The sequence below is a fragment of the Helicobacter bilis ATCC 51630 genome, assembly GCF_000686565.1.
GTDB classification, from domain to species: Bacteria; Campylobacterota; Campylobacteria; order Campylobacterales; family Helicobacteraceae; genus Helicobacter_A; species Helicobacter_A bilis.
The window spans coordinates 1-43,584 of sequence record NZ_JMKW01000020.1 but is presented as its reverse complement, the minus strand read 5'-3'; the positions used below and the strand labels follow the sequence as shown (position 1 = coordinate 43,584).

At 35.3% G+C, this 43,584-nt stretch carries 31 protein-coding genes; 14 read left to right on the top strand and 17 right to left on the bottom strand.

What is annotated here, in order from left to right; translation table 11 throughout:
- Positions 1-719: 719 nt before the first annotated feature.
- Complete coding sequence (locus tag T368_RS0105225; protein ID WP_004086608.1) at positions 720-1,727, bottom strand: lipid A deacylase LpxR family protein; 1,008 nt, start codon at positions 1,725-1,727, stop codon at positions 720-722.
- A gap of 462 nt (positions 1,728-2,189) precedes the next feature.
- Between T368_RS0105225 and T368_RS0105220 the strand changes: the two genes are divergently transcribed.
- Positions 2,190-4,115, top strand: coding sequence for a midas domain-containing protein (locus T368_RS0105220; RefSeq protein WP_230455627.1), 1,926 nt, complete (start codon positions 2,190-2,192; stop codon positions 4,113-4,115).
- Between the two features lie 369 nt (positions 4,116-4,484).
- On the opposite strand, the gene T368_RS0105215 is transcribed toward T368_RS0105220, so the two are convergent.
- From T368_RS0105215 to T368_RS0105200, 4 genes are all read right to left on the bottom strand, one after another.
- Positions 4,485-5,288 carry a TonB family protein gene (locus T368_RS0105215; RefSeq protein ID WP_004086612.1) on the bottom strand — a complete coding sequence of 268 codons (804 nt, stop codon included), beginning with the start codon at positions 5,286-5,288 and terminating at the stop codon, positions 4,485-4,487.
- A complete protein-coding gene (locus tag T368_RS0105210) occupies positions 5,289-6,161 on the bottom strand; it encodes a FliO/MopB family protein (RefSeq protein WP_004086613.1) in 873 nt (290 codons plus the stop codon).
- A 24-nt stretch (positions 6,162-6,185) separates the two neighbouring features.
- Positions 6,186-6,572, bottom strand: a complete 387-nt coding sequence (gene fliN / locus T368_RS0105205) for a flagellar motor switch protein FliN (protein WP_004086616.1) — start codon at positions 6,570-6,572, stop codon at positions 6,186-6,188.
- 139 nt (positions 6,573-6,711) lie between these two features.
- A complete protein-coding gene (locus tag T368_RS0105200; protein WP_004086618.1) occupies positions 6,712-8,064 on the bottom strand; it encodes a tetrahydrodipicolinate N-succinyltransferase N-terminal domain-containing protein in 1,353 nt (450 codons plus the stop codon).
- A 650-nt stretch (positions 8,065-8,714) separates the two neighbouring features.
- On the opposite strand from T368_RS0105200, the gene T368_RS17100 reads away from it, so the two are divergent.
- The 8 genes from T368_RS17100 to T368_RS14870 all read left to right on the top strand — a co-directional run bounded on the left by T368_RS17100 (position 8,715) and on the right by T368_RS14870 (position 25,356).
- Positions 8,715-10,808 carry a methyl-accepting chemotaxis protein gene (locus tag T368_RS17100; protein WP_027338340.1) on the top strand — a complete coding sequence of 698 codons (2,094 nt, stop codon included), beginning with the start codon at positions 8,715-8,717 and terminating at the stop codon, positions 10,806-10,808.
- A 276-nt stretch (positions 10,809-11,084) separates the two neighbouring features.
- Positions 11,085-11,756, top strand: a complete 672-nt coding sequence (locus T368_RS0105185) for a hypothetical protein (protein ID WP_004086622.1) — start codon at positions 11,085-11,087, stop codon at positions 11,754-11,756.
- Between the two features lie 12 nt (positions 11,757-11,768).
- Positions 11,769-15,266: a hypothetical protein gene (locus T368_RS0105180; RefSeq protein ID WP_004086624.1), complete on the top strand. Its 3,498-nt coding sequence runs from the start codon at positions 11,769-11,771 to the stop codon at positions 15,264-15,266.
- A 13-nt stretch (positions 15,267-15,279) separates the two neighbouring features.
- Positions 15,280-15,993 carry an OmpA family protein gene (locus tag T368_RS0105175; RefSeq protein ID WP_004086626.1) on the top strand — a complete coding sequence of 238 codons (714 nt, stop codon included), beginning with the start codon at positions 15,280-15,282 and terminating at the stop codon, positions 15,991-15,993.
- A gap of 370 nt (positions 15,994-16,363) precedes the next feature.
- On the top strand, positions 16,364-22,573 hold the full coding sequence (guaA, locus tag T368_RS16610; RefSeq protein ID WP_004086628.1) for a glutamine-hydrolyzing GMP synthase: 6,210 nt from the start codon (positions 16,364-16,366) through the stop codon (positions 22,571-22,573).
- A 3-nt stretch (positions 22,574-22,576) separates the two neighbouring features.
- Entirely contained in the window at positions 22,577-24,157 is a 1,581-nt protein-coding gene (locus T368_RS0105165) for a DNA methyltransferase (protein ID WP_004086630.1), read from the top strand.
- A 96-nt stretch (positions 24,158-24,253) separates the two neighbouring features.
- Positions 24,254-24,901, top strand: coding sequence for a TdeIII family type II restriction endonuclease (locus tag T368_RS13320; protein ID WP_004086631.1), 648 nt, complete (start codon positions 24,254-24,256; stop codon positions 24,899-24,901).
- Positions 24,902-24,927: 26 nt separating this feature from the next.
- Positions 24,928-25,356, top strand: coding sequence for a DNA methyltransferase (locus T368_RS14870; protein WP_080628847.1), 429 nt, complete (start codon positions 24,928-24,930; stop codon positions 25,354-25,356).
- Between the two features lie 197 nt (positions 25,357-25,553).
- On the opposite strand, the gene T368_RS0105150 is transcribed toward T368_RS14870, so the two are convergent.
- The 8 genes from T368_RS0105150 to glyQ form a co-directional block, all read right to left on the bottom strand.
- A complete protein-coding gene (locus T368_RS0105150; RefSeq protein WP_004086636.1) occupies positions 25,554-26,594 on the bottom strand; it encodes a methionyl-tRNA formyltransferase in 1,041 nt (346 codons plus the stop codon).
- Positions 26,595-26,603: 9 nt separating this feature from the next.
- Entirely contained in the window at positions 26,604-27,455 is an 852-nt protein-coding gene (locus T368_RS0105145) for a hypothetical protein (RefSeq protein WP_004086638.1), read from the bottom strand.
- Positions 27,456-27,531: 76 nt separating this feature from the next.
- Positions 27,532-28,833, bottom strand: a complete 1,302-nt coding sequence (locus tag T368_RS0105140; protein ID WP_004086640.1) for a hemolysin family protein — start codon at positions 28,831-28,833, stop codon at positions 27,532-27,534.
- A 172-nt stretch (positions 28,834-29,005) separates the two neighbouring features.
- The gene (locus T368_RS0105135; RefSeq protein WP_004086642.1) at positions 29,006-29,944 is read right to left on the bottom strand and encodes a hypothetical protein; all 939 of its coding nucleotides are present in this window, start codon (positions 29,942-29,944) and stop codon (positions 29,006-29,008) included.
- Positions 29,945-29,971: 27 nt separating this feature from the next.
- Entirely contained in the window at positions 29,972-31,309 is a 1,338-nt protein-coding gene (locus T368_RS13315) for a metallophosphoesterase family protein (RefSeq protein ID WP_051591321.1), read from the bottom strand.
- A gap of 207 nt (positions 31,310-31,516) precedes the next feature.
- Complete coding sequence (gene queC / locus T368_RS0105125) at positions 31,517-32,158, bottom strand: 7-cyano-7-deazaguanine synthase QueC (protein ID WP_004086648.1); 642 nt, start codon at positions 32,156-32,158, stop codon at positions 31,517-31,519.
- 210 nt (positions 32,159-32,368) lie between these two features.
- Complete coding sequence (gene dut, locus T368_RS0105120) at positions 32,369-32,797, bottom strand: dUTP diphosphatase (protein WP_027338338.1); 429 nt, start codon at positions 32,795-32,797, stop codon at positions 32,369-32,371.
- A gap of 39 nt (positions 32,798-32,836) precedes the next feature.
- Complete coding sequence (gene glyQ / locus T368_RS0105115; protein ID WP_004086651.1) at positions 32,837-33,736, bottom strand: glycine--tRNA ligase subunit alpha; 900 nt, start codon at positions 33,734-33,736, stop codon at positions 32,837-32,839.
- 141 nt (positions 33,737-33,877) lie between these two features.
- Here glyQ and T368_RS14505 point away from each other — a divergent pair, with 141 nt between their 5' ends.
- From T368_RS14505 to T368_RS14860, 3 genes are all read left to right on the top strand, one after another.
- Entirely contained in the window at positions 33,878-34,600 is a 723-nt protein-coding gene (locus T368_RS14505; RefSeq protein WP_004086652.1) for a tetratricopeptide repeat protein, read from the top strand.
- Between the two features lie 235 nt (positions 34,601-34,835).
- The gene (gene purB, locus T368_RS0105105) at positions 34,836-36,164 is read left to right on the top strand and encodes an adenylosuccinate lyase (protein ID WP_004086654.1); all 1,329 of its coding nucleotides are present in this window, start codon (positions 34,836-34,838) and stop codon (positions 36,162-36,164) included.
- Positions 36,165-36,793: 629 nt separating this feature from the next.
- On the top strand, positions 36,794-36,961 hold the full coding sequence (locus T368_RS14860; protein WP_004086655.1) for a hypothetical protein: 168 nt from the start codon (positions 36,794-36,796) through the stop codon (positions 36,959-36,961).
- 407 nt (positions 36,962-37,368) lie between these two features.
- Here T368_RS14860 and uppS read toward each other — a convergent pair whose 3' ends face one another.
- The 3 genes from uppS to T368_RS0105080 all read right to left on the bottom strand — a co-directional run bounded on the left by uppS (position 37,369) and on the right by T368_RS0105080 (position 40,580).
- Positions 37,369-38,037 carry a polyprenyl diphosphate synthase gene (gene uppS / locus T368_RS0105090; RefSeq protein WP_004086656.1) on the bottom strand — a complete coding sequence of 223 codons (669 nt, stop codon included), beginning with the start codon at positions 38,035-38,037 and terminating at the stop codon, positions 37,369-37,371.
- 28 nt (positions 38,038-38,065) lie between these two features.
- Positions 38,066-38,788 carry an LPS export ABC transporter ATP-binding protein gene (gene lptB / locus T368_RS0105085; protein WP_004086657.1) on the bottom strand — a complete coding sequence of 241 codons (723 nt, stop codon included), beginning with the start codon at positions 38,786-38,788 and terminating at the stop codon, positions 38,066-38,068.
- A 124-nt stretch (positions 38,789-38,912) separates the two neighbouring features.
- The gene (locus T368_RS0105080; RefSeq protein ID WP_004086658.1) at positions 38,913-40,580 is read right to left on the bottom strand and encodes a lactate permease LctP family transporter; all 1,668 of its coding nucleotides are present in this window, start codon (positions 40,578-40,580) and stop codon (positions 38,913-38,915) included.
- Between the two features lie 279 nt (positions 40,581-40,859).
- On the opposite strand from T368_RS0105080, the gene T368_RS0105075 reads away from it, so the two are divergent.
- A complete protein-coding gene (locus T368_RS0105075; RefSeq protein ID WP_027338337.1) occupies positions 40,860-42,062 on the top strand; it encodes a class I SAM-dependent methyltransferase in 1,203 nt (400 codons plus the stop codon).
- Between the two features lie 484 nt (positions 42,063-42,546).
- On the opposite strand, the gene T368_RS0105070 is transcribed toward T368_RS0105075, so the two are convergent.
- Positions 42,547-43,020: an META domain-containing protein gene (locus T368_RS0105070; RefSeq protein WP_004086662.1), complete on the bottom strand. Its 474-nt coding sequence runs from the start codon at positions 43,018-43,020 to the stop codon at positions 42,547-42,549.
- 291 nt (positions 43,021-43,311) lie between these two features.
- On the opposite strand from T368_RS0105070, the gene T368_RS13305 reads away from it, so the two are divergent.
- Positions 43,312-43,584, top strand: a 273-nt coding sequence (locus T368_RS13305) for a hypothetical protein (protein WP_034595136.1), incomplete at its 3' end; no start/stop codon positions are given.

Here is a 43,584-nt window from a genome sequence, read left to right as displayed (position 1 = left end):
TTGCTTTTCCTTGTCATGTTGAGCCGCAAGGCGAAACATCTCTTTATATTTCAAAGCAGGGATTTTTCTAGCTTATTTCATTCAAAACACAATCAAGAACGCACACAAAAAAAGCCGCCGCAAAATTTGCAATATTTTTTTTAAAAAACACAGATTCAAAAAAAAGAGTTGAGAGACTTAAAAAAGTTAAATAGGCTAAGCATAAAAGCTTATTAAAGAAAGAAGTTTTATTAGATGTTTTAAAAGCCTTAAAAGAAACTTTCAAAACAAAGCAAACACCATAAACATGGGCTTAAAAACATATTTAAGTGATAAGGCTAAATATACTCACTTGGGATTCTAGCCCCCATAAAAACAATAAAAATTCCTACTTTAAAAGCATGTAGCTAACATAGCTTTTTATCCTTTTATTTGCCTATTTTCAGTGTGGTGGAAATAGATTCTAAGAAATCTTGCCATCTTGCATACTCTGGGTTGTGTCTGTTATTGAAGGTTTTTATTGTGTCTATATGTTTTATTTTTTGCGTATGTCTAATACGCTTATTTTATATTAAAAGATTATGAGGTGTTGTATTATAGACAATATTAAAATTTGAAACACACTATATTAACAGTCCTAAAAATTATTGATATAGTATTTTGCATATGTAGGCTGGTGTTATGTGGAGGTGTAAGTTAACATCATATGTTTTATAATAGGCAACTAATGGTATGCACTTCTAAAAACTTATCTCCAAACGCAATGTCGCATAGTTAGAATCAAGTAATTGTTCTCTAAATTCTTTTTGTTTATATGAATACATATAAGCTAGAGATATGCCCTTCCATGCGATTAAAACCCCGATCTCTGCTTCATAAACACACCTTGCCATATCAAGCTGTGTTTGAAATCCACCAAAAGAGTTTCCTTGTATAAACATATTGCGTCCTACAAAACGCTCTGCAATACCAAAAGTTACATAGAATCTAAAATCATCGTTCAAACTCATCGAACCTATATGATTTGAAGTAGCTTTTTGTATTCCAAAATCACCATGCAAACCATAGCCAACACGCATTTTTGCACCAACCTCTAAATGCGTATTTGCATTACCAAGGGCTATAACTCCATAAGGCAGTATATCAAAAATATTTGAGATGATATCAAAACGATACATTGCTTTACAATACGCATTCAATACAAATTCATTTTTAATCTGATGATCCCAACCTGCTAAAGGATAATAGTTGATTAACTCGTGTATTAAATCCTGTGCTTCTTTACCTAGTGCAGCCTTGCCCACCATGCCGATATTTAACTCAAGCTGTTCTAAAAAATTATCTGTGCGATTTTGTATCATGGTATTGAGATAGAGATAGCCGCCATAAGGGGCGTCATTTGCAGGTGGATTTAATGCAAAACGGGCTGAGGGCGTATAGACTTCTTGCCCTATGCCAATGCTAAAAGAGCTTACTAAATCTTTCTTAAAAAGCCTAGAGAATAATGTGGTATATGCAAGCGGACTATTCTGCCATTCTTTTGAGGTGTAACTAAGATTATGCCCAGCTGTATAGTATCTATCATAATTTGTAGGCTCAAAATATGCGTCATTATCGCTTGATAGTGCAATATGATGTTTGTTGTAAGCAACAATCTCTCTAGCATATAAAGTAGCATTCAGTATGCATAGAGCAATTATAAGCATAAATGCAGATTTATAGTTTCTATTTTGAATGTGAAAATACATGATTTCCTTTCATTAAGGTTTAGTTATTAATTAAAATTGGCTTTAAAATAACCCTGCCATCAATCAATACTATGGATAAAACTCACAAGATTCTAAAACTTTTACTATTTTTAGAATGCAAAACAATACAGACTTTTTGCTTATATTTCCATAAGTTTGTGTTAAGTTGTTTAGAAATGACAAAGACTTAGACTTTATATCTCTGGGTGAGGTGTGGATTTGCACGCTGTAAATAAGAAGTTTCTAGCCTTGAGCTTAGGATAAGTCCATAACATTGGACAATAATTAATTAAGACAGAATCAAATATATAAGTGCAAATAGAAGCAGTCAGATAAAAATTGTTAGTCAAAACAAAGACAAATATAGATATTTTATACTTTTATCTTAAAGCATGTTTTCAGCACTTTTAATGTATAATAAGCCTATTTCTATTTTGTGAGGGCATGATGAAAGCAAAGAATATGCGAATTCTCATTATACTTGTGTTGCTAGTTTTGGTAGGCGGTGTTGCTGTATATTACACAAATACCGCTGGTGATACGCAGAACAATAGAGCAGCGCTAGAGACCAAAGGGCAAGGTAATAAGCAAGATTTTGATACCAATCCGGATAAATCAAAAGATTCTCAAACAAAACATGAGGAAAATTTGGAATCTCATTTAGACACCAATGAGAGTGTGTTACCCACGGATACGCCCAATGAGAGACAAGAAACTCAATCTATAAAAACAGATACAGCAATTCCACTAGAAGATGATACTCTAAACTCAAATAGGCCACAGGATTCTAAAGCACAAAATCCCAATACCACCAAGGTATCGCAAGATAGCAATCAGCAACCTAAAGCAAATCTAAACCCCACAGCCAATACAACAGAATCTAAAAACAATAATTCTAAAACTAGCCCAAGTAAAACTCATAAAGATTCTGTAACAAAAACCGCTACAAAAGATAACAGAAAATCTAGCAAAGACATACAAAATACAGACACTACAACAAGCAGTAAAAAATCTGATAAAAACCCCACTAATGATAATCAAGCAGATTCCACCACTCTCGCAGAATCTAACACTACGCAAGATATACCTAATAAAGATAATGCCCCCAACGATGAGACTAATAAAGACAAATATGAAGCCATAACAACAGATTCTAATCACACAAACACACAAGATAATCAAGAAAGCAGCAAAAATGCAGAATCTAAAACTACAAATAATACAGAAAACACACGCCAAGATTCTAATCAATCTAATGATACATTAGCCCAAAATGAGACAGATTCTATAAATACGCAAAATAGAAGCATTGCAAACACTGAAAATATAGACCAAAACTCTATCAATCAAGATTCTACAAATCAGCAATCAGGCAATAAAGATTTAACTCATGAAACTAGCAATAAAGAAACGATGAATAACCAAGATGATAAGCAAAACAAACAAGAAAAAACAACACAAGATAACCCCCAAGACAAGGCAAACCAAACACAGCCAAGAGAAAGCACACAAACAGGTGCTTGTATAGCTGCTCTTAGCTGCAATAGCAGTGAGATAACACGCAGATTTGCCGCAACAAGCCTTGATTTACATGCAAGTGTGCGTGCTAGAGAAGAGGCACGACTGAAAGGGCAGAGTGCTGGAGATGAATTCATGCGTTTGTGGAAGCAGACAAGAGGGGCGATTTTACCAAAACTTACCTCGCGTGTAAGTAATATTTATGAGCAAGATTCTCAAGTTGATAGAGAGACTAGAATCTGCGTAGCAAACTACTACACAGAAGTGCTAGAAGACTTTGGCAATGGCTGGAAAGACAAAAAGGGCGATAAATCGCCTATGTATCAGGTTACCTATCAAATCTCATGTAAAGATTCAAATACAGACAAACTCACAATCCTAAATGAAACTCAAGTGCAAGGACGCAAACAAACAACAACCCTTGTGCGTAACAATGAAGCACGGCAAAAGCCACAAGGACGCACACCGCCAACGTGTGATTCAGATCTTGTGTATAGGCAGTTTGCACAGGCAGGATTCTACCAACACGCTATGGTAAGAGCCCAAGAGGAAGGTCGCAGAAACGGCACAGAGGCACAGCAAAAATTTATGCAACTATGGGACAAAACTAAAGCTCAAATCACCACAAAGCTAACCGCCCATATCAGTAATATTGAAGATAAGGGCATACAGAAAAAAACTCAAAAAAGAACATGTGTAGCAAACTACTACACAGAAGTGTTAGAAGACTTTGGCAATGGTTGGAAAGATAAAAAAGGCGATAAATCACCATACTATATTGTATATTACGCTGTTGCGTATGCAAATAATGAAGATGATAGCATTACGATTGACATTACCGCACAAAATAGGATAAAAAAGCCAAGGTAATATTGCTGTACCGCATTTTACTTGTTATGCTGTTGCTTAAGGTGGATCAAGCTTATGGGGTAATTCACCATCTATGAGGGATATAGGGGATCAGTGTGTAATGATTGGGAACTGGATTTTCTATTTTTATTGCCACAACCTATTTTTCCAAGTAGAAACTACATTCATACACTCAAGTTAAAGCTGTAATATTAAATGAGATTATTACTTTTTTAAGGTATCGCAAACCGCAAATATTGACTCATATTTGTAAATTGGTAGAGTCTAGATTTATTTGCGTTGAGTTATATTTGTTTTCGTATATGCTGGAGTTTTAGTCTGGCTAATCTTGGGCTGTGTTAAATTTAGGGTTATCAAATAAATTTGTGATTACTGCATCCTTAGGTTGTAGTTTCCTCTTACGCGTATTGTGATTGGCTTTGGGGGTCGCTTTAAACTTTTTGCGGACTGCTCTATCAATAATCGCATGGAATCATCTAGGGCTTCTGCGTTTGTTGATTGCAATATTTTTACATTCTCAATATGCCCATCTGGATACAATACAAATTCAATCAAGCCCACGCCTTGCTGTTTTAGATATATAGCAAGTTGTGGATAGCCCATTCTATCAGCGGTTTTTTGAAACACTTCGCCATTTAAAAAGTAACTCTCTGCTAGATAATCCTTTTCTTCCTTACTCATATTTTGCAGCTCTGTGCCATAAAGCTGCAAGAGATCATTGCGTATTTTTTGTGGCAGTTTATCAAAGTTTGCATTATCCGCTTGTCTTTTTAGCTCTTGTGTTAGGCTTGGCTTTGGACTAGCAAAGGGGTTGAATTCCCCTGTATTTTGCGGGATACTTAGACTTTGTAAGTCTATATCTGTGCTTGGTGGCGTTTGTGGCTGCGTGATTGTGGCTGTGCTTTTTTTTGTAATTTTCTGTTGCGGTGTAGGCTTATTTTGCGTGGCTTCTGTCTGTGGTTGTGATGTATTTGTGCTAGATTCTATAATGTTTGGCTGCATATTTTCCTGTTGCAACACACCAAGTGAGATAGGACGCAAAACCACCCTTTTTTCTGGCATAGGCAAACTTTTGTAGATAAAAAATAGGGCAATATGTGCAAGTATTGATAGACTAAAGGCGAGTAAGAATCTATCCTTATAGATTCTATAATGTGTGGCAACGCTACGCATTTACTGCCTTTTTGGTTGCTTAGAAAGAAGCTTTTCACTTAGAATCTGTGTGAAACTCTGTTGTGTTTGGCTAGATTCTATATCATTTGTTTTTTCTGTTTGTGTGTCGCAATGTATTGAATCAAGCAGGGTTATACCATGCGGATTTATGCCGATGAGATAGCGTTTCCCCCCGTATTTAATGAGTGCAATTTTATTTTTAGAATCAAGTATTTTTGCCTGTTCTAATACAATGCTAGAAGTTTCTATCCCTCTATTCTGCCGTAACTTAATCACATATAAGAGTATCAAAATAGCAATCATAATACCTAATACAAGGAAATATCGCCATGAGCTAATCTCATAACTATTCTCTTCTAATAAATTTTTTATATCAGAATCTTTAGCTAAGGGCTTATCTGTGTCGGTTTGGGTAGTATCAAAACACACAAGATATACCTTTGTATCATGTGAAATTAGCATGGCACTCTGTAATGCAGTATCTTTGCTGAATTCAATATAGGCGTGTTTTAATATAGAATCTTGCTTTATTGAAAGACTACCTAAAGGTGTAGCTATATGCTGTGTTTTATCAATGATAAAGTCTTTTAGCATGATATATTTATATTGTGAATTTGGCTGTTGTACCTTGATAGAGTCTTGCTTGATAGAATCTTGTATTGATAAAGGTGTGTTAAAACTTGTAGAATCTAGAATCTGTGGTGCAATGATAAGCTCTAAAAGTAAGGCAATATGTTCTTTATTGTCTATTTTAAGAACGCTAGATTCTGTCGTATCATGCAATATGGCTTGTGTTATCTTATACCTTGTAGCTGCATACACGCAAGAGAATAGGGCGTAATATAATAGAAATGCAAATATGCTATAACGCATACATATCCTTAAATCTTTATGCAATTAACTCTCATGGTCAGAGACTTCACGCGCAATGTAATACACAATCGCATTGGAATCTAAAATCTCATTAATCCTTATAGCAAGATTTCTTTCATATACCATAACTTCACCCTTGCCTACAACCCTATCATTTACAAATATCTCTACACTTGCCCCTGCTGGTTTTTGTAAATCTATGATAGAGCCTTTCTCATACTTTAGAATCTCATTAAGTGGTATTTGTGTCGTGCCTAAATCTGCGCTAAAAAGCACTTTCATATCAAGCAACCCCTCATAATTTGCCATCATATCTTCAAGATATGAAGCTAACTCAATCTCACGCGGGGTATGCACCTGCTTCTTGTCTAAAATCTCATATTTGTCTTCTGCTGCGTTCTTTTCTGCCATAACCACACTCCAAAAAATAATGCTAAATTATATACTATTTTTATAATTTTATAAAGAATATTTTGCAAGGCTTATTTATGCCTAAAAACTTCACATAAATAAACATAGTTTTTAAATCCTATTAGTAGCAAACTCCAAACTAATGCAAATCTTTATTCAAACTAATAGCCCTAGCACTTCTAAAGGCAATAAGACAAGGATTCTGTGTCATGAATCTAAAATGCACGCCATTTAGACCGCTTAGCATGTGTCCTTTATATAGTCCATTACTTTGTATTTCAAAATTAGCATTTACTTCTTTAATTTTTAGTGCCTCTTCGCTATCTATTTTTACCACACTTCCAGCAAGTATTGTAGTCCCAGCATCAACGATACAGCTATCCCCAAGGCTAATGCCTGTCACAGAGTTTGCCCCTAGTAAGCAGTTTTTACCAATGCTAATAGGCGTTGTATTCCCACCGCTAAGCACACCCAAAATACTTGCTCCACCGCCAATATCTGTGCCTTCACCAACGATTACAGATGAGCTAATGCGTCCTTCATTCATACAAGCCCCAAGTGTGCCAGAGTTGAAATTCACATAGCTAGCACCCGGCATTTGCGTATAACCAGCACCCAAAAACGCACCAAAACGAGTTTTTGCACTATCTAGGATTCTAATATTATCTGCTTGTGGTAATACCTGCATTAAATAGCGGGGGAATTTGTCTATAAAGTCAATACATGGGAATTCACCCTCCATTTTTAGCGATACTTCATTATCACGCAAATACTGCAATTCATAAGGCTTATTACCACTCCATGCAAGATTTGGTAAAAGTCCAAAGATTCCATCAAGATTAAGACTTCTAAGCGGTGCAAATCCTGCTGATAATGCGTGTAATTTAGCATAGGCTACTTGCAGAGAGTTTGTTTGTAAATCATCAAAATATGCAACAAGTTGGAATTTATAAAACTCATTTTCACCCTTATAGATATCACTTACATGACGCAATAACTCAAAAATGATTTGTATATTTTTATGCTTCTCCCCGATATGTCTGTGTATTTTGCTATCTGTAAAAAGCACATCAGCGGTTTTTATTGAGTATGGATCGGTTGAAAATTTATCGCAAAAATTCTTAAACTTTTGCAAAGTGTTTTCACCTGCATGTTTTTCATCATAGATTGAAAGCTCTTTTTCAATAAAGGGGTAAAATAGACATAACGCGCGAAATACAAATGCTGCATCAATATCAACAACCACTTCATTATTCTCAAAATTTTGCAATTTTGCCGCCGTTGCAAACACCGCAAAGCTACCAAAATTTTGCATAAAATTTAGAAAAGGAAAATTGATACTTATAACATTTTTAGAATCAAGGCGAGAAAGCTCTGCTCTAGCTATCCCAAAACTTTTTGGCTGCTTTTTGTCCTGATAGAACGCCTCTACAAATTGCTTAAAGTCAGCTTCTGTGCGAATGATTGATATTGAAGAATGGCTTGGTGACATAAAATCTCCTTTGAAATAGTATAGAACTCTAGAATAAACCCGTTATGGTATCATAAAAGTTTGTATTTTTAGTTGCATGAAATTATAGTAAGGTATGCAGGGCTAACTTTTTTGAAGTTTGCTATCTATGCAAACATAGAAATGCAAAAAATATAACATTGATTTTTAATAATGAAAATAATGTGATTGTTAATGGTGTTATATATTAATTCTACTTTTAGAATCCTGCATAGCAATAGTATTGAAAATAGTATTAAAATCGCATGATATAAAACTTTTTGATACAAATATTCCATATTTAAGCACTCATACCATTTCATAATGCATAACTATGTAAAATTTATATTAAATAAAAATAATGAAAAATACATATATACAGAAATAATATTTATGTAATTAAAAATCAAAAATATATAATAATATAGCTACAAAATTATATATATGATAGTTTTCATATACTAAGAATAAGTATTTTTTTGCTATAATTGCAGTTATCCATTTTGTTTTATAGAATCTTTATTTTTTTGCATTGTCTTAGCGTAGTTGAAATGTTCTCTTTAGATTTGTAACCTTATACTAAAGAAGTGCTGATATAGATTCTAAATAAAACAACAATATTTCTAACTAAATGCGAGAAGGGAGATGATATTATGAATTTTTACTCAAGACTTGGTATCGGTGCAAAAATCCTTATAAATGTAAGCACCATTCTTATAATATGTATGCTTATTATGCTTGGAGTTATTGTAAAAGAATCAACAGAGATTCAATCGCGTGAAGCAGAAAAATTGATTATTAACGCAGGGAAACGCACAAGTAATGTCATGCGTGGTTATCTCGATGAGGTTATGCTATCTCTTGCCTTATCTCAACGAAATATCGAAGAACTCTTAACGGCAAATGGTGGCAATCAAGCAATCATGGAAGATAATGTCATGAATATGATTAAGACAACTGAGTGGGGGAGCTATGGCTATGTGTATTTAAAAGATTCTAGATATAGTGGTGATAATATCATAAATCCAAAGAATAGACTAGATAATGATGATTTTTTGATCCTTATGTATGATCCAAATATAAGTGGGGATATAAAACATTTACAAGCTCATTCAAATCTTACAAATCTACCCGGTTTCAAAGAAGTCATGCAGACAGGGAAACCCAGTATCGGCATACCTAGGATATTAGAGATAGATGGCAATAGTCAATTTGGTGTAACTATAAATTTTCCTATCTTAAACAGAAAAAAAGAAATTAAAGGGATAATTGGTTTTTTTGTTGAGTTTAAAACATTTAGTAACGAGATTCTGGCAAACAGAAGATCTGTATTTACAAACGATTATAATATACTTATCGCGCAAGATGGCACGATTGTAGCTCACCCAAATGAGTCATTTTTGGGTAAAACTTTAACTCAAGCAAATTCTCACCCAAGTATGCAGGCAGTTGTAGATTTTATAAGCACCCACAAAGAAGGTGTGCTTCAGTATTACAATGCTCGTGGAGAATTAAGCTATGCGGGTATCGTGCCTTTTAAAGCAGGCCGAAATATGGATACCTATTGGACATTTATGGTTGTCGCACCTGAAGATTCTATATTCAGTTCTCTTTTTAAACTCCGTCTTACTATTTTATGCTCCGTGCTTATATCGCTAGGGGTTATCATTGTTGCTACACAGCTTTATATTAGAAAGCGTATTGTTTCAAGGATTCATAATGTGCGTCATCATTTACATGCATTCTTTGCTTTTCTTAATCATGAAAGGAAAGAGTTGCCAAATGCGTTGCGACCAAAGGCATTAGATGAAATAGGAGAAATGGCACGAGCCATCAATGACAATATTGAAAAAACAAAGCTTGGATTAGAATCTGATAAAGCTCTTGTAGCAGAATCTCTTCAAGTCATAGATAGAGCAAAGCAAGGACATGCTGATAGACTTATTGAACAAAAAGGAAATAGTCCACAATTAAATGAATTAAGAGATTCTGTAAATGAGTTATTAAATCTTTTAGCTGTAGGTGTAGGTAAGAATCTAAATGAAATCAATCGCGTGTTTGAATCTTATGTAAGCCTAGATTTCACAACAGAAGTAAAAGACGCACAAGGTAGAGTAGATATTGTTACAAATACTTTGGGCAAAGAGATTAGAAGTATGTTGCATACAAGTCAAAGTTTTGCAAAAGAGTTAGAATCTAAATCAAAAGATTTAGAAGAAGCAGTAACTACTCTTACACAAAGCTCAAACACACAAGCAAGCTCACTTCAGCAAACTGCTGCTTCAGTTGAAGAGATCACTTCATCAATGCAAAATGTAAGTGGTAGAACAAGTGAAGTTATAGCTCAAAGCGAAGACATTAAAAATGTAATAGGCATTATTAGAGATATTGCAGACCAAACAAACTTACTTGCACTAAATGCAGCAATAGAAGCAGCAAGAGCAGGAGAGCATGGTAGAGGCTTTGCAGTCGTAGCTGATGAAGTAAGAAAGTTGGCAGAGAGAACTCAAAAGTCTTTAGGTGAAATAGAAGCAAATACAAATATACTAGTCCAAAGCATAAATGACATGGCAGAATCTATAAAAGAACAAGCACAAGGCATAGGACAGATTAATGAATCTATCTCGCAACTAGAGCAAACCACACAGCAAAATGTAGAGATTGCTAATAAATCACAAGATATAAGCACTGCAATAGATTCTGTCGCTGCTAAGATTCTAGAAGATGTAAATAGGAAGAAGTTTTAAGATGATATAAGTTTCTGTATATGCTTATCATACAAAAACTTTTTACTTAAAATCTTTTGTATAGTCTCTATTTTTTTGGAGCATATAGTAAAATCACATGCAATACTTCTCTACTATATGCGAGAATTAATCCAAATAAACAAAAACATAATTAACTTATCCTTTTCATATCATAGATTAAAAAATAATAAAATTTTGCTATAATCACGCGATAACGAAAAAATGGAAAAACAACATAAACAAAAAACAAGATAGCAAAAGGGAGTAAAATCATATATGGAAATCCTTGAGATTGAGAATCATGCGGAGTTAAAGAGCGCAAAAAATGGCTTAGTATATGCTGTTCTTTGCGGTATTATTATCTGTATGTTATCCCCTATACTCGTGCAATCTGATATGCTTTTTAATGTTATTTCACTTGCTTTCTTAGTATATAGTCTCTATGTGTTATATAGATTCAGTAAGATTGTTAATGCGTTATTATTTCGCAATTATGTGTATATGATAGTTATACAGATTCTTTGTAGCTTTGCCCTAGCTTTGTTTGAATCTAGCAGTGCGTTAGTGCTTTTAGAAGCTTTAATCGCCTATTTTATTGTAGCCCTTTGCTGCAATATGTATTTTTCTTATAAGATCGCTTATGAGATGAGTTCTATTACTAACTTAAGGCATTTTATCACCGCTTTTAGACTTTATGTTATAGCATCTTTTGTTATGCTTTTAGGGGTTTTGCTTGTGGCATTAGCCTTTGATACCAGCGGGATACAAAGCGGTATGCAGGTTGATATAGCTATTGCGACTTTAGCAGAGGCAAATTCTAGTTTATTATTTGCCTTTTTAGTATTGCTTGTTGTGATATTTGCTACATTTTGCATAGCACTTGGCTTTATACTGCGTGGTCTTATAAAAATTACACATGTAAAAGTGAGAATATCAAATATACATTAAATAGAGGTTGCAATGATTATTAATATAGTTTTTACGCTAATTATGCTAGGACTAGCTGTATGGGATTTAAGAAGCTTTGGTAGTAACAATCACAAAGATTTTAAATCACTCATTATGAGTATAGGGATACTTGGGACATTTGCAGGTATCTTTGTGGGGCTTATAGGCTTTGATACACATGATTTATTAAGCTCTGTGCCTATGCTTTTAGATGGGCTAAAGATAGCCTTTTACACTTCTATTGTAGGTATGGGATTAGCCATAGCCCTTAGCATATATCAAAAAGGAAAAAGCAAGGCAACTGAAAATAGTGAAATAGATTTTATCGCTACACAAGCACACAAACTCGATGAACTCATGCACTTAAGAGAACTCACATATATTAATACCGCATTAAGAGAGATTAAAGCAGAGTTTGTAAAAAAAGAAGATTTTGAAAAAGACTTAAAACAAATGCTAAAAGATATTGATGTCTCCTTGCATAAAGCCCTTGAGACATTAGCAAGTGGAGCAAGCAAAGAACTCATTAAAGCTTTAGAGATAGTGATTAGTGATTTTAATAATAACTTAAAAGAGCAGTTTGGTGAAAACTTTAAGCAATTAAATGAAGCAACCTATAATATGCTAACATGGCAAGACCAATATAAACAACAGATATTAGATAATACAAACTCAATGCAAATGATGCAGCAAACCCTAAAAGATACGCAAGATTCTATGCAGCAAGCAACAGAATCTATCCTAGCAAATAAAGAAAATCTCGCACAAATACAAGAATATAATAAGCAAAATAATCAAATACAAGAAAATCTAATACAAGCATTACAAATGCTAAACGCGCTAGAACAAAGCTTTGAAGAAAAATTACAAGCAATAGCAACGCTAAAAGATTCTAGCCTTGAAGCCCTAAAAGATTCTAAAGACTTTATTAAATCTTTGCAACAAGCAAAAGAAGACTTGCAAGAGTATTTGCGTAATTATGAAGAAAAGCTACTTTCATTTTTTGAAACAAGCTGTGCTAGACTTGATAGCACAAATACAACCCTGCAAACTCAAAATAGCCAGATTCTAGAATCTATTAAAATATCTTATAATGACTTTAAAGATTCACTGCAAAATGCAAACACAGAAGTTTTAGAATCTTTTAAAGAAGCGAGTAAAACCTCAAATGATTTAGCAAAAGTGATTAATGAAGATATAGAGATGAAGTCAAACTCTATGCTATCTCTTAATGAATCCTTTAAGAATAACGCAGATTCTATGCTAGAAAAACTCAACACAGCGAGTAATGAAAGCATACATAAAGCCGCACAAATGCAAGAAAAAATGCAAACACTCTATAACGAGCAGTTTGCCACACTTCATACAAAGATGACAGATACAACAGAGATTTTGCAAGAAACGCTTACAAATAACGCGAATAAGCTAGAAAACTTTACAAAAGATTCTATACAAACGCTTGCAAATGCCTTTGAAGAACGAGATAAAATCTTACAAAACATATTGCAAAATAATTATGAAGCAATTATGAGAAATATTGATGCGTTGTATCAAAACTTCCAAGAAAAAGTAGCCAAAGATTATCAATATATGCAAGATAAGATTCTAGAATCTTCTCAAACAGCCTATGACTTCCTAAAAGATTGTGCGAAAGAATTAGAAGATTCTGGAAAGATAAATCTACACACAAGTATAGAAATGACAAGCAATCTTGCAAAAGAGCATATAAACACACTTCAAAATATGCAAGAAGAAAACTTTACGCAAATAAACGAACATGCCCTAAAAACAAAAGAATTTATCACACAAGCTCAAGAAGCAAGTATGCAAACTCTAACTAACCTGCATACAGCAGCACTAGAAAAGCTAGAAGAAAGCAGCAAGGAAACAACACAAAACACAATAGAAAGTCTATCCACACTCCACACTGCATATAAAGAAAATATAGAATCTAGTCTGCAAACCACACACGAACACCTAGAAAAAGAGCTAAATATGCTACATGAAGCCACAAAAGACACACTCCAAAACATGCAAGATGGACTTCAAACGCAGCATACAAAGACAACAGATTCTATCACCGCAGTGATTAAAAACTCAAGTCAGCATTTCATACAAACTTCAGATGATTTTGTAGAATTACTCAAAGGGCAATATAAGCGTATGAATACCACTTTTGATAAACAAGCCCAAGAAATGCAAGAGTTTTTACAAACACAAACAAATACCTTGAATGAAAATCTATTATCACAAAATGAGAATCTAAAAACAACCTTTAGCACACAAACAGAGCAATTACAACAAGACCTAAGCAAAAAAGGCGAGATATTACATGAATTTTTACAAACACAAACTACCTGCCTTGATACAAACTTACAGCAAATGCTAAATAAGTTTAATAAAATGCTAGAACATAATTATATGAATCTAAGCGATATGCTTGAAAAAGATAATAATCTCATTGTAAAAAGTCTAGATTCTCAAGCTATAAATCTATCAAATAGCCTTATAAACTCACACCAAAAGCTAGATGACTTCCTGCAATCTACTTATGAAAAATTAAGCAATAATGCAGACTCCTTGCTTTCTAAAATCACAAATAATAGCACGACGCTATCAAGGAATCTAGGGCTAACAAGTGATGCTTTAAAAGAGAACTTACAAGAGATTATTGAGAAACTACAAGAGACAAATACAGAAAGTCAAAAAAGCTATGATGAAAAGCTAAATCACACATTAAGCACACAGCAAACAATATTCACAGATATACAGACAAAATCGCAAGGATTCTATGATACCATAGGTAAAAATTTAGAGAGTTTTACGCAGAGTTTGCAGACAACAAGCAGTGATATTCACTCAAACTGCCAAAATATTCTAAGTGATATGAAAACTTTGAGAGAGAATAATCAGAATCTAAGCCAAGAAGCCCTAAGTCTAGCAAAAGAGACTTATGCGAAATTCTATACAAATTTAGAAGAAAATCTAAACTCACTCACACAAGGGCTTATCACTCAATTTAGTAGTGTTATGCAAAAAAATGAAGGCTTATTACAAAACTTTGATGATAAAATATCAAGTTTTAGCTCCACACTTGAAGGCTTTGAGGGCAGCACAAAAACAAGCTTTGAAAATCTTAACACCCATTTTAAAAATCTCTGTGTGCAATACATTAAGCTTATGCAAGCAAGTATGCAAGCAAATATTAAGAATCAAAATCAAGCCACACAAGAATTGCATAAAGCAGTCCAAGCCATAGAAATAAATGTGAAAACTATCACAGCTTCAAGCGATACATTACTTACAAAACAAAAAGAAACACTAGAAGCAGTGGTAACGCATTTTAAAACAAACACAGATGAGATAGTAAGACAAGGGGCATTAATCCATGAAAATTTAGGTACAAATCTTGAAGCCCTAGATTCTAAAATGGAGCAAATGACACAAAGCTTTGCGAACAATTATGAATGGTTTTTAAAGAAAGTTAAAGAAATTATGGGTGTTGCATAGCTAAGGGAAGCGTATGGAAGAGAAGTCAAGCCATTGGATTACCATATCAGACATGATGTCTGGTATCATGATGATTTTTATGATGATTGCCATAGCCTTTATGGTAACTTTAGAGAATGAAAAAAAGCAGCTAGAGATACAGAATGAAAAAATGCGAGATTTAGCAGAGAATTATTCAAACCTGCAACAAGAACTCTACAAGGATTTAATGCAAGAGTTTGGCAAGGATTTAAAGAAATGGGACGCTTTTATAGATGAAGATACAACGATACGATTTCAAAAGCAAGATATTTTATTTGATGTGGGACAAAAGAGAGTAAAAGAGAGATTCCAAAAGATACTAGATGATTTTTTCCCGCGTTATGTGCGTATTTTATATGGTGAAAAATATAGGGATTTTATAGAAGATATTAGAATCGAGGGGCATACCTCTAAAGACTGGGAAGGCGCACAATCGCTTGAGAGACGATATTTGGGCAATGCTGAATTAAGTCAAGAGAGAGCTTTTCAAGTGCTAAAATATTGCTTTTCACTACCTAGCATTAATGATAAGCAAGAATGGCTTATTAAACTTTTGCGTGCAAATGGCGTAAGCTTTGCAAAACCACTAGCAAGTGATGAGTTATCAAGAAGAGTTGAGTTTCAAGCAAGCTTTAAGGCAAACGAACAGATTCAAAAGATATTACAAGCAGGACAAAATAAGAAAAAAGATAGGGTAAAAAGCTAGTTTTTTGCATTCTATGCTTCCTTGCCCTTGTATGGTTGGTTTTATTTGGATTTATAAATTGTTCAATCGTGCAACATTTATCTTAATTTTATATATCTTTTTGCTATTTGTTCGTATATTCTTTTACTGAATATTCGACACACTTAAACTAAAACGATCACACATTATTTGAAATCGTATCTTATTGATTGTCGAAATAATGTATAAAACAAAAATTACACTCTTTTTATATTTTTTATCAAAGAGTGCATTTTTATTTAAGATATTTCACACAAACTTATCATAACTTATTTTTTATTTTTTTTGATATAATCTAGTTAAATAAGACTCTTTAAGTTATAGTTAGTTATATAGTATAAAAGGAGATATTATGAATAATCCGCAGATTTTAGTCCTTGATTTTGGTTCTCAATATACACAGCTTATTGCAAGAAGATTGCGTGAATATGGCATTTATACAGAGATTGTCCCCTATTTTGAAACACTAGATTCTATTAAGGCAAAAAAGCCTAAAGGTATCATTTTAAGTGGCGGTCCAGCAAGTGTGTATGAAGAAGGGGCGTATAAGCCAGATTCTAGAATCTTTGATTTAAATATTCCTATACTTGGCATTTGCTATGGTATGCAGTATATCGCACACTTTTTTGGTGGGAGTGTGGTAAAGGCTGAAGCTCAAGAGTTTGGTAGGGCGGTTCTAACGATTCTAAATGGAGATTCTCTAACACATGATAATGAGCTTAATTTGCAAACTACACATTGCATAATGCGAGAATATACCCTAGATGATTTATCTAGCCTGTGTGATTTGGTAAGTGATAAAGAGAGTATGCAAACATTAAAAACTTTAAATCCACAAGAGGCAAAAGCATGGCTAGATAAGCAAATAGCAAGTTATAAGCAACATGGCTATGGGATTTGGGCGGTGATTGATAAAACAAACGGAAAGATTATCGGTAATGCAGGTATTGAAAAAGCGACTATAACTCATAATGGCATATCACAAGAAGTTTTAGAAATAGGCTACATTTTAGAAAAGGCATATCAAAATAAGGGCTATGGTCAAGCAATACTCAAGGAATGCATAAATTATGCTTTTGAAAAACTTTATGCAAATGAAGTCTATTTTCTCATACATAAAGACAACCATGCTTCATTGCATATTATACAAAAGCTTGATGGGGCTTATTGTGAAACGCATAATGATGAAATGCTATGGAAAATAACAAACCATCAGGCTAATAAAGCCCATAAAAGTCAAAGCAAACAAATAACAAGCGATACGCTTATTTTGCGAGAGTTTGTCTCAAGTGATTTAGAGGATATAGAATCTATGCTTTTAGATTCTGAAGTGATGAGTGCATGGGGCAGGGCTTTAAGCAAACAAGAGGCAAAAGAATGGCTAGATAAGCAAATGCAGTCATATAGAAAGTATGGCTTTGGCTTATTTGCAGTCGTTGAAAAAAGTGGCAATGAGATAGTAGGGCAATGTGGCATTACATGGCAGAGTGTGCAAGATTCTAATCTTTATGACACAATTAAGGCGAGTTTGAGTAATGCAGACTATTTAAACCATGCAGCACAACACGCCATGCAAACCTTGCTAGATTCTAAAGCACCATTATTGCCTGAACTAGGCTATATCTTCAAAAAAAGTCATTGGCATAAAGGTTTGGCAAGTAAAGCAACTAAAATGTGTATGGAATATGCGTTTAAAGAGTTAGGTTTGCCCCTGCTTATAAGCCTTATAAAAACGGATAATATCGCCCCACAGAATCTAGCGAAACGACTTGAAATGCGTATCATAGGCAAAAGCAATAAGACTTTTGATAATAAAGAAATGGCACATTTTGTCTATATGCTAAAAGCAAGTGATTATATAGGGCTAGATTTAAATGCAAATGATTCTAAAAAAGTCTTGCTTGAGTTTGCAAACTATACAAAAAATAATCCTATGAGTGCCGATACAAAAGATGAGCTTTTAAAGATATGGAGAGATTCTGTGCATGCAACCCATCATTTTTTGAAAGCAAAGGATATTGATGAGATTGCAAATGATGTGGAGAATCTTTTAGATTCTATTTGTTTAGAATCTAGTTTGACACAAAATCCAGATTCTACAAAACGCACAATGAAGAGTTCTGTGGAAGTATCTTTAGGCAATTTTGCAGGTTGTGTAGATATTGCAACAAGGAGTTATCTAGACGATAATGACGCAGTTGCAATATCAAACTTCTGCAAAAGTGGCAAAGAGACAACGCAGTCAAACAAGAATCTAGATTCTAAAATAACGCACCCTAAACCCTGCACCCACCCAGATTTGGTGGAGAATCTAGATTCTATACATTTTGCACCCCAAAGCCCTGCACCCGCCCAAGTGGTTGGGAATCTAGATTCCACGCATATTATTGTAGCAAGCGATTACGACAAAAAGCTAGGCTTTATTGCGTTGCGAGGCAATAAGATTGAAGCCCTATTTATAACCCCTAGCGCGTTTAAAAAAGGTGTTGGAAAAGCATTGATAGCAAAGGCTTTAGAATCTGGCTTAGGTGATTATGATTATATTCTAGTTGATTGTAATGAAGCAAATACTGATGCAATCGCATTCTATCATACACTAGGCTTTGCTATCTTTGGCAGAAGCCCTAAAGATTCTTATAATAGAGATTTAGCGCTCGTGCATTTTAAGGCAAGTAGTGCGTTACTCATGCGTTCTTTTAATCTTAGCTATGATATGCCTTTATTTGAGACAGAAAGACTTATAATAAGGGCTATGCGTAAAAGTGATACAGCAGAGCTTAATGCTATGCTGCTTGATCATGAAGTAATGAGTTCATGGGAGTATAACTTTAATGATTCAAGTGTGCAAGAGTGGCTTAATACGCAGTTAGAGAGATATAAAAAGTTTGGCTTTGGGCTTTGGGCTGTGATAGAGAAAGAAAGCGGGGCAATGATAGGACAAGCAGGACTTAGCTTGCAAACCTATAATGATAAAAAAGTGCTTGGCATGACCTATATCATCGCAAAAAGCCATTGGAAAAAGGGCTATGGTGCTGAAGTGGCACTTGGGTGTAAGCATTATGCTTTTAATGTATTGAAAGCAAAAGAGCTATATTTGCTTATTAAAGAAGATAGTGAGGCGTCAAAGGCAGTAGCAAATAAACTACAAGCGTATTTGCTTGGAGAGACGACTTGGACTTATCGTGGCAGAGAAATGCAGCGGCTTGTATATAGAATCAAAAACACAAATACAACGCATTTTAGCCTTGAGACAAACCGCACGATATTGCGTCCTTATAAAGACTTCGATTATCCTATGCTTAGGGCAATCTTGCAAGATAAAGAGACTATGCAATCTTTCAATGGTGCATTAAGCGAAGAAGAAGTGCAGACTTGGATAGAGAGAGAACAAAGCAGTATAGATCGATTTGGCGTTGGCTGGTGGGTTATCGCTGATAAAAATAATGGCAGCGTGATTGGACTTGCAGGACTTCATTATACAAAATATCTTGAAATGCAGTATGTATTGCATAAAGACCATTTACATAAAGGCTATGCTATTGAAGTAGCCCTTGCATGTAAGGAATATGCCTTTAAGCATTTGCGTGTAAAAGAGATGTATTCACTATGTAGGGAAGAAGATATTGCTGCACAAAATGTAGCAAAGAGAATTGGCATGGAAAAAATGGGGATTGTAACTGATGAAAATAGCAATACAAAATACATAGAGTTTTGTGCTACAAGTAGGATAAATCCACTCTCTTATACAAAGTATAGCTATACAGATTCTATGGAATCTCTAGAATCTTTGCAAAAAAATCTTAGCAGATTAAATCTAAAAATTAATTCATTGAATACGCTAGATTCTAAAGAAGTGCTAGATTTAAGTGCGTTATGGCAAGAATACGTTGCAAAAACGCATACGCATGTATCACAAGAAGCAATCATTAGTAGTGGTAAAAATATGCAAGACATTCTCTCAAAATGTCATCAATGCTTGGTTATTGAAAGTATAGAAGAGAATGCGAAAGAAAATGAAGCATTAGGCTTTTTAGTCGTATATGATAAAGCAGATAAAAATAGCTTTGTAGAGATATTTTTATGCACGAATAAGGCAAGATTAGAAAAAGAGGGTATAGCATTATTACAAGCATTGTTGCATACAAATGATAGTGAGATAATTACGCTACCTTGCCTTTTAGAGCAAGATGAAGCGGGGCTATTATATGAGTATCTGGGCTTTATTAAAAGCGGTGATGACACTCACTTTAAACACCTTGAAAATGAAATATCAAATGTAGATAAAAATCTCGTGTATAACTATCATAATACAGAATTGCCCTGCTTTATTTATGGGGTTACAAAAGACAAGCTGAAACTTTCATTGCGTTCATTCTTATTGCAAGATTCTCTCTATTGCGATAGAGAATCTTTACTCATAAGCACATATTCAACGCTAAGGGGCAATACTCATAATAATGTAGAAAATAAGAATAACAAGATAGCATTATTTGCTAATGTGAAGCAAGATTCTATCGTGTGGATGAGCCACGCGGATAAGGTAGAATCTATCCCGCAGGGCTTTAGTGAGCTTGCAAAGTCGGGCAATACGCATTATTGTGCGATTGCGGATTCTAAACGCAAGATTTACGCCCTGCAATTTCACCCCGAAGTCGTGCATAGTGAATGTGGCGGGGAGATTTTGAAAAATTTTGCTGTGGGAATCTGTGGGGCAGATACGAACTGGAATATGCGGAATTTTGCGGAAGCTGAAGTCGCAAAACTGCGTAAAATCGTCGGCGTGGATTATGCAAAGAATGCACTAGAGATTCCTACCCGTTGTGCGTGGGCAACCGATAAAGACGAAGCGACAAGAAAACTCTATGAAAACTACCACGATTATGAGTGGGGTGTGCCTCTGCACGAGGATAAGAGACTCTTTGAACAGCTTGTGCTAGAGGGCTTTCAGGCGGGGCTTTCTTGGATTACGATTCTAAAAAAACGCGAGAGTTTTAGGGTGGCATTTGATGACTTTGATCCTAAGATTATCGCTGCTTATGATGAGCGTAAAATCAATGCACTAATGCAAGATAGTGGCATTATTAGGAATCGTGCCAAAATAGAATCTGCAATTAATAATGCAAAGGCGTTTTTGGCTGTGCAGAAAGAGTTTGGAAGCTTTGATAAGTATATTTGGGGCTTCGTGGGAGGTAAGCCTATTATTAACAATTTTGAAAGTATTGCGGAGTTACCTGCTTCCACGCCATTATCCGATACGATAGCTAAGGATTTGAAAAAACGTGGGTTTAAATTTGTAGGTAGCACGGGTATGTATGCGTTTATGCAGAGTGTGGGGATTGTCAATGACCATTTCACCTCGTGCTTTAAGAGGCATTCAGTTTGTGGCGACTTTTTGGCGAGTGCTTCGGACGCTTCACTGCGGAGTATGTCCAATACGCCTCATTCGCTTACCTCGCACAACACCAAAAATTCACACACAATCTTAGAATGCCAAGATTCTAATGTGGATTCTAAATATATAGGATATAGCCAAAATCAAGGGCGGCAGGATTTTGTAGATAAAAATGGAGCTTTGCAAGATGAGGCGAGGGAATTACCTCAAGCGGTAATGACCGAAGTTGAGAGGGCAGACTCCGCAAAAAGTGGCAAAGAGACGCCAAGCAAAGTTTTGTGTGCGGTGAGTGGTGGGGTTGATTCTAGTGTCGTTGCAGCTTTGCTTTATCGTGCCATAGGAGAGAATCTTATCCCTGTGTTTGTGGATACAGGGCTTTTACGCAAGGGCGAGAGAGAGGCAGTGGAGAAAATGTTTAGAGAAAACTTAAAAGTGCCTTTGATTACTGCGGACGCAAACGAGTTGTTTTTAAAGCGACTTAAAGGTGTGCTTGACCCAGAGAGGAAGCGCAAAATCATTGGCGAGACTTTTATTGAGGTGTTTGAAAAAGAGGCGAAAAAGCACAATGCAAAGGGCGAGATAAAATTCCTTGCACAAGGCACACTTTACCCCGATGTGATAGAATCTGTGAGTGTCAAGGGTCCCTCTAAGACGATAAAATCTCATCACAATGTCGGTGGGCTGCCTGAATGGATGAAGTTTGAGCTGATTGAGCCATTACGAGAGCTATTTAAAGATGAAGTGAGGGCGTTAGGTAGGGAGCTAGGAATGCCTGAATCTATGCTAATGCGCCACCCCTTTCCGGGACCCGGACTTGCCATTCGCATTATGGGCGAGGTGAATAAGGCGGATTTGGATTTGCTGCGTGAGGCGGATTCTATCTTTATAGACGAGTTGCATAAAGCGGGGCTGTATGATAAGGTGTGGCAGGCGTTTTGTGTGCTACTGAATGTGCGAAGTGTAGGCGTAATGGGCGATAATCGCACTTATGATAATACGATTTGTGTGCGAGCTGTGGAGGCGTTGGACGGAATGACAGCGAGTTTCTCACACTTACCCCACGCATTTTTAGAGAGCGTTTCAAATCGCATAATCAACGAAGTAAAAGGCATTAACCGCGTAGTGTATGACATCACCTCAAAACCACCGGGGACTATTGAGTGGGAGTAGGGAATGACGCAAAGTGTAAATAATTTGAAGCAGTTTTTCACGCCAAAAGAAGCAAGTGTGTGGGCTAGTGCATATTTAAATAAAAGAGTAACAAACTCCAACATTTTGTATCTTATTAACTATGGAAAAGTGGCAAATTATGCGATAAATTCTAAGGAAAATTTGGTTAGCAAAGATGAGTTAAAAGCCTATTATGATACGCGCTACACGCAAGAAAGCCACAGCTACCCACTAGCTTTTGCAAACTATAAAGAGGCAGAGACAACTAAGCATATTCATAGACTTCACCCCTATAAAGGTAAATTTATCCCCCAGCTTGTGGAGTATTTTTTAGACTCTCATACTGATACACTGAAAACAGAATCTTATTTTAAAAAAGATGATATTGTGCTAGATATTTTTGCAGGAAGTGGCACGACTTTATGTGTGGCAAGTGAATTGGGAATGCACAGCATTGGGATTGATGTTTCTTGCTTTAATACTATGCTTGTTAATGCGAAGTTGGGGCGTTATGATAGTAATCTTTTAGAAAAAGAATGCCACAGGCTTATCCAAGCTTTAGAATCTTTTTATGAAAATAGTAATATAAAGGCTTTTGAAGAGACTTTAACTCAACATTTAAATGCGTTTAATGTAGAGTTTTTTCCTAAAGATTTTAAACGCAAAGTAGTGCTAAAAGAAATTGATGAAAAAGTCTATGGAGAAATAAAAGAAAGAGAATTTTTAAGCATTTATGACAAGCTAGTTAAGCAATTCAATATTGATTTAAATGTTAAAAATAATGGAAGTTTTTTAGATTTTTGGTATATAGAATCTATTAAGCAAGAACTTATTTTACTAAAAAATGAAATCACAAAAGCACCGAAAGATTTGCAAGAGATTCTAAACATTATTTTAAGCCGCACTGCACGAAGTTGTAGGGCTACAACACACGCCGATTTAGCCACCTTAAAAGAGCCTATGTTAAGAAGCTATTATTGCAAAAAGCACGGCAGAATTTGTAAGCCACTTTTTAGCTCTTTAAAATGGTTTAAAAGCTATGTAAAGGATACGCTAAAGAGAATCAAAGAGTTTGAGACTTTAAGAAGTGATTGTTTTGGTCTGTGTCTTAATGCAGACTCTTGTGATGTAGATATTGTAAATGAAACAAAAAAGCAAAATGCTATTTTTGCTAATCTCTTGCATTCACAAAAAATTGCTGGAATCTTTAGCTCTCCTCCTTATGTAGGGCTAATAGATTATCACGAGCAGCACGCTTATAGCTATGAACTATTGAATTTAGAGCGAAAGGATACTCTAGAAATAGGTGCGAAACTAAAGGGGCAAAGCAAAAATGCTAGAGAAAACTATACAAAAGCGATTGCAATGGCTTTAAAAAATGCAAAAAACTTTTTAAAACAAGACTACAATGTGTTTTTAGTAGCAAATGATAGATTTAATCTCTATCCAAGTATTGCGGAAATGGCAGGAATGCAGATTATTAAACGCTATGATAGACCTGTGCTAAATCGCAGTGAAAAAGACACAAATGCGTATAGCGAGAGCATTTTTCACTTAAAGGATAAAAATGAAACAAGCAATTAAAAATAGACTGATTCAAGCCCTAAGAAATAAGTTTGAGAATTATAAACCAGAAAGTAACTATATGCCCTTTCACACAAGGCTCTTAGGTAAAGTAGAATGGCTTTATATAGTTTTATACAAAGCCTTAATACAAATTTTGGCACAAGTATTTTTGAACCTGTTGCAGAAGAGCTGGGATTAAAGAAGTTTGATAGTATCAAGCGACAAGCAAGTGCAGGAGATACCATAACTAAAAAAGCTCAAAGAGTGATACAAGAGATTATGGATAATTTAGAAAGTGCAAATGCTAGACCAGATAAACAAAGTGAAATTGCTAGAATCCTAGAAGTAGCACAAAGTGGGCAAACAAGCACGATTAAACCTACAAAAGTGGATTTGTTTTTGCAAAAGGGCGATGATGTGTATTTGATTGATATTAAAACTGCTAAGCCAAACAAAGGCAGTTTTAAAGAGTTTAAACGCACACTTTTAACTTGGGTGGCGTGTTTTGGGCTATCTCACCCAAATCTTAAGTTTCAATCACTCGTAGCCATTCCTTACAATCCTTACGCACCAAAACCTTACGAGCGTTGGACGATGGCGGGAATGCTAGATTTAGAGTTTGAACTCAAAGTAGCAGACGAATTTTGGGACTTTCTAGGTGGGGTGGGAAGCTATGCTATGTTGTTGGAGGCATTTGAGGAAGTTGGAATTGAAATGCGAGAAGAGATTGATGAATATTTTAAGCGATTTAATAATGGATAAAGTGAATTGTTAAAAGAGCTTAACAGATTGCAAGAAGCAGGGTAATTGAATGGGGTAAAAATAAGAATCCACGCAAGAAAGTTTATATAGATGAATGCAAAGGCAAAAAGATACAAGATATTTGGGAGTTTAAAGACTCTCAAAATCCAGCCTATCCTACCGAGAAAAATAGAGCAATGCTAAGGCGTATTATTGCTATGTCGTCAAATACAGAATCTAAAGTTATGGATTGCTTTTGTGGTGGTGGGGGATTTTTACAAGAAGCCCTAAAATTAGGGAGAAAATTCATCGGCATTGATGAAAGCGTTGAAGCAATAAAACTTAATCAAAAATGGATAAAGAAAAGTGAAAATCATTTATTTAGCCGTAATATTGCTTTGATTGAGAAGTGTGTTTCAAACCATATAATTAATGAAGTGAAAGAAAATAATCATATGGAAAAGATAAGCACTTGAAAACTTCAAGAAATGATTAATTTGGAGTAAAATCCAATTGCCATTATTATAACTCAATAAATTTAAATATATTTTTTGGATAAATATTACTCTCATGGTTACCTGTTTGTAAAATTTTTTATTATGAAATTACAAGGGGATTTAAACAACAATAATGCTGGTTCTCACTATGTTTTAATACACCTAAAGACTCACAACTACTCAAACACCAAACTATCGCCAACCTTTAGATTTTGGGATTGCAAAAAGCTTGTCATTGTCATTTTTGATTTATTTTGTGGTGTTACAGATTCTATCCATAATGCACCATTTTCACATGCGATACATGCCATATTTTGTTTTATTGCTAGGATTGTGCCTTTTTGCTTAGCTACTTTATTTTGTATAGAATCTTTTGGGATAGAATCTTGTAGTTTAGAATCTCTTAAAGTAGGATCTTTCAAACTAGAATCTTGTAAAACAGAATCGCTTAACACAGAGTTATCTAACACATAATCTTGTATCATATTAATCTTTAAAACGCTATCTTTATACTTCGTCCATACCCCAATATGTCCTAATGCTAAGAAATGCAAGTAGCAAGTATAAGAGTCTATAAAATCTAAATAGCAATCATTTTTTGTAAGCTTTTTGCAATAGCTTGCAATGTCGTGGTTTTGTGGTGTAGTTTGCAATGTATTGTGCTTTATATCATTAAGCACTTTTTCTAGCAAAGAGATTCCATAAGGTGCTAATGTGTGAAAGACTTCTGCTACATTTTTCCTTGCGACTATGTCTTTTTCTATCTTTTGTATTGCAGCGATATTGCCACTATCAAGCCCCTCATTCATATAAATCACGCTTAAGCCAAAGTGTTTATAATCATTCATAATACTTGTTTGAATAGGACTTGCACCACGATAATGGGGCAGTAAAGACCCATGCAAGTTAAGGCAAATATAACGAGATACAATCTCTTTTTTTAGAATCTTGCCATAGGCTACTACAATGATGGCTTCAATCTTTTGCTTTGTGTCTATATTATGTAAAATTTCTATAATATCTATGCTTTTTTCAGGTTGAAAGCAAGGGATATTATTTGTTAAAGCACATTCTTTTACTTCTGGTGCTTTTAGAATCTTTTTTCTACCAAAGGGCTTGTCTGGCTGTGTTATCACAGATAAAATCGTGTGATTTTTCATAAGCCCTTCTAGAATCTCTTTAGCAAATAATGGTGTGCCTAAAAAAACAATATTCATAACTCCCCCTTATGATGCGATTTGTTCGCTCACAATCTCTTGATTATAAAGCCATTCACTACACCATGAAGCAATGCCTAACGCATAAAGTGTAAGCTGTGCGTTAAAAAACTCGCCACGAAGCATACTGCTACTGCATAGCACAAAATATAAAATGCTAAGAGAAAGTAAAATAATATTTGCATATTCATAGAATCCAAATAGCTTTTTATTGCGAAATAGCACATAAAGTAGTAATATATTTGCTATCACAAAACAAGTAAAATGGATATATTTACTCACTAAGGGTGAGAAATAGGGGTGATAGGCATTTGCACTCATAAATATGATGATAGTCGTTATACTTGGCTCTAAAATAAGCATGGATTTACCGATTCTATGCTCTATATTAATTTTTAGAGAAAGTGCCTTATAAGCTAAAGGCAAAATAATAAATAAAATCCAGCATGCAAATGAGATAAAAAACTCAAATGAAGTATAGTAAGACTGCCATGTCTGCATGATATTTTCTTCACTAAGTAGCAAGTCCATAGAATCTTTTTCAAAAATCTTTCCACTTAGCCAATACAATAATACACATACAATACATAACAAAATAAAAGCGGTAATGCTAACTATAAAAGGTGCCGTTTTGCCTAGAGTTTGCCTTTGTTTATACATGCGGATAGGCATGCTAAGAAGTGTTAAAAGCACAACGAAAAGCAGAATGCAAGAGAATATATCATATATGCGACCATCTTCTGCTAATAGAGTAAAAAGCTGTGAGAAAATAGGCATAAATTCTGCACTTAAAAGAGCTAACGCATTAAAAACAAAAAGAGCAAAAAATAGATAAGAATACACAATAGTATTAAATCGCAACAATATCTCCAAATAAATATTTTCATTATTGTAATAAGAAAAAGCTAACTCATAAGATATAGAATCTAAAGCCTTTTTAACCCAGAGTGATTTTTACCCTTTTTATACGAGTTTCTTCAATCTCTAAGACTTCATATTGACATTTTTCATCACTAATCATATCGCCAATATTTGGCATATCTCCAAAGAGTGTTAGCACATAGCCACCGATGGTAACTTGCATAAACTCCTCATCATACTCAAAGCCAAAGATACTCTCAACCTTTTCTAAATCTACCTTGCCATCAAACTCATAGGTTTTATCATCAAGCTTTTTGTAATCAGCATTCTCTTTAGTATCCATTACAATGCTACCCATGATTTCATGCATAATATCTTGTGAGGTGATCATACCCGCCGTGCCGCCGTATTCGTCAATTACAAGGGCGGTATCAACTTTCTTTTTATTCATCTTTAATAGAATCTGCGAGATTGAGGCACTCTCTGGGACAATCAGCATTTTTTTCGCAAAGGAATCAAAGCTAATAGGCTGATAATTATTCTTAATATTTGCCGCAAGCACATCGCGTATATGAATAACGCCTATCACATTATCTTTACTTCCATTACAATAAGGATAACGCGTATGATTTGGACCTGATATAATAGTCTCAATATTTTTTTCATAACTCAAAGTCTTATCAAGGCATATCATATCTTTTCTGGGTGTCATAATCTCTCTCGCAAGAGTATCGGAGAAATCAACCGCATTTTTGATAATCTCACCTTCAATAGAATCTAAAAATCCACCTTTTAAGCTTTCACCCACAATGATTTTTAGCTCTTCATCACTATGGGCTTCACTATGGGCTTGAACTTTTAATAGCTTTAAAAACATAGATGAAGCAAAGTCAAAGAATTTAATCACTGGGAAAAAGATAAGCCAAAAAAGATAAAGCGGACGAGCAATCGCTAAAAAGGCTGTCTCACTTTTAGCAATAGCAATGGATTTTGGGACAATCTCACCTAAAATCACATGAAGAAGCGTTACTAAACTAAATGATATAAGCAAACTAATGGTATCTAAAAGCTGCGTATGGACTTGAAAAATCGCATTCATACTATATAGAATCAAAGCGGTGATATGATTCCCCACCCAACCTAGTGCAAGTGAGCTTAGCGTAATGCCAAGTTGAGTAGCGGAGAGATAGCTATCAAGGGAATTAGACATTTTAAGGGCTAGTCTTGCGACTTGATTATTTTGCTTTACAAGCTCTTCTAAGCGAGACTTCCTAACTTTTACCATAGCGAATTCGGATAACACAAAAAAAGCATTTAAAAGAATAAGAATAAATGCCAATAAAACCATACCAATCGAGTGATAACTATCCGTATCCAAAATAACTCCTTGTTACATACAGAATCTTTATGCTAAAACACAGAGTGCAAAAAGGATTCCATAAACATAAAGCAATATTCTAGCATGTTAATCTTAAAATGTGCTAAAACGCACTTTGATATACTTTACTTAAGATTGAAGTATTCATGTTGTAGAATCTCCAAACGCATTGCTAAAATACTTTAAAGCGTAACCCACATTCTGCAAATATCGTAAAATCATGCTGAAAATATCTATCGCTAAGCCATGTCCCAACTTTTAAGGCAGCAAATGGCGTGAGTTTTTTATACTGCTTTAGTGGATTATGATAGATTCCTATCGCAAAGATTCCATGTCGCCATATACCTTTATATGAGCCTATCTGCTCTATCACTCCATCAACACCAAAGCGTATGCCAAGACTTGTGATACTATAAAGCAGCATTATATCATGGGCTACATGCACATCGCTTGGTCTTACTACAACATTATCTGTGGAATAGTATAAAAATGTATTAGGACTTACATCAAGGGCTTTATATATAGTAATAAAAGGGCGATACACAAATACTAAAAAGTCATCTTTTATCGGCAGACCGAGTGTAAGATAGGGGACGATTTGAAAAAGCAGGGTATTGCCACCTGTGCGTATGACTTCTTTTGTGCTTTTTGGTCCGCCTGTAACTGCATGTGCGTAGTCTCTTTGAGATTCTATAAGCACGGGTTTGCCAAGCTCACTCCATGCCCCTTCATAAGTTACATTAAACACAATCCCAAAAAAGCTAAAAGGCTGAAAAACTACAAAAGCCCCAAGTCTTCCATAACTTGTAAAAGTCGCCTCAATCCCGCTATTTATCTCAGCACTCCCAAAAAATAGCGGATGTTTATCTCTAAATAATGCTTGTTTATAGTAGAATTGACTTGTGTAACTTACACCTAAATAGTTGTATTTAAATCCGCCCTTATTTGTGAAATACCAGCCTGTCTCATCGCTTAAATCTGTGATTCTAGATTCTAATTTTTGTGCTACATTATCTCGCAAATGTTTTTCTAAATTCTCACTCTCTTTTGTAGTATCTGCAAAGCCCATAACAAAGCATAAGCATATAATACTTTTTTGAAATCTTTTCATAGCATATTCCTATATGTTAAAACATAATTATTTAAATTCCAAAACAATATTATTATCTTGCGGTTTTAAATCATGCCAAATATTTATAATCAAATCTCTCTTTTTATGTAGCACGAGTTTGCCAAACATGCCTAACTCTTTAGAATCTGGGATAAGTTTTTGATCTTTTTGTGGCATCTCATCACCCATGTAATGAGCGATAAAGGCACTGCTGATATAAGGTGCTAATATATTTTGATCTTTTTTGCTTACAAAAAATTTATCCATAACTGCCTTGCCAAGCACTTCAAAGCCATTTTTTGTATATTCTGTGGCAAATGTTTGAAAGTCTTGCACACTTGGAATCTCTTTTACAATAGAAGTTGTGATAAAAGCCTTATTATCCTTTAGCGTTACAAAGCGATAGGGCGAGGGTGCGGATACAAGTGAGCCTGTCTCAATATCATATAGCACCTTGCCATTAAACTCTTGCATACTTATATCATTCGCATGAAAATGTCCCGTGAAAACCATGCGGACATTATAGAAAGCAAACATTTTTGCTATCGCTTGAAAATTTTCTATCAAATATTCGGGGTAAAAGGTCGCATTACCTGTATAATGCTCTAATATTCCGTGATGAAAAAAGGCAATGACTGCTTTTCCTTGTCTGTTTGCCTCAATTAAATTTGCTTCAATCCATTGCAGCGTTTGCGGATAGAATTTCCCATCTACAATAGGATCTTTTTTCATGCTATTTTCAGGGAATCTCGTGCTATCAAGCCCAAAAATCCATAAACCCTCCACTGGCTCTATAATATAGCTTAGAGAATCTGGATCTTTTTTTATCGCTTGATTGTAGCCAAAATCCGCATAGATTCTAGCAAAGTCTTCTTTTTGAGCGGACTTTACTTGCTTTGTTGTAGCACCATGAAAGCTTCTTGCATGTGAGTTATTTACATCATGATTGCCCGGGACTACATAGGTTTGAATGCCTTGTGCTTTTAAGTCGTATAAACGCTTTTGTAATATTTCATGTGAGCTTATCTCGCCATCTTTTGTTAAATCCCCTGAAATTAGCACAAATTGTGGCTTTTTTGAGGCAATATCACTTAGGGCAGATTCTAGAATCTCTACACTTTGGACTAGCATTTTTCTATCATTATTAAGATATTCTTTGAAAGCCTCGCCATCTACTCCAAGATTTGTATCATAGATATGCGTATCGCTTAATACCGCAAAATAGGCTTGTGGATATGCAGGGGTTGCCTTTTCTTCTATGCTGCTTTTAAGTGTAGAATCACTCTCATAAGAAAAAGTCGGCAAGGTAGAAGAACACGCACAAAATATAATATTTACACATAGGATTAAAAGAAGTTTTTGCATAATACACCTTTCATATAAATTAATGTAGTGTATTCTATCGCTGTAAAATTATTATAAAATGGCTGTAAAAATCATCTCTTAAAGATTTAAAATATTATTTGTGTGATTGTAATATTGATATTGCGTTTAGATTCTATAAGTAGATATTAGACTAGATTCTATGGGTGAAATATCTCTATGATTATGCTAGATTCTATAAAAACAAAGCTATCTCTCTATAACAATGCCATTTGCTAAAAAACTCTCATTAGATTCTATACAAGTAGGACATGTATTGCAATGCTTCTCACCACCCCTGTAACAGCTATATGTCTTTGTATAATCAACACCCAAACTTAAACCAAGCTTTACTATCTCTTTTTTATCCCAATTACAAAATGGACTACAAAGCTTAACTGCACCACCACTTCCCTGCATAATACTCTCATTCATAGAATCTATAAAAGTCTTCGTGCAGTCTGGATAGAGTGGATGATCTCCTGCATGATTTGCTAATACAATCTCTTTATAGCCAAGAGATTCTGCAAGTCCAGCTGCAACACTAAGAAAGATCCCATTTCTAAAAGGCACAACAAGTTTTGCCATAGATTCCAGATTATAAGAATCTTGTGGAATGCTCTCACTACTATTTTGCAGCAAGGCACTCTTAAAGCCTATAAATACGCTACTCATATCTAAAAGTGTGTAAGAGATATTTTCATCTTTACATATCCGCACAGCAGAATCTATCTCTCTTTTATTATGCAAACTTGGATATTTAAAGATTAAGGCATGTGTAGCACACTCTTTTTTACTCCAAAATAATGCTGTGGTACTATCTACTCCACCGCTAAATAATACTAATCGCATGTTTTTATCCTGTAATATTCTGTATTTTTAGATTCTATCTAGATTCTATAAAAATTCGCCCTTGTCTATACAATTTGGGCGATTGGCTGAATTGTGATGGATAGTCATATCGCTTAGAAACTCATACCATCACAATTCAGCCAAAGCCACAGAACAACTGCTAGAATTTGTAGTTTTGTTTGCGTGCTCTGTTGGTGTGGACTCTAAAACCTACACACCTGTGCTACCAAAGCCATTTGTATTTCTCTCTGTTTCATTCACTTCTGCTACTTCGATGATATTTACTTGTGGCAAGGCACTTACTACACCTTGTGCGATTCTATCCCCAGCATTTATAACAAAATCTTGTGTGCTAAAGTTTGCTAGAATGATTTGCAACTCCCCCCTATAATCGCTATCAATAGTCCCAGGGGAATTTAGCACCATAATCTTATGCTTTAAGGCTAAACCACTTCTACTTCTCACCTGTATCTCATAGCCTTTATCTATTTGCATACAAAGCCCTGTGCGAATTAATGCATGGCTATTAGCCTTTAACAAACAAGATTCTAAAGCATGAAAGTCAAATCCAGCGGACTCAGCCGTTGCAAACTGCGGTATTATCGCATTTTCATGTAGCTTTTTAAATTGCAGGGTAATGGCATGTTTTGTTTGCATTCTTAAATCCTAGTATAAATTTTATTTGCTTTTTACAGATTCTATGCGGTTTAGTCGCTCTTCTTCTTGCTCTTTATACAGCGTAGCACAGCCTTTTGCAAGCTCTCTTATCTTTAGAATGTATTCTTGTCTTTGTGCGACAGAGATAGCCTTCCTTGCATCAAGCACATTGAAAAAATGGCTTGATAGCATAGTATAGTCATAGGCTGGTAATGGCAACTTTGCAAGTAGGCAATTCCTTGCTTCATTCTGTGCGTTTTCAAAGCTTGTAAATAAAAATGCAGTATCTGCCACCTCAAAATTATATTTTGAAAACTCATATTCACCTTGCAAATGCACATCAGCATACTTCATACTCTCATTCCATGCAATATCAAATACAGATTCTACCCCCTGTATATACATAGCAAGTCGTTCAACCCCATAGGTAATCTCCACACTCACACTTTCACATGGGATACCGCCTACTTGCTGAAAATAGGTAAATTGCGTTACCTCCATACCATCAAGCCACACTTCCCAGCCAAGCCCCCATGCCCCAAGTGTTGGCGACTCCCAGTTATCCTCTACAAAGCGAATATCATGTGCGTTTGTATCTAGCCCTAAAGATTCTAAACTCTGTAAATATAGCTCTTGTATATTATCTGGTGAGGGTTTAATTAAAACTTGAAATTGATAATAGCTTCCAAGTCGATTTGGATTCTCCCCATAGCGACCATCAGTTGGTCTGCGAGATGGTGCGACATAGGCGGTAGCCCATGGCGTCTTATCAAGACTTCTTAGCAATGTCGCAGGGTGAAAAGTCCCAGCCCCAGCGGGTATATCATAGGGTTGTAAAATCGCACAGCCCTTTGTGTTATTAAAAGTAGCATTCGCCCAAAATGTTTGTAGCTTTAATAGAATCTCTGAAAATGTCAGCATAAAAATCCCTGTTAAAAAATATCGCTTAAAAAAGTGTAGCATAGCAAAAGATTATGAAGTTTTAATGCTTTGTGTATTGAAAATATCGTGCGAGATTATAGAGTGTGTTATAATTCTAAAGGTAAGGGATAAAGGAAAACTATGCGATTATACATTCTATTTTTTATGCTTTTTTATCTATGCTATGCAAAAGATTCTAAAAATGAGTTAAGTGAGAGTGAGAGAAAAAATGCCATTGTAGCTTGTGCGAACTCGCATTTAGAATCTTGTGAAAAGCTTTTAAATGATAATCTACCAGATATACGCACTTGCAATGTCCGCACGGAATGTGAATTTAGCGGGTGGCTCTACATTCAAGTGCAAGAATACACGCAATCACTCCCCTATCTCAAAAAAGCATGTGATAATAATCATAAAGAAGGTTGCGATAAACTAGGCTTTAGCTATCAGCGACTAAATAATTATAGAAAAGCAAAAAAATACTATAAAATCGCTTGTAATAAGGGCAGTATGAGTGGCTGCTATAATCTTGCTATGCTTTATTATGATGGTTTAGGTGTGAGACATAGTTATGAAATGGCAAATACACTTTTTGAAAAAATCTGTGATAACAGAGAGGGGCTTGGCTGTCTGCAACTTGGCATAGCCTATAAAGAGGGCTTAGGCGTGATACAAAATCAAGATAAGGCAAAAATGTATTTTGAAAAAGGGTGTTCTTTGAGTAATAATGAATCTTGCAATTTCCTTGATGAGTATAAAGGTGATATGCAGGAAGATTTACAAAATGATTTAAATGAAGCACAAGAAATACCAGATTCACTAGATTTACAAGAAAAGAAAGACTTGCAGGATATGCGACAATAGGAAGAAGTTAAGGGTGAGTGAATATGTAGAAACTAAACATATTTAGTTATACTTAAATAATAATAGAATCTTATTTTTGATTCTATGCCTTACTATATAATGATATGGAATCAAACAAGCAACACATAGAATCTGCTTCCCGAAAAACAAACAGATTCTAAAAAGCATAATTTAAATGATACTAAAAACTTTTTGCTACACTTCTAGGTTTATAAACACAACTTAAGGAAATGATATGGTAGAACGATACGCAAGAGAAGAGATGAAAAAACTTTGGGATATGAATGCGAAGTATTCTGCTTGGCTAGAAGTAGAAAAGGCATTAGTGCGTGGCTGGAATAAGCTAGGGCTAATCCCTGATAGCGATTGTGAAAAGATATGTAAAAACGCGAAATTTGACATCGCTAGGATTGATGAGATTGAGTCTGTTACTAAGCACGATTTAATCGCCTTTACCACTTCTGTGGCGGAGAGCTTGGGAGAGGAGAGCCGATGGGTGCATTATGGGATCACTTCTAGTGATTGCATAGATACCGCTGTGGCACTGCAAATGCGAGATAGCTTAAAGATTATTTTAGATGATATTAAACAAGTGAGAGAGGCGATAAAGACAAGGGCTTATCAGCATAAAGACACGCTAATGGTGGGGCGAAGCCACGGGATCCACGGAGAGCCTATCACCTTTGGACTCGTTTTGGCGATATGGTATGATGAGCTAGGGCGGCATTTAAAGGCATTGGAATCTACGCTTGAAGTCATCTCTGTGGGGCAGCTAAGTGGGGCAATGGGGAATCTCGCCCACACGCCTATGGAGTTAGAAGAACTCGTTTGCAAAGAGCTTGGACTTAAACCCGCCCCCGTGAGTAATCAAGTGATACAGAGGGATAGATACGCTAGGCTTATGAGTGATTTAGCCCTTTTGGCGAGTAGTTGTGAGAAAATCGCTGTTGGAGTGCGACATCTGCAACGCACAGAAGTCTATGAGGCTGAAGAGTATTTTGAATCTGGGCAAAAGGGAAGCTCTGCTATGCCACATAAGCGAAACCCGGTTTTAAGCGAAAACATCACAGGACTTTGTAGAATAATCCGCGCTTATGCAATGCCCGCAATGGAGAATGTCGCACTATGGCACGAGCGAGACATCAGCCATAGTAGCGTGGAGCGATTTATCTTGCCAGATAGCTTTATCACCACGGATTTTATGCTAATGCGTTTAAAAGGGCTGCTTGAAAAGCTAGTGGTGTATCCTAAAAATATGATGAAAAACCTAAACCTTACAGGTGGGCTTGTATTCTCACAGCGAATCTTGCTAGAGCTACCTAAAAAAGGCGTATCCCGCGAAGATGCCTATAAAATCGTGCAAAGAAATGCGATGAAGGTTTGGGGCGATTTGCAAAATGGTGAGAGTGCATTAAACGATAAGGGCGAATCGCTTTACTTGCAATATTTACTTGCTGATAGTGAGCTTGTGGGACTTATCGGGGAAGAGGCAATCCGCGAATGTTTTGAGTTTAGCTACTACACAAAAAATGTGGATTCTATCTTTCAAAGGGTGTTTGGATAGAGACTAAGAAAAAGGATAAAAATGCAAGTGGTTTTAGAGCTTTTTGTTGGAAAAACGGGAATACAGCATATAGTCGTTTAAAAGATTTTTTGCTATATAAAAAGCGATTTTATATTTTATTTTACAATTGTAGAGCATATGCACCATAAAAAAGCCCTACACTTATAAGGCTTTGTGAGTATTGATACTTTTTTGCATTAGTTTTTGAACGGTGGAGAGAGTTATTTTTTTATAGATTGCTAGGTTAATATCAACATTCGAAATAGCAGTTTTTATCCAATAAAGTTTCACAAATTAGCCTTTCTTATATAGTGTGTCAAATCGCAATAAACCAAATGTTATAATCCTTTGCTCACCAAAGGATATATTCTCTGTTTAAAGTTCTCAATAATTCCTTTTTAGTTCAACCAAGAAAAATTGTTTTGCTAAAAAATATCCCTATGAATCTTATATTTTCATTGCATTCAGCATAACAACTAATAGAATCTAGACATTTGTTAATAAGCTAATAAATACGCGATAATATTGGATATATTTATCGTATTTATATTTTTGCTTGACTTGTTTTTTTTTTTTGTAGAATGCCGACATGCCAGATTTGGCAGATTTTTTTAATTAAGGAGTCTATTATGACAATTAGAGATGCGGCACATGCAAGAGAGTTAGCACAAAAGGCAAAAGCATTGAAAGCTACACATAATCAAGCAGATAAGGCAGAGTTTGAGAAAATTAAGACTGCACTGCTTAGTCAAGGATATGGCGCTCTTGTGCGTGAATATGGTATTGAGAGTTGGTGATATAAGACTATGCAAGATAAATAGCTCTTATTTAGCATTATAGTCTTTTAGGCGGGGAAACATGCCTACTAGACCTAAACAACATGCTTATCATGCTAAATGTTGCACTTGGGTAGTGTGATAGGAAGTTTCAGACCTCCTTTAGAAGTAGAACTTTTCTTAGGAAAAGTCAAACACCCTGAAAGAAAGAATCAAGGTGCGATTTATCTCGCCTTGATTCTTTTGTATCCTATGATATACTAAATACGACATACTGATGAAATCTAGAATCTAGCCACTTTAAAATCTTTTATTTCATTCATAGAATTTATGATATTCATATAATCTTAATCATAAAGAGAAGTCATATAGCAAGAAAATTAATATAGCTATCCCCCTTTTATCTCTGATTTAATCTGTTAAATTATTCACTTACCAAAAGTTCTCTCTCTTTGTTTAAAGTCATCAATAATTCTTTTGCATTCCTTTTTAGTTAAACCCGGAAAAAGTGTTTTGCTGAAAAATATCTCTGCATACGCACATTGCCATAATAAAAAGTTTGAGATTCTTGAAGCACTGCCAACACGGAGTAATAAATCCACATCTTCGCTAATATCAAGGTTTGCACTGATATTTTCTTCTGTAATCTCTAACTTCTTATCCACCACTCTTTTAACCGCACGCACAATCTCATCTTTTGCCCCATAAGATATAGCGACATTCACACATAAGGTTTTGCAGTGTCTTGTTTGCTCTTCAAAGTCTGCAATATCTTTGCGTAAATCTTGGCTAAGTTTGTCTAGCTGTCCAATCGCTCTAAATCTCACATCATTACTTAAGAATCTCTCAAGGCTTTCATCGAGATATTTTTTCAATAGCTTAAAAAGATAGTCAATCTCTTCTTGTGGTCGCTGCCAATTCTCTGTGCTAAAAGCAAAAAGTGTTAAGTGTTTAATGCCCTCTTCAATGCAGACTTCAATCACTTTTTGTATCGTATTTGCCCCATGCAAATAGCCTATTTTCTCTAAGATTCCATTCTTTCTAGCCCATCGTCTATTGCCATCCATAACGACTGCCAAATGTCTTAATTCATTCATCTTTTTCCTTTTATTAATTATAGAATCTTTATGCTTTAAAATTTTCGCCTAAATAGTATTTTCTAACCAAAGGATTCTCATAAATCTCTTCGGCCTTGCCACTTGCAAATAACGCACCGCTTTTAATCACATAAGCACGATGGCATACACCAAGTGTCTCGCGGACATTATGATCAGTGATTAATACGCCAATATCCATTTCCACTAAAGTTTGTATAATCTTTTGAATGTCAAGCACAGCGATAGGATCTACACCAGCAAATGGCTCATCAAGCAAAATAAACTTAGGATTCTTAATCAAAGCCCTGGCAATCTCTACGCGTCTTCTCTCGCCACCACTAAGGCTTACGCCCTTTCTATCCCTGATTGTTTCAATATTAAAGGCTTCTAGCATGACTTCAATGCGATTTTCTTGCTCTTTTTTGCTTTTAAAGGCACTTTGAGCGGCTAATAAAAGATTATCTTCTACACTTAAATCCTTAAAAATGCTAGATTCTTGTGGCAAATAGCCAATGCCTAAATGACTTCTCTCATGTAGGGGCTTTGCAGAAATATCATTATTATCTAAAAACACCTTGCCACCACTTGGCTCAAGCAAGCCGCAAATCATATAAAAAGTCGTTGTTTTACCCGCACCATTTGGACCAAGCAAACCAACGACCTCACCGCTATGCACTTCAAGTGTAATGCTTTCTACAATTCTTGTTTTTTTGATAGATTTACTTAGATTTTCTGCTTTTAATACACTCATGTAGTTTCTTTGCTATGTATTTTTTGAAATGATACCTTATATTTCAAAAAATACTGCTTTTTTAGAATCTTTTGCTTGCTTTTTACAAAGACTATATAAAGTCTAAGCGTAAAATACAAGGGATTTAGCCGACAATAATGCCCGGTATTATATATGCAATAATCGCAGTCCAAATACCAATGAATACAACAAAGCCAAGAGAATATTTAAGGGTGAATCTAAAGAGTTCAGATTCCCTACCTACAAGACCTACCGCAGCACATGCGATAGCTATGCTTTGTGGGCTTATCATCTTACCTACGACACCGCCAACCGTATTTGCTGCCATGAAAAGCACTTCAGGCATATCAAGGGCTTTAGCAGTAACTTGCTGCAATGGACCAAAGAGTAGATTAGAGCTTGTATCACTACCGGTTAAGAATACCCCTACCCAACCAATAAAAGGTGAGAAGAATGGGAAGAGTGAGCCAGTGTGAGCTAGGGCTAATCCCATTGTAGCGGCTTGACCGCTATTTTTAGAGATGATAGCAAAGGCTAATACAAGTCCAATGGTAAGCACTGGGATAGACATTTCTTTAATAGTCTCACTTGCAGATTCTATAACTTGTGTCGCATTCGCACGAAGCACGATAATGCTAAGTAATGCAGCAAGTAAGATTGCAGTGCCCGGATTCTGGATAATAAGCCATTTCCAATCTGCCCCAAGTGCTGTTGGGTTTGCAACAATAGGAGTTTGCTGTATAATAAGCTGATCAAGACCGGGTATAGTCCATACAATATTTGTGCTAGCTAGTGCATTTCCGGGTTTAAATAAATCTGCAAAAAATGGCATTTGCCACAAGCCGATTGTAAGAACCAAAAGGATAAAAGGCATCCACGCAAGAATTATTTGCGAGAGTGGATACTGCTTTGCGACAATGCTAGATTCTGTGTTATTTTCAGCTCTTTCAATATTTGCTGGTTGCCAAAACTTTAAGAATACAGAAGTAACCCCAATCGCCGCAATAGCAGAGATAATATCAGGCAATTCTGGTCCTAAGTGATTAGAACTCCAATACTGCACACCTGCAAAAGTTACTGCCGCTACAAAAACTGCTGGAAAAGTCTCTTTCACCCCCTTAAATCCACTCATAAGAAATACAATGAAAAATGGCACAAAAAGCGTTAAAGGTGGAAGCATTCTCCCCACCATAGCCGCAATATCACCTGCATCAAGTCCTACTGCCTTTGCAAGTGCAGTGATTGGAATCCCAACCGCCCCAAAGGCAACTGGTGCAGTATTTGCAATCATACATAAACCTGCCGCATATAAAGGACGAAGCCCTAAGCCAACAAGTAATGCCGCAGTAATAGCCACAGGACCACCAAAGCCAATAGCACCCTCTAAAAACGCACCAAAGCAAAATGCGATTAAAATAACTTGCAATCTTTGGTCTGGTGTAACAGCGATTACGCTCTCTTTTAGAATCTCAAAATAGCCAGTCTTCACAGCGATTTTATACAAAAATATCGCAGCGATAATAATCCACGCAATAGGCCAAAGCCCCATCAAAAACCCTTGCACGAAACTCATAGCCACCATATTTAAAGGCATACCATACACAGCAAAGGCAATAATCGCACTAAGCCCAACGGTAAGACTTGCAGCAAGCCAACCCTTTAACTTAAACCATACAAGACATGCCAAAAACAATAAAATAGGTAACAATGCTACAAAACCACTTAGCCAAATATTATCAGCAACTGGCGTGTAGTTTTGTATCCATTGTCCTGCTTCAACCACTTCATTCATAACTAGTCCTTCAATCTAAAATTGCAAACTTTTATGAGTATAAACAAAAAAATAAACTTTTAAACAAAAATGTTACGAAAAATCCATACAATAAACAAAAATAGAAAAAAAGTAATGTTTGTGCTGTGTTTTGAAGTATTGTTATAATGTTTTTATCGGATTCCACTTTAAGCCCAAGCGATAAAATAAGTCATTTATACAAACCGCACAAAGTATAACTATAATGCTTGGCAGTATTGTGTAGTGTATATGCAATCGATTTCAATACAAGGAAATAACATGAAATGTCCAATGTGTTTCAAAAATTCTCAATTTCAACCTATTTTTAGCCATCACAATACTTTTGTGTCATGTGGCAGATTAGATTCAGTCGCCACAGATTGCACGAACGATGATTATGCATGTGGTAAGGCTAAGATGGATTTAGTGCAATGCTTTGAATGCGGCTTTGTCTTTAACGCAAGTTTTGATAGGGAATCTATGTGGAAAGAGTATCAAAAAAGTGGCTATATGTCGAGAAAAATTGTTTCAACTTCTATGAATACTTCTATACAGAATATTAAAAATGCCATTATATCGCATTGTGCCGCTATTAATGGTGCTACTACTATGGGGGGGGGGGGGGTAAATCTCATTGAGATAGCCCCCGGAAGTGGCGATTTAGCCATGGAGCTTGCAAAATATTGTGAATTTTTATACACCATTGACCCATCTCTTGTATCCCTTGAGTTTGCAAAAACTACAAATCACTTACACATACAAGATTTTTTTAATTTAGCTTCTATGCAAAAACACATTAAGCACGAAATTCACTGCATTGTCTTTAGACATTTGCTAGAACACATTGATACACCACGAGAGTTTTTAGAAGATGTGGTAAAGCTAATCGCACAAGATGGTATCATCTATGTAGAAGTGCCTAATATAAGAGAGTTTTTTGAAAATGCAAGATTCTATGAAATCTTTCATGATCATTGCGGATATTATCAACAATCTACATTGATTAATATTTTTAATGCAATGGGGTGTGAGCATATCGACACGCTTATGCTTTATAGAAATCAGCATTTAGGACTATTTTTTAAGAAGAAAGCACCACAAAATGTAAAAGACTACACACCAGCCATGCTACCCAAAAATACATATACGATAATGCAAAATGCGATACAAAAGCTTAATATCGCAATCTCGAAGTATAAACGCATAGCATTATATGGAGCTGGTGCGCATGGAAATTCTTTATTAAGTTTTCTTACTTTAGAGAATAGAGTAAAAATTGTATGCTGTTATGACCTAGATACAAGAAAACATGGCAAATATCTACAAAACTCCAAGATAGTTGTAGCAAAGCCATGCAAGGAAACTTATGAAGATATTGAGTGTATTATACTTGCCGCCCCACTCTATGAAGAAGAGATTGTGCAATATTTACAAAAAGATGGATTTAGTGGAGAAATTCTAAAAAGTCTCAATTGCCGCTAATGATAAGTAATATGTGAGATTAGTGTTCTATGAATCTTTTTGTATTTTTTGAGTGATTTGCAATGCTTATGATAAAAAATAATTAAATCCATGCACTCGCAAATCTGTAGTTACACTTAAGTAGGCTAGGATTTAGGGTGTAAAAATAGAGTTTCTAGATTCTGTGCTGAATTTGGGTGGGCTGCGGGGTTTGGGGCGTAATTTTTAGAATCTAGATTCCCAACCACTTGGGCGGGTGCAGGGCTTTGGTGTGCAAGATGTATAGAATCTAGAATCCATGAAACATGTATAGTAAATTATTTGCAATTATGATATATCGCATTTGATACATGTGATGGCAATGGAGGTTTAAAACATGGTGTTTCTAAATTTTGCATAATGACTTCCTTTATTACCTAGCTAAGTTTAATAATACAACATTATCACATTTAAAAAGCATTGTAAATATGTGTCAGAAAGCCATAAGATTATTATATACGAATGCCTATTTCACAAGATAGATTTTCACATTATCACGCACAAACGTAATGCCCTCAAAGTTTTTCTCAATCATAAATGTGCCATTTAATAAACGCAAGAAAGAATCTTCAAAACGCATAACTTCTTCTGGATGACACATTTTTCTCGTGCTTGCACCTTCACTAATTGTAATTTGCTGCTTATTTGCAGAGAGAGTGTAGGGCGACATAAAGTTATTACAACCTGCGATACCTGCTATTTGATTGCTACTAATCTGCATAGATACACCCTCTGCCTGCTCTGGCACACGAGTAAATGCACCATCTATTTCAATAAGACTCACACGCCAATCGCCTATAAGATTCACTACTACGCCACCTTTTTGCCCTATACTTTGTGTATTCATATGCATCATATCTCCATTTGCTAATAGTGTTATAGGCACACATAAGCCTGCTATCAACGCTGTCTTTGCCATTAGTTTTGTGCTAGTTTTCATATGGTCTCCTTACTTGCAGTTTATCATTCTGCGTAAAATAAAGCCATGATTATAGCAAAAAACTAAGTATTTATTTGGTATTTATTGGGTTTTATTGAAAATAATGTGTTCTAGGATTAGTGCATATTGCTTTTTATTATTGTGTGTATAGTGTTTTAAATACTTAATGCTTAATAGCAAAAAACGCAACTTAGATTCTTACAAAATCCCAAAAACACAATTAACACAAAACTTTATGCTATAATACCCCACACTTCACAAAAAACCACAAATTAACACAAAAGGATACACATGGGATTACGAAAACTTATAAGAAAAACTTCTTGGTATAAAAACTATCAAGCAAGGAAAGAATCAAAAATGAGTGATGAAGAATACTTCATATACAGACATAAAAAAATCTTTGGCTATACACCAGACTTTAAAAATCCACAAACCTTTAATGAAAAAATCATTCATAGAATCTTATTTGCAGAAAATTTGTTTGATAGGAATCCAATATACACAGCCCTAGCAGATAAACTCAAAGCTAGAATCTATATAGCAACAATATTAAAAGACTTT

Coding starts and splice junctions, on each gene's coding strand:
- fliN (WP_004086616.1), bottom strand. CDS start 6,572: ATGGCAGAAAAGAACGCAGCAGAAGACAAATATGAGATTTTAGACAAG.
- T368_RS0105200 (WP_004086618.1), bottom strand. CDS start 8,064: ATGTCACCAAGCCATTCTTCAATATCAATCATTCGCACAGAAGCTGAC.
- T368_RS14860 (WP_004086655.1), top strand. CDS start 36,794: ATGACAATTAGAGATGCGGCACATGCAAGAGAGTTAGCACAAAAGGCA.
- T368_RS0105150 (WP_004086636.1), bottom strand. CDS start 26,594: ATGAATATTGTTTTTTTAGGCACACCATTATTTGCTAAAGAGATTCTA.
- glyQ (WP_004086651.1), bottom strand. CDS start 33,736: ATGCTGACATTTTCAGAGATTCTATTAAAGCTACAAACATTTTGGGCG.
- T368_RS0105075 (WP_027338337.1), top strand. CDS start 40,860: ATGAAATGTCCAATGTGTTTCAAAAATTCTCAATTTCAACCTATTTTT.
- guaA (WP_004086628.1), top strand. CDS start 16,364: ATGAATAATCCGCAGATTTTAGTCCTTGATTTTGGTTCTCAATATACA.
- T368_RS0105215 (WP_004086612.1), bottom strand. CDS start 5,288: ATGCGTAGCGTTGCCACACATTATAGAATCTATAAGGATAGATTCTTA.
- T368_RS0105210 (WP_004086613.1), bottom strand. CDS start 6,161: ATGCGTTATAGCATATTTGCATTTCTATTATATTACGCCCTATTCTCT.
- T368_RS0105135 (WP_004086642.1), bottom strand. CDS start 29,944: ATGAAAAGATTTCAAAAAAGTATTATATGCTTATGCTTTGTTATGGGC.
- uppS (WP_004086656.1), bottom strand. CDS start 38,037: ATGAATGAATTAAGACATTTGGCAGTCGTTATGGATGGCAATAGACGA.
- T368_RS0105220 (WP_230455627.1), top strand. CDS start 2,190: ATGCGAATTCTCATTATACTTGTGTTGCTAGTTTTGGTAGGCGGTGTT.
- T368_RS0105080 (WP_004086658.1), bottom strand. CDS start 40,580: ATGAATGAAGTGGTTGAAGCAGGACAATGGATACAAAACTACACGCCA.
- T368_RS13315 (WP_051591321.1), bottom strand. CDS start 31,309: ATGCAAAAACTTCTTTTAATCCTATGTGTAAATATTATATTTTGTGCG.
- T368_RS17100 (WP_027338340.1), top strand. CDS start 8,715: ATGAATTTTTACTCAAGACTTGGTATCGGTGCAAAAATCCTTATAAAT.
- T368_RS0105185 (WP_004086622.1), top strand. CDS start 11,085: ATGGAAATCCTTGAGATTGAGAATCATGCGGAGTTAAAGAGCGCAAAA.
- T368_RS0105225 (WP_004086608.1), bottom strand. CDS start 1,727: ATGTATTTTCACATTCAAAATAGAAACTATAAATCTGCATTTATGCTT.
- T368_RS0105070 (WP_004086662.1), bottom strand. CDS start 43,020: ATGAAAACTAGCACAAAACTAATGGCAAAGACAGCGTTGATAGCAGGC.
- T368_RS13320 (WP_004086631.1), top strand. CDS start 24,254: ATGGCTTTATATAGTTTTATACAAAGCCTTAATACAAATTTTGGCACA.
- T368_RS0105175 (WP_004086626.1), top strand. CDS start 15,280: ATGGAAGAGAAGTCAAGCCATTGGATTACCATATCAGACATGATGTCT.
- T368_RS14505 (WP_004086652.1), top strand. CDS start 33,878: ATGCGATTATACATTCTATTTTTTATGCTTTTTTATCTATGCTATGCA.
- T368_RS0105180 (WP_004086624.1), top strand. CDS start 11,769: ATGATTATTAATATAGTTTTTACGCTAATTATGCTAGGACTAGCTGTA.
- T368_RS0105165 (WP_004086630.1), top strand. CDS start 22,577: ATGACGCAAAGTGTAAATAATTTGAAGCAGTTTTTCACGCCAAAAGAA.
- lptB (WP_004086657.1), bottom strand. CDS start 38,788: ATGAGTGTATTAAAAGCAGAAAATCTAAGTAAATCTATCAAAAAAACA.
- purB (WP_004086654.1), top strand. CDS start 34,836: ATGGTAGAACGATACGCAAGAGAAGAGATGAAAAAACTTTGGGATATG.
- queC (WP_004086648.1), bottom strand. CDS start 32,158: ATGCGATTAGTATTATTTAGCGGTGGAGTAGATAGTACCACAGCATTA.